This window comes from Methanobrevibacter sp., assembly GCF_030539875.1.
Classification (GTDB): Archaea; Methanobacteriota; Methanobacteria; order Methanobacteriales; family Methanobacteriaceae; genus Methanocatella.
Genome location: NZ_JAUNXI010000009.1, coordinates 1 through 57,671 on the forward strand (window position 1 = coordinate 1; position 57,671 = coordinate 57,671).

The following is a 57,671-nucleotide window of genomic DNA, read 5'->3' on the forward strand; positions in this document are numbered from 1 at the left end:
AAAATAATTTATTTTAAAAATATAGGGTAAAAAAAATATTTTAAAGCTGCATTAAAGCAGACCCATATTTAAAAATAAAAACAATTATAACAACATGATTGAAAAATTAAAACCCAATCATATTAATTGAATTAGATAAAAATAACAGTTATTAACCATTAAATACAAATATATCTAAAAGCAATACGAAATAAAAGATAACATTAATAAGAAATAATATAAAAAGTAATACTAGAGTTTGAATATGAAAATTGAAAACACAAAAATGAAAAGTTTCGTTGCAATATCAGATATCATATCCTTATTGAACATGGCATCAGGATTTTTATCTATTATCTGTTCAATAAATCAGAATTTTGATATAGCTGCAATTCTTATGATAATTGCAATCATATTCGACTCAACAGATGGTTGGGTAGCGCGCAAAATAAATAGGCAAGATGAATTAGGTTTTGGGAAAAATATTGATTCATTGTCCGATATTGTTTCATTTGGAGTTGCACCAGCAATATTTATTTACACATGTATTAACACCACCCCAGGCATTTTTCAACTAATAGTAATCCTTGTTAGCTTATTGATTGTTATTTGCGGAATTTTAAGATTAACAAGATATAATGTAATTGCAGGTAAAATCGATACTCAGGATTTTATTGGATTTCCAATTCCCGGAATGTCCTTAATTATCGGATCATTTTACTTAAGCGGATTGTTTAACCCATATATTGCACTTTTATTAAGCGCCATAGTTTCATTAATTATGATAAGCAATATCAGATATCCGAAATTCGACAATATACCTATAATCGCAATATCTTGCATATTAATCCTAATATTGATTCTTCCAATTGATATTATTTTATTCAATATCAATATTCCTGCAACAATATTACTGTTATTCTGCTTATACTACCTAATAGTTAATTTAATTAAAAAATAAGCAATATTGCAATATAATTAACTTATCCATCTAAATTTATTCAGAAAATTAGGAGTATGAATAATGAATAATAAAAAACCAAGAGATCCATTAAATCCAAAAGGGTTTGATACAAAAGAATTAAAGAATCAGCTTTTAAAAGATTATCCTAAACCCAATAAGAAAAATGATGAACTAACCCCTCTTAAAAAATTGAATCATAAAATCGGAGTTTATTTAAGCCCAAATTCTGTTGAAATATCTGAGGATGAAAAAAAGAAAAAAATAGGTATAATAATCACAACACTGATTTTGATAACATTGATTACCTCATCTTACTATTTTCTAATTTATGAACCTGCACAACAAGAATTAACACTTGCAAAAACAGCAAAGCTCAATGAATTGCATGAACTATATTCAGGTGCGTTAACTACCTCCCCAAACTCCTTTTTATTGGAAAATCAAATTAATGATGCTAAAAGTCCTGAAGAAATCAATCAGATAAACATAATGTCGCCGGCAACAAAAGACTGGCAATCATTTCATAAGAAATCCATTTATACAAACCAAGACAAATACAACAGAACCATGGCCACATACTCCAATGAAAGTAAAAACATTATTCTGCCAACAGCAAAAGCCATAAAAATTGTAAATGAAAATAATGCAGAAGTTTTATCAAAAATCAGATTCGAAGAACCAAACACCGTTTCTGTTCCTATTTTAATTTCAAGACTTCAGGCGGGAGCAGGGCTTGTTAATGTTGGCAGCATTGTGGATATCTACACAAACAACAATCAAACAAACGAAAGTTATAATCCTAATAATACCAGTCCGGATATAAGCGGATGTACTGTTTTAGCCATAATGAGATATGAAGATAATGGAGAAATCGAATCAGAATATTCTAAATCAAATACTGTTGTTAAAGGAAATATAACTAATCCAAAGGAAAATACAAAAACGTTTTCATCAGACGTGCTCGAACTGATTAAAGGATCAATCATTAACGGTTATGATGAAGAAGAAACATTCGAAATGCTTAAAAATTATGGAGTGAAATTGTCAAATTATGAAAGGCAGATAAATCTGGGGGATTTAAACGCCCAATATATGCTTTTAATTGAAACACCGCAAGATAAAGTAAATTATGTCATAAATAATATGGAAAATATTGTCTTAACCATTCCAACAGCAAAAGCACCAGATTGGATGATAAACGAAATAAGTTCAACATACCAAAATTAAGAAAAGTATAATAATAGATTTGACAAAAGTGATACTATGAACAAACCGAGTATTTCAACTATAATCGTTATTATTTGCATAATAATAATCGGATTATATGCAATGGGAGAAGTGAATTATTTTTCATCGAAAATAGTAGTGGAAAGAAATATGGACTCCCCAGTTATTGCAATACCTAATATTGGAGTAAATGAAAAAATTAATAACATATCTCTAAATCAGGGCGTTTTAATCGACCCAGGAGATAGTGTTCCAACAGACCCTATTGTATTATTTGGACATAGAACTCTTCAAGGATCGCCGTTTTTAAGATTAAATGAACTTTCAATTGGAGATACGATGCTATTAGAATGGCCAGGCGTTGGGGAATTCAATTACACAGTTACAAACACGACTATTGTTCCCGCTACTTATTCAGGAGCATTAAATAAAAGCAATACATTGTATCTAATAACCTGTGATCCAATCGGCTCAACAGAAAATAGACTAATCGTTGAAGGAGATTTGACAAGCCAAAATGACATAAATACTAAAATTATTAAAGACAATCCTCAAGAATCAAATGCGATTTTAATATCATTAGGATTTTTAATAATCGGAATAATATTTGGTATTTTTTATCCTAAAGAAAATAGGATATACATATTAGCTACTGTTTTAATAATCTCAGCAATACTGTTCTACTTCTGCATCAATCCGATTCCATCAGAATTAATTTATGAAAAAATAATATTTTTAAATGGAGGGATTTAATGGACGTGGATAAAAAGTATTTTTCAAACATAACCACAAGGGAAAGAGCAATATTTGAAGGTGCAATTAGCATGGGCGCTTTATTCCACCAGTTTGTAGGAACTCCCGTCAATAAACATACAAAAGATAGTTTAGAGAAATGTATGGAAGAATCTTTAAATCTGCAACCTGCGATTGAAGATGTTGATGTTAAAATCAGATTTGACAAACTTGAAGAATCAATGAGCGAATTTGATTATACCTCACTTACCGGAGACATGTTAGATGTTAGAATATATACAAAATTAGAAAATGTTGAAGCGGTAATCAGAATTGAATTTGTTGAACAGCTCAATTATCCTTTAATGTATGTTGAAAACATAAAAGAAGATTGAAAGTTAATATATTTCTTTTAAATCTTCTAATAATTCTTTTAAATGATTTAATTTTAAATGATTCATCAATACAACCCTGATGGCCACTGGGCATTTGGCAACAGAAACTTTCCAACCTAAATTTTCCAGTTTATCTGCAAGTTCATTGGTTTTCATATCAGGATGATTAAATGCGACAATGTTTAATTCAGGTTCACAAATTACATCATAACCTATTTTTTCCAGATTCTCTTTGAAAAATTTGGTATTTTCCATTATGTTTTTAATTAAATTACAATATCCTTTTTTTCCATAATATTTCATGATTGCATAAGTGGCAGCAGAAGATGCACCCAAGCGTGTTCCGACAATAGTTGACTGAGTTTTAACAGTTAAATAAGGAGAATCAATAGCCATAACATCCAAATATTCCTTTTCTCTAAAAAGAATTCCGCCGGCAGGTATTGGAGCCAATCCCATTTTATGAGGATCAACAGTGATAGAACAAACACCCGGTAATGAAAAATCGAAAACAGGCAACTCATGACCCATTTCTCTTAAAAATGGAATTGAAAACCCTCCAAAAGCAGCATCAACATGGAAATATATGTTATTATCAAGAGCAATCTTTGAAATTTCCCCAATAGGATCTACCAAGCCCAATTCAGTAGTTCCAGCAATAGCCACAATAGCAACAGTCTTATCCGAAATTAAATTTTTTACAGAATCCACATCAGTTTTATAATTATCATCAAGATTTGCTTCAACAATTTTTAAATTTAACATGTCTGCAGCTTTTTTAAAAGAAAAATGAGCAGAGGACGGAATAATAATTTCACCATCAACAATTCCCTTATATTTTCTTGCATGGTTTCTTGCAGCCCTTATTGCCATAATATTGGCTTCAGTACCTCCAGTTACAATATGTCCGTATGGCTTTTTGATAGATAAGAATTCGCCTATAGATTCTATAACTTTATCTTCAATTATTTTTGTTCCTTCAAAAAGACCCGGATCGCCCAGATTTGTATCTAAAAAGTTACAGTAAACTTCTTTTGAAAAAGGATGAGCTTCAGTACACATTGACCCTAGAATTCTACCGTCTGAATAGTCATGGTCTAATTTGTGAAACTCCTCCAACTCTTTTAAAATATCCTCTTTATCTATCGGTTTTTCATCCATAAAATGACCTGATTTAAAATTATTAATAAAAATAAAAAAAAAAGAAAAAAAGAAAATTATTCTTAACGTTTACGTGCAGCGTCGAGAATAATCTTTTGTTCGGCTCTGGCAACAGTTTTTCTAACTTCTGCAATTGCATCAGTATTTGAAGATACACTTGTAATTCCGAATTCAACAAGTTTTTCAACAATGTGAGGTACACTGCCCGCTTGACCACAAATACTGCATGTAACTCCTGCTTCAGCACATTTTCTGATTGTTCTTTCAATCAATTTCATTACTGCAGGATGTTCTTCAGTATAGTGCTTTGCAACATACTCATTGTTTCTGTCAACTGCAAGAGTATATTGAGTCAAATCATTGGTTCCTAAACTTACAAAGTCTATTCCCACATCAATATAATCTTCAATAGTTAATGCAGCTGCCGGAATTTCAACCATCATACCAAAGTCCACATCTTTGTGAGGTTCAAATCCTACTTCAGAACAAAGTTCTTTTGCCTGTTTGAGTTCTTCAGGGCTTTGTGATAATGGAATCATAATTCCAATGTTGGTATATCCCTGTTCATGTAATTTTTTAATAGCTCTAAATTCACATTTGAGAATTTCAGGTTGATCAAGTTCTCTTCTGATTCCCCTCCAACCAAGCATAGGATTGTGCTCTTCAGGTTCGTTGTCTCCACCATCTAATGTGATAAATTCATCAGTAGGAGCGTCTAAAGTTCTGTACCATACAGGTTTTGGATAGAATTCATCTGCTACAATTTTAACATTATCTGCAATAGTGTCAATTAGTTCATCTTCTCTTCCATCAGCAACGAATTTGCCAGGGTGAATACCTGTAGTTAACATTAAGTGTTCAGTTCTAAGTAAACCTACACCATCTGCACCGGTTGCAGCTGCTTTTGCCGCTGCTTCAGGCATACTTACATTAGCCTTAACTTCAGTAACAGTAATAATTGGAGCTGCTTCAACATTAGCAACAGCTTGAGGTGCTTCTTCTTTAATTTGAGAAATTCCTTCAAATACCAATCCTTTTTTACCGTCAACAGTTACACCAGCATTTTCTTCTAAAACAGATGTAGCATCACCGGTACCTACAACACATGGAATTCCAAGTTCACGGGAAATAATGGATGCATGACAAGTAACTCCCCCTTCATCAGTAACAATTCCGCTTGCTCTTTTCATAGCAGGGACCATATCCGGAGTTGTCATAGTGGTAACCATGATGTCGCCGTCTTTAATTTTATCTAGTTCGTCAACATCCAAGATAACTTTAACATTGCCTGATGCCATACCAGGACTTGCGCCAAGACCTCTTACTAAAACTTCACCAGCTTCAGAATTAGAATCAGCACCATCTTCTGTTACATCTCCCAGGGTAGTGATAGGTCTTGCTTGTAACAAGAATAACACATCTTTTTCAAATGCCCATTCAGTATCCATTGGTTCACCGTAATGTGCTTGAATTTTTTTACCCATTTCTGTTAATTCAATGAGCTCATCATCAGATAAAACTCTTTCATTCCTCATATCTTCAGGAACATCAACTTTAACACTGGTTTCATTCTCATCATTGATATACATGACTTTTTTATCACTTACAGTGGCATTGATGATTTCATTATTTTTCTTATCGACCTGATAATTATCCGGAGTTACATCACCAGACACAACAGCTTCTCCAAGACCCCATGATCCTTCGATTAAAGCTATTTCTTCACCAGTGGACGGATTTACAGTAAACATTACCCCTGCCTTATCTGCATTAGCCATTTTTTGAACAACCACTGCAATTAAAACTTTAGAATGTTCAAAATCGTTTTCTTCTCTGTAAAATATAGCTCTTGCTTCAAATAATGATGCCCAACACTTTCTTACATATTCCAATACTGAATCAGTACCTGAAACATATAAATAAGTGTCCTGTTGACCTGCAAATGAAGCTTCAGGCAAATCTTCTGCAGTAGCTGAAGATCTAATGGCCACTTCAACATCATCTTCACCAAATCTTTGACAAAGCTGATTATAAGCTTCAGTGATGACTAAAACCATATCATCTGGAATAGGAACTTCATTAATAATAGCTTTAATCTCTTCAGATGCGGCTTGAAGAGCTTTAGTATCATTAATATCAATTTCATCAAGAATACTTAAAACTTTATCATTAGTTCCAGTTTCAACCATGAATTTTTCGTAAGTTTGTGCAGTTACTACAAAACCTGGAGGTACTGGAATACCTGCTTGAGTTAATTCACCCAAATTTGCGCCCTTTCCGCCTGCGATTGGAATATCGGACTTGTTTAAATCCTCAAATTTTTTAACATACATGAAATATAACCTCTTGGCTTTAAATATTAATACATTGACCAATATGGAATAAAAAACCTATAGCCAATATTATATAATAATATAAAATTTAAAGTTTAAATATTTAATCATAATTAGAAAAACTCCTTAAAAAAACAGCAAAACATATAAAAAAAAGTAATAAAAACACCACAAACTGCCCTCCAAAATAAGCGCCAAAAACACGTATATGCTCTTAAAATAAAATATAAGTTATATATTAAACCATATACCCATAATAATTATTGAATTTATAAAATACACTTTAAAATACCTTAAAAGAATAAATAAAGCAATAATTAAGTAATAATTTACAAAGATTTAAATAAGTAATAAAACTAACATTAAATGTGTATTAACTATTTTTTTTATCATATTATTTTAAATAATATGATTAATTAAAAAAATAATACTTTTGGAGAATTAAAATGAATACGAAACTTAAAAAATCAATAATTGTACTGATGGTTTTTTTTGTTCTAATCATATCAATAGGACCAATATCCGCAACTGCCGACCTTTCAACAAAGGAAATGTTGGCAAGTAATGACAATATTGGCCTTAATGATAATCTAAAAGAATCATCAACAGACACACTTTCTTCAAATGAAAAAACATTTACAGATTTAAATACTGAAATAAATAATAATAATGAAGTCAATTTAGAAGCTGATTATGTTTATTCTTCAGGAGATAGTTTTAACAACGGAATTCAGATTAATAAAGAAGTAACAATAAACGGACATGGACATACAGTAAATCCAAATGGAAATCTATTGTTTGATATAGGAACTGATGGATTATTAACCTTAAATGACATGACCATTGTGAACACATATTCTAGTCCAAACCCCATGATTAAAAATGGAGGAACATTAATATTAAATAATGTAACATTTACTGTTGAAAGACGCATATTATCATCATTTACAAGTGGTTCCAAATACATCACAATTGAAAATGATGGAATAATGAATGTGGAAAATTGTACATTTAAAGATTCATATATCCACAGTGATGCAATAACAAGTACCACAAAACAACTTTCAATATATGGATTAATTTACAATACAAACACAATAACTATAAAAAATACAATTTTTGAAAATAATAAACTTTACAACCCTTCAACCGACAAGATGGGAAAAACAATCGACATCTGTGCAATATTACATAACAAAAATAATATGTCATTAGACAATATAACCATAAAAAATACAAATGTAAGTTATGTGGCAGCATCAGGTAACCATTTTGAAGGAATTATTTTTAATGAAAAAGGCACATTAACAATTAATAGGAGTACAATTGTAAATAATTCAATAATTTTCCCAAATACCAAGAATATCTATCTAAAAGGAATAATTTACAGTGAATCTTCTGACAGTATCCTAAATGTATCCAATACAATTATTGCTGACAATACCAATTTGCAAATGACCGATTCAAAACCAATGGTTGAATATAAAGGCACAGCTAATTTAAATAGCAATTATTGGGGTACGAATACTCCAAATTTCAAAAATTTAATTACAGGTACTGAACCAACAAACTACATCAACATTACATTCAATCCTTCAGAAGTAACTGCAGGTGAAGAAAAAGTGTTTGATATTACTTTTAGTTTGAATGATGAGATTGTGACCGCAATACCAACATACAACATTACAATAAGGTCAGATAAAACCGGAACCAAAATTGTTAAAATTGAAAACGGAATCGGACACTATAATTACATTTCAAATACACCAGGTAACGATACAATACATATTCAAGATAATGAATATACTATCACAACCACAATGAGTCAATCCGGAACATTTACCGATTTAAATGAATTAATCAGTAAAAACAGTGAAATTGAATTAACAAAAGATTATACATTTGATGAAACTACAGATTCCGCATTACAAACTGGAATTCAAATCGATAAAGAAGTAACAATTAACGGTAACGGATACACTATCAACAGTACTGATCTTGCCAGATTATTCAATATTGGAACTGCTGGAAAATTAACTTTAAAAAATATTACATTAATAACCAACAATGTAGTCACCAGCAGTGCAACAAGCAATGCGAATATTTTAAATAAAGGTGAACTCAATTTTGATGGAGTCATATTTACAAGCCAAAGAATTTGGACCACTGGAACAGTTATTGCTTCTGCAATATTCAACTATGATGATAATTCAAAAATGAGCATTAACAATAGTATTTTTAAGGATTCACTTGTTAACTACACTTCAACAACTGAAACTTTAAACCCTTATGGATTAATATACAATAAAGGAAGTTTATCTATAAATAATACCATATTCAGAAATAACGGAATTTATTCAACTGGAAAAGCCCTGAGTAGTCAAAATGGTGGATTAATCTATGATGCAGGTAATTCATTAGTAATAGAAAATACCCAAATCGAAAAGAACTTTGTAAAACATAACACAACTGGAAATGCAATATCTGTATTATACGGTTTAATTTATGTTCAAGGAAAAACTGTTACAATAAACAACTGTAACTTTAAAGAAAACAATATATCAACCATCTCAGAAAATGCTAATGCAAATGCATTTGGTGTTATTTGTATGAAAGGCGGAGAGCTAAATATTGCCAATTCCAAATTTATTAAAAATAATGCAAAAACCGGATCTGCAATAAGCACATATTTAACTGCAACTACAATCAACTCAAACAATAACATATTTGAAGAGAACACCGCAACAAATGGAGGATCAATTTATATTTATCATAATTCTATTTTAAACAGCGAAAATGATATTTATAAAAAGAATGCTGCGGAAAATGGTGGAGCTATCTATGTTAAAACATCAAACTCAAACATTGGAGAAATATCTGTTAAAAACTCTATTTTTGAAGAAAATGGTGCAAATATAGGTTCTGCGATTTACAGTTCAAACAAGACAAATGTAAATAATAACTACTGGGGAAATAATAACCCTAAATTTGAAATTTTAATTACAAATGGAATTAATAGTCAAACACCAAACAATCATGCCATACTTGTAATTGAAGGAGATTCAGAAATCATTCCAGAATATACAAAAACATATTCTGTTAGATTTAAAACAAATGATACAAATGACCTTTCTAAATTGCCAGATTACAAGGTTAACTTAACTGCAACCAATAAATTATCTGATGAAAATATTACCATCAAAGGAGCATCTGCTTCATTCAATTATACTTCAACATTAGATGAAATTACAGACATCATCAAAGTTTCTGTTAATTCAAATGAATTAGCTACTTTTGAAGTTACTGTTAAAGAAGATGCAAATGCAAAAGGAACATTTAAAGAATTAGATAGAATTATTAGAAAATCAACAGATGAAATTAATTTAATTAAAGATTATTCATTTGATGCAACTATTGATTCTGGTTTAGAAAATGGAATTGTCATCGATAAACAAGTAATTATTAACGGACATGGATTTAAAATAAACAGCACTAATTTAGCTAAATTATTCAGCGTAACAAAAACTGGTAATTTAACTTTAAAAGATGTTATTGTTTTAACTGATTATGCAACTACAGGAAATCCGGTTAAAGATAAAGCTAGCTTAAAAAATAATGGAATTGTAACTTTAGACAATGTCACATTTACAAGTAAACAAACATTAACCACAGCTACCACCTATTTATCCAGTCCAATATACAATAACGGAATTTTAAACATTGCTAACAGTAAATTTATTAATTCAACAATTGAAACCAGCGCTCAAACTTGTTATGGATTAATTGATAACGATGGAGAATTAAAAATTTCAAATACCCTTTTTGATAAAAACTCAATGATTGAATCCTCAAAATACAGTGCAATCTATGCAAATGGATTAATACACAACAAAGGCAATTTAACCTTAAATCTAGTTAATGTTACTAACAACTATATTAAAACACCATATAATAGCTATGGACTTATAAGAGGAGATACAAACGGAGCAATAACCATCAACAATAGTATTTTTGAAAACAATGTGTTAGATTCTAAAGACGACAATGCACAAGGTACTGTATTATACTTAGAATCAGGAACTGCAAAAATTTCAAACTCCAAATTTATTAAAAATATTGGAGCTAGAAGCGGTGGTGCCATATACACTATAATCCCTACTACATTCATTAACAACACATTCGAAAAAAATACTGCTACAGATTCAGGTGGAGCAATATACACCGGCAATGCAAAAACATTATTTGCAAACAATACATTTAAGGATAATGAAGCAAATACCGGCGGAGCAATATATTCCAGTGAATTAACCTCAGCAAATGGAAACCAGTTTATCAGCAACCGTGCAACTAAACATGGAGGAGCAATTTACTCCAATACTATTGGAACAATGGAAAAACCAATTGAAAATAACATATTCATAAACAATGAAGCACTTGAAAATGGTGGGGCAATCTACTCTAAAAATGGAGTAAGAGTAAATAAAAGCACAATACAAGGAAATAAAGCTGGAAACGGTGCTGCAATTTATTCTGCTGCAACTGGAGGAAGCGAATCAGTGAAAACTTCTTCCATCAAAAATACAATTTTTGACAGCAATGTCATTAAATCATCCTCTGGAAAATTAGTGTATTTCTATGGAAAATCCATTGCAGAAAACAACTATTGGGGAAACAATAATATTAACTTCACCGAATTAATTGGAGTTAACGGAGGAACATTCACTGCACCAGAAAACATTACAATAATAATCATTGAAGGAAATACCACATTATCTTCTTCAGATACATACACTGTTAAATTTGTAAACAACAATACAGGAATAACTGTTGCATTGAATGATTATGAAGCGGAAGTTTCATCCAATTTAAATCCAGTTACTCCTACAATAATCAGCATTAAAAATGGTGTTGGAAGTTTCCGGTATAATGCTGAAAACAATGGTCAGGACACCATAAAAATTAGTAAAAATAATGTTGAAATAACCAATGCCACAGTAACTGTAATCCTTCCTAAAAAACCAGTTAATATTGATGATGCTTTAGTGATTGTCAATGACAAAAACTTAACATTCACATTCACCTTCAAATTACCTGAAAATGCAATGGGAACATTTACCGTTAAAATTGGTGAAACAACAAAAACTGCATCATTAGTAAATGGATCTGCAACCATCAAGTTATCTGGATTGCCTGCAGGATTACAAACTGCAAATATCACATATAGCGGTGATGAAAATTACGAATCCACAGCTAAACAGACCAATATTACAGTAGCAAAACAAGAAGTTAAATCAAGCACCATAACAACTGTAACTGCACCAAAATATGGCAAAACTGCATCTTATGCCATTAAATTACCAGCTACAGCAACAGGAACTTTAACAGTGACTGTTGACGGTAAAAAATATACTAAAACTATTGTAAATGGTGAAGCTACAGTAACAATACCGAAATTAGCAGTGGGAAAACATACCATAAAAATCGCATATTCAGGCGATAATAACTACAAAGGTGTTAGCAAAACTTCAACAGCAACTATTGTTAAACCGAAAGTAACTCCTACAATATATGCTAAAAATAAAGTCTTCAAAGTTAAAACTAAAGTTAAAAAATATTCTATAACTTTAAAGCATGGTAAAAAAGCACTTAAAAAAGTAAAAGTGTATTTAAAAGTTAAAGGTAAAACTTACACTGCTAAAACTAATAGTAAAGGAGAAGCAACCTTTAAAATTACCAAATTAACCAAAAAAGGAATTTACAAAAGTAGCATCACATACAAAGGAAGTGCAACATACAAAAAAGTTACAAAATATGTAAAAATTACTGCCAAAAGATAGAGACAAACCATCTCTATCACTTTTTTCATTTTTTTATTACTTATTTGAAATACATTAAAAGAACTATCAACCGTTTAATTATACTAAAACAATGTAAATAACATTATTTTTAGAAAATAAGCAATTATCCTAAGTAATACAAAGATAATCTTTATATAATAACTATTTCAAATGCAATAATGTATTAATAGTTTTTATAAAATTAATACAAACACGCAAAAGGAGGATTGAAAAAATAAACAAAACCCTTAAAATATCCATTATGATATTTACTATGATTTTTTTAGTAATGGTTTGTACTTCAACTACCACAGCGGCAAGTGACTTAAACTCAATGAGTGAAACACTGACTGCAAACCACAATGATGTTTTATCTGACATAAATGAAGCAGATGAATCGGATATTGAATATACTGAAATTCATGTAAAGAATAATGTTGAAACTTCTGGAAATGGAAGTGAAAGCAGTCCATTTAAAACAATAAATGAAGCAATCAATTACGGGAACAACAATACAAAACCAGTAATTGTCCATATTCATTCAGGAACATATGATGATATAAATATGACCATCACAAACAATATGATTATAAAATCATACGATGGTGGCGTAACATTAAATGCAAACAATAATGGATGGTTCTTTTATTCTACAAATTCCAGTAATAACTTATCATTAATTGGTTTAACATTCATAAATGGAATTAGATATGATTACTATGATTCTAGTGAAGGTGGAGTTGTAAAAACTGCAGGCCACATTGACGTTATCAATTGTACTTTTGAACATAATTTCGGAGGTACAGGCGGAGGAATAAATTCAAACAATGGTGCCAACATCATTAATTCAACATTCAACCACAATAAAGCAGAATACAATGGTGCCGGAATCTACAGTATTTATGGTCAGACCAATATCATCAACTGTAACTTCAACAACAATACTGCAAAAAGACAAGGTGGTGCTGTAAGAGTTCAAGGAAGCACATATATTGAAAACTCCACATTTAACAATAATTTAGCAGGCCATGGTCCTTCAATGGGTATTGCAAATTATGCTGGAAATGGAGGTGCTGTAAGAGTAACCGAAGGTGATTTAAACATTGAATCATCAATATTCAATAATAACACCGCAAAATTTGAGGGTGGAGCGGTTTCCGCTGGAGATGACAGTCAATACTCACAAACACACTATCAATTAAACATCCGCAATTCAACATTTACCAATAATAAAGCACGTAATGGTGCGGGAATTGTTGCAAATGATGGAATAAATATCACAAACAGTACTATCGCAAACAATACTGTACCATACACAGTAAGTGCAAAATATGGTTCAGGAACTGCAGTTTACATACTAAATGGAGATAGTTCATTTGTTGGAAATGTCATCAAAAACAATACAAATCCGTATGCTATTTTATATAAAGAAGGAATTTATTCATATAGCGGAAATGTAGCTGAAAAAGACAATATTTGGGGAAATGAAACTACATCCCATATTAAAACAAACAATGGGAAAACAACCCAAAATGTGGCTACAATTCCCAAAATAAACAAACCTCAAATTACAATAAAAACAGGTGCAAATATTAAAAAGATTAATAATAACCCAATTAATCCGCCTAAAGATGATGCACCAACCAAAACTACTGAAAACTCCACAAAACAAGAAAATACAAAAAATCAAAATATAATTGATAAAATTATAACAGAAATTACAGATGGTCTCAAATCAATTACCAATCAAGAATCATCTAATGAAAACATAAATTCAGAAAATGGAATCATAGTTAACGGAACAACCAATCCTGCAAGCAGCAATGTAGGTGAAAATTCAAATGAACCAGTTTCACAAGACAATAGTGGAAATGGCGAAAATGGAGATTCGGCAATTGCTCATGAAATATCTAAAATAACCAAAGCTATTACTAAAGACTATTTAATGCACTCCATTGCATTAATAATAATCGTAGCATTAGCATTTATAATTGGATATAAAAGAAAACAAAAAGAAAAATAACCAATAAAAAAACCATCACCCAATCATTTTTAATAATTAAAAATGACACTATAAAAAATTTTAAAAAAAGTAAAAAATTTAGTTAAAAAATCTATTTAACTAAATCTGCGCCTTTGTCAACAACTATTTTACATGGAACTGGTATTTTCATACCTGCTCTTTTTAATGCAACTTTAGCTTGTTCAAAGTTTTTAGCGTGACAATCAATAGTAACAATTCTTTGATCTTTTTTAACAATAGCTTCAACACTAACAGGTTTACCAAAAGCATTTCTCATACCACTTTGTACCCTATCTGCACCTGCACCAGTTGCCATCGGGTTTTCCCTTACAATTTGGTGAGGGTAAACTCTTAATTTTAAGTGGTAACCCATTCTACCAGCAGCCCTTTGCATTAATCTGTTAGAAGCAATCCTTGCAGCTTCCAAAGAGTTGTGTCTAATTTGAGTTGGTTTTTTAACAGCTAAACTTACAGATACTGGGAATTCATCTTTTAAATTACCCATATCATATTGTACAATTCTTGAATTTGGGGTTTTTCTAATATAATCTCTTCTTGTATAAGCACGAACCATTATAATTCCTCCGAAATAAAACATAACATGATAAACATGTTTTAATTAAAAATAGCTATGATATATTCAAATCCATAATAGCTATATAAAATTATATATCGTGATAGATAGAATACTTAAATATATTAATTAAGTTATTAATAAATGTTACCATAATATAAAAAAAATCTTTTAAAAAAAAGATTAATAAAAATAAAGTGAAAAAATGAAAATAAAAGGAAAAATACATTTAAATTATAAAGACAGCGAATCTGCAAAATTAGTGTTTGATTCCTTAGAAATAGATAATGAAAATTATTTAAAATCCGAATTAAAAGAAAATGAAATAATTTATAAAATCAATAGCAAAACCTTAGGTAGTTTCTTATCAACTGCTGATGATCTTATTGCATCTGAAATTGTTGTTGAAAAAATATTGGGCGAAACACAATAAACTTCCAAATAATCAATATGCCACCAAATACCATCAAACCAGAAACAAAACAGCCAATACTCCATTTTTATAATGCCTATGACTTTAACAGGCACGCATCCTAATTTTATTATAATTCTGGTCAAAGAAGTTGACTGTTAGATAATTATGATATAAAAAGTTTTATATAAATAAAAAAAAATATATTAATTATTAGATTAGTTCAATTTAATAATTCATTTATGAGAGTGTAATTTATGGAATGTTATTATCATCCTGGAGAAGAAAGTGAATGGAATTGTGCCATATGTAACAAATCCGTTTGTAAAGAATGCGGTTTAGAGATTGCGGGAAAAGTCTATTGTAAAGACTGTTTGGAAAAAATCATTGGATTGAATATTGAAAACAAAACAGAAGACAGTAAAGAAAATGCAATTGTAACAGAACCTCAAGAAGTAAATGCACAGACAGATGATTTAATATATCAACCAGCAGATGAGAAAGAAGATTTCGAAATACCTTACTCCCATCAGGAAGAGGTTTCCTCAATCGAATATGAGGGAATTAATGACAACTCACCATACAACATAAAAAACATTGATACAAGCAGTCTGGAATCCTCCTATTTAAATGACATGGACCAGCCAATTGTCGCTCAAGATGAATTAAATAAATTACCGGAACAAGAATTATATCAAAAAATGGAAAATGATAATGACTTCATTTACCCTGACCATTCCTATGAACCGCAAAAAACAAGTGCAAGATTAGAATTGGAAGACAAATATGAAAAATATCTTGAAGACTTGTATTTTGATGAAAATGAGGTTCCATTAGGAGAGCAACTAGCGAAAGATGAAGCCCAATACGGATCTTTAACCAGGAAAGAATATGCTCCTAGAGAAAAGATGCCGCATGATGAAATAACATCCATCCCAAAAGGACTGGAATCCGAGACTCCTGAAGAAATGGAAGCTAGAATCCGTGCTGAACTCTTAAAAGAACAGGAATTAATGACAAGTGATGACAGCAGCAATAAAAGCCTCCTCAATTTAAAAGGCAGGAAGCCTAAAAAAGAGAACAGGAACATTCACAATATAAATTATAAAGATGAAAAAGAACAGATGGGCATTGTGGACATTATATTAACAATAATACTTGTTATTGTAATTTTGATTGTTGTATACTACATAATATACTTGTTTTTATTAAATTCAAGTTACCCTACATTTATGGATGCAATCTTTGCACTTAGAAATCCGCAAAATGTTATTAATGCTCTTTTAACCCCTAAATAATGAAATATTTTCATTATTTACTTTTTTTATAAATTTTTCCAATACTTCATTATTTTTATATCCCAATATTCTGATATTTGATGGGTATTTATCAATATATCGGGAAATATCTTTTTTCGAAATAGAATTTTCCAGAATACTCAATATTCTTTGACGAAAGTGTGATGAAAATCCATGCAGTATGAATTTTTCCAATTCTTCCAGATTATCATACGGCCCATTGTCAAGGATATTTTTAGCCAGTTTATCATTAAATAGATTCAAATCAGACAGTTCTTTAAAATCAAATGCATTAGCAGTGTTTAAAATAGAATCCTCATCCCTAATCCCATAAATTATAGAATCATTTTTGATTTCTCTTTTTAAAACTTCAATTGTTTTTGAAGGCATCATGTCTAAAACATTATCAAAATCATCATTTAATATGCTTTCACGAATTAAAGTTCCGCTTACCCCTTCAATTCGCTTAACGAAAATGAATTTATTTGAATAATCAAAACCTATTTTGCTTAAAGAATTGGCAAATGAAGTTATCACATAATTATCCTCTTCAAGTTTATCTTTGAGAACAATTTCATTTGTTGTCTTATCGACAATTTTATAGGGTTTTGGAGCAATATGATGACCCAAATTTATTCTTTTCAATATTTCATCAAACCCTTCTTTTGGTTTGTATCCTCGGGGAATATAATCAGTGTTTAATGCTTTAAACATCTTACAAAGACATAAAGAATATTGGCCAGACCCCATGATTCCCATAGGAGGACCCTCCACAACAACATCTGCCCCAACAGAAATTGCAATTTCCGCCCTATTTTCTCTTGGCAATATATATGGAATTCCCCTACCACTTCTTTCAAATAATCCTGGCACAATAGCTACAAATAATGAATCAGGAAACATGTGTTTTGCAGTTTTCATGCAATGAAAATGACCATTATGCAAAGGATTATACTCGGTAAAATCTGCTATCAAATTAATATCTGAAGTAGTATCCGAAACTTCAAAATCCATATTCAAATCATTGAAAAATAATTCCTTATCTCTTTTGAGAATATCTAAAACTTGGGACATAATCTTAAATATAATTTTAAAATTAAAAAAAGTTATGATTTAAAAATATTAACAAACAAACATTAAAGTATAGGAATAGGTGATTGAAAATGGATTTTGTAATTAAAAATTGCAGGTTAGTCAATAAGTTTGGAGAATATCACATTAAGGTGGAAAATGGTAAAATAACCAAAATATCAAAAACACCCATTAAATCTGATGAAATAATTGACATTGAAGACAATTATATAATGCCCGGCTTTATTGACCCTCATGTTCATTTTAGAGATCCGGGACTAACACAAAAGGAAGATTTTAAAACAGGAAGTTTAAGTGCTGCAAATGGAGGATTTGCAACTGTAATAGACATGCCCAATACACTTCCAAAAACAAACACCTATAAAACACTTAAAGAAAAAATTGAAATTGCAAAAAAGAAATCCTTTGTTAATTTTGAACTTCAGGCCGGAACAAACAACCTCGAGGAAATGGAAAAAATGATGGAACTGCATCCGATTGCATTTAAAGTATTTATGGATTTGCAAAGCGATGAAAGTTTAGAAAAAATATTCAGTGATTTGTCAACTCTAAGAACAACAACCGAATATAACGGCCTTGTTGCTGTACATTGTGAAAAGAAAGATATCGTTGAAAGTAAAACCACAAAATTAAAAGAAAAATCTGAAAACAAGCCAATTGACTATTCTTATGCAAGACCATCTGAAAGTGAAGATGAATCTGTCAGACAGGCAATAGAACTTGCAAGAAAAAATAATTTAAGACTGCACGTCTGCCATTTAAGTTCAGTCAGATCATTAGAAATGGTAAAAAATACAGGCAATATGGAAATATCATGGGAATTTACACCTCACCATTTACTGCTCGACAATTCATCATACAACACATATGGAACGTTTATAAAAACCAATCCGCCTCTAAGGCCTGAAAATGAAAGTGTGAGGATAAAAGATTTGGATGAAAATTCGATTATTGGTACTGACCATGCTCCTCATACCCTTGAAGATAAAACAAAAGGAGTTTGGAACTCATCACCAGGAATACCTAATTTAGAAACAGTTGTTCCATTGATTTTAACTGAAGTGAACAAAGGAAACGTTAATTTAAACATGTTGCCCCACATCTTTTCATCAAACATCGCCAAAATCTTCGGCCTTAAGAATAAAGGCGAAATAGCTATTGGAAAAGATGCTGATTTTACAGTAATAAACCTAAAACAGGAAGGTCAATTTAACATTGATGAATTTAAAACAAAAGCAGAATATTCTCCATTTGATGGTTGGACTTATACAGGACAGCCAGTAATGACAATAGCCAATGGAAAAGTAGTAATGAACAAATTATAAACTAATTTTAAAAAAAAGAAAAAAAATAAGGTGTGCGTGTTATCACACCTATTTATAGCATAACGCATCTTCAGGACATGCTTCAAGACATTGACCACATAAGGTACAGAATCCTGCAATAGGTAATTTAGGATTTTCTGTTTTATGAATCATGTCGTAAGGACATGCCTCGATACAGTCACCACATTGATCACATTTAGATGGGTTGAAAGCAATCCTATCTCTAGCAACAGGTGTGCCATCAATCATTACTTCATATTGTTCGACTTTTAATGAGTCGTTAGGACAAACAGAAGCACAGGCACCACATCTAATACAGCTAGTGAAAGATGGTTCGGCATCGGTTTCGACTAAAGATGGGCAAGACATACCAGTTTTGGTAACTACGCGAATTGCTTCAGTAGGACATTTGTTAGCACATGCACCAATGAAGTCACATTTTTCCACATCTCTGCCAATACCTTCAGCATCTACAGGTGAACCTTCACCCCATTCAATATCAATATCTAATGCATCAACAGGACAAAGTTTTACACACAAACCACATGCAGCACATACACTAGGAATAGCTACAGTTAAAGTAGCATTATTGGCGACAATGAAGTCACCAGGACATGCTTCTACACAAGTGTTACATCCAATACATTTAGCTGAATCAAAAGTGAATGATTTAATTTCTTTTGAACGTTTGATAGGTTTTTTCTCAGAAATGAAAATTGCATTCCATGGACATGTTTGTGAACATAATCCGCATTTAATACAATCGTCACTTACAGTAACAGGACTTCCTATTTCATCAAGAGTGATAGCGCCTACAGGACAAGGTTCTACACAAGATCCACATCCTACACAATCAGCGATATAAACTGGACCTTTACCTTTGAGGTCAAGGTCATATTCAGCAGGTTCTTTAACGCCAGGAATACCAATTACATCAACAGGGCAAATGTCAACACATTTTTGACACATTACACAAAAACCTTCAACTTCTTTTAATTTTGCACCAGTGACTTTAATAGTTTCTTGTGGGCAAACTTCTTCACATTTGCCACAGGAATCACATAATACAGAGTTAAATATTAATCTTGCTTGGGAAATGCCATCAGCAATTTCGTATTCTTCTACTTTCAATGCTCCGTTAGGGCAAACATCTGCACATTTAGGTTCTTCACCACAAGTGTCACAATGCACAATAGCGTTAGGTGTTACTTCAATAGCTGAAGTAGGACAAGTACCTTCACAAGCCCCACATTTGATACAGCCATCTTCGTTAAATACAATCATTTATGAACCCCCTTAAACTTAGAATTTTTTAATGAGGTTTCCTTCACTGTCTACAATATCTACTTCAGCTAATCTCATTTGACTATCCATTGAGTGAGTAGCACAAGATAAACATGGGTCGTAAGCTCTGATAACCATTTCCATTAAGTTAAAGATTTTATCATCAACTTCTACGCCAGGTTTGATGTAATCTTTAGCAACTTGATGAATACCCATTTCCATAGCTGGGTTGTTTTGAATAGTAGCAACAACAATGTTAGCTTTAGTGGTTAAACCATTGTCATCAGATTCATAATGGTGGATTAAAGTACCACGAGGAGCTTCAACAATACCTACACCGCTACCTTCAGTTCTTTCCAATTCATCTGGGAATTTTTGACCGGATAAATCTTCTTCTAATGCAGCAGCAGCACATTCAGCAGATGCTAATAATTCAATGAGTCTAGCATAGTTGAATAATAATGGTGCTTGAGCATATCCAAATGCGTCACGGAAAGCTTTAAGAGCTTCTTGAGCAAGAGGTGCTTCTTTAGGCATTTGATCACAAACGTTAATCCTGGATAATGGAGCTACTCTGTAGATACCTTCAGGGTAACCTAATTCTTTAATGTATGGGAATTTTAACCAGGAGTAAGGTTTTACGTGTTCAGCAACAATGTCAGTGTACTCTTCATTTCTGTATTCTAAAAGGTCACTTCCGTCTTTGTCTCTGAATCTTACATTACCGTTATATACATCCCAAGTTCCGTCAGGTTTTACAATACCACAGTGTCTGGTATCACCAAAGTTACCTAAGGATGAGATTAAGTCAATGTTTTCTTCAAATACTGGAATAGCTAAATCTAAAGTAGCTTGAGCTAATTCAACATTTTCTTTTGCTCTGTTGAGTAAATCTTTTTGAGTGTCATCATCTAATTCGGTAGAAATACCACCAGGAGTGGAAGAAGTTGGGTGAATTGGACGACCACCAATTTTTCTAACAATTTCTAAACCGTTTCTTCTGATGTTAATAGCTTGAAGAGCTAATTCAGGCATATCTTTAATAACTTGGAAAACATTTCTAGTTTTTCTGGTTCCGTTAGGAATAATTAAATCCGGTGCAGCTAAGAAGTAGAAATGAAGTGCGTGGGAGTGCATGTATGAACCCCAGTTCATTATTTCTCTCATTCTGTATGCAGCAGGTAAAATTTCGTAATCATCAAAACCGAAAATTTGGTCAACTGCTTTTGCTGCTGCTAAGTGGTGTTGTACATCACAGATACCACAGATTCTTGGTACGATTCTTGCTAATTCTTCTACAGGACGACCTTGTAAGAACTTTTCGAATCCTCTGAATTCCATAACGTGTAATCTTGTTTCTTCAACGTTACCAGCATCATCGAGATGCACAGTAATTTTAGCGTGTCCTTCAATACGAGTAACAGGCTCCATAGTAAGTTTAACCATATTATTCTCCTCCTTTCTGCATTTTTATAGGTACTAAAGCTGCAGGTAATGTGTAAGTGTAGAAAGTACCTACAATATCATCTAATTGATCAGCTACAGTTTCAGGATCAACGGTTTTATCTTCTTGTACACCGTAGTCAGATGCAATTGCACTGATCATTTTTGCTCCTTGATCTAATACTTTAGCAGTAGGACCGTAACATCCTCTACATTGGATACCAATAGAAGGACATTCTGCTCCACATAAGGACACTGTTGCAGGACCCATACAGATTAAACCTTGACTAATTAAACATAAATCAGGTTCAGGAGCACCAATTTCAAATTGTCTTTTAATGAAATCCATAGCTAAACCAGCAGGTGGTTTTTCTCTAGGACATACTTCACAAAGGTTAGTGGAAGGTAATTCAATTGTTTCTCCTTTTAATAATGTTAAAACAGCTTCTGCTACAACATCTGAACGAGGTGGACAACCTGGAATCATTAAATCGATATCCATAGTTTCACCAATAGGTCTTACTCTGCTTTCGAGATGTGGTACATCTTCGTGTGGAATAACACCATCAGGGTTTACAGTAGATACTGAGTTAATATATGCTTCTTCTTCTAATTCTTCAACAGTCCATAAGTTTCCAAGACCTGGAATACCACCGTAACATGAACAAGTTCCGTAAGCAATTACCATGTTAGATTTTTCATTTAACATTTCAGATAATTCTCTGTTTTCATCGTTTCTGATTCCACCTTCAACAATGATAATGTCTAAATCAGGCACTTCATCATACTTAGTATCCATGAGCACAGGAGAGAATTCGAAATCAGCGAATTCCATAACATCAATTAAAGATTCGTGGAAATCTGCAATGGATAAGTGACAACCGGAACATCCACCAAACCACATAGTTCCTATTTTAACTTTATCTGCCATATTCATTCCTCCAATTTATCCTTCAGCATTTAATTGTTTATTCAATGGAGCTGGACCTAATTCTTTGATTCTGTTAACCATCATTTTAACAGATTCTGAGAATTTTTCACCTTCGGATGCAGAAATCCAGTCGTGGTGAAGTCTTTCTTTTCCAATTCCCATATCATCAACTAATTTATAAATTAATCTCATTCTACGATCTAATTTGTAATTACCAGCATCATAGTGGCAGTCACCCATGTGACATCCAGCTACAAATACACCGTCAGCACCTTCTTTAAATGCTTTTAAAACAAATTGTGGGTCAATTCTTCCAGAACACATTACACGAATAACTCTAATATTCGGTGGGTATTGCATCCTTGCAGTACCTGCTGTGTCTGCTCCTCCATAGGAACACCAGTTGCAACAAAACATTACAATTTTTATATCATCAGCCATAGAGTTTCTCCTCCTCTATAAATATTTCTCCAATTTAGAAAAACTTTCATCTTCCCAAATCAATTTTAAACTTTTTTAAAAAATTTTAAAATCTTTTTTTAAGGAATACCATTTACGCATACCTTAAAAACACAAATTCTGTACGTAATGAGCTAGCTCAGCAATACATTATGTACTGATTAATATATTACATTTATAATTAATATAAAGGTTACTTAGAAAATAAAGTCAAAAAGTTTATATACTATAAAACGAGATTTTAGGAAAGTAAATTTTACCCGATAAAACAAAAAAAGAAAAAAAAATAGATGGAATTACATTCCATCAAGACTCATATCAATCATTGCTTGAGTTTGAGCGGCCAATTCGTCAGGAAGACCGGAAATATCAATGTTTAAAAATCCTCTAACAATCATGGATTCAGCTTCTTCCTCAGGAATTCCACGGGAAGTTAAATAATTAATTTCCTCTTCAGAAATTTTACCAACAGCCGCTTCGTGAGATAAATCCAGGTTAGTGGAACTTGCTTCCAATTCTGGAACAGCATAAATCAGGCTGTCATCAGATAAAACTAACCCGTGACATTCCAAGTGTCCTTTAACATTAGGAACTGAACCTGAGAGATGTCCTCTGGAATATATTTTGGATTCATCCTGGGCAACAGCTCTTGAGATAACCTCTCCTCTGGAACCTTCACCATTCAATAAAACCCGAGATCCAACATCAATAATGGAATCCTTCTTACCTCCTTGGATACTTTGGAAAATAGCACGGGAATTTTTACCATCACAATAAGCTGTAGGATAAGATTGAATAGTGCTTACAGGACTTGTTAAAATATAGTTATTAATATAAGTTGAATTATCGGCTAATTTAATACCTGTTCTTGGACGTACTTCCACCTGTTCTGCCCAGTTGTGAACCATTGTAAAAGTAATTTTAGAACCCGGTTTTAGATACATCTCAGAAACACCAACATGCATTGCTGATGAGATATCATCACCGGTAGCGCAACCGGTAATCAAATGCAGTTCTGAATTTTCCTCTGCAATAATTACATTATGGGCAGTTTGCATAATATCAGCATCGCTAATAAACATGCATGCCTGAACAGGCATTACTTCTTTAGTGCCCGGAAGTGATCTGACAAAATAACCGCTAGTTACACCGTCTTCTTTTTCCCTTAATGCAGTTTGAGCAGTGTATTTATCTGCATCAGGTTTAACAACCTTCCAAAGATAATCTTCCAACCAGTTATATTTTTCTAATGCAACACCCATATTCATTACTTCAATTGAATCAGAAATTGAGTTGTTAGTAAAAATGTTGCTCTGATCGACTTGTAAAAATGAGCCTGACCTGTTTTTTTCTTCAGAGTCCACACCAACTTTCAATAAATCTTTTTTTGTCTGATTATTCAAATCATCCAAATCGTCAATCATATCTAAAGCGTTAACAGTTTCATTAGTGAAATTTTCAATAGTGATATCTGCTCCAAGAGCTGCTTTTTTATTTACTGCCCTTTCAGCATCTTCATAAACATTGCGCACATTCAACACATCCATTAAAACCATTTTTTCTAATATCTTCAAGAATTTCGTTAGGATTTCCAGAACAGGAAATTATCCCATCTATTAAAACATGCGCCTTATCTGCACTAACGAAATTTAAAATATAACCTAAATGAGTAATTAAAAGTCCACTTCTTTTTCTCATACGTTGTGGTTTATCTTTATCTAATAAAGTTCCGATTTCTGAAGCCAATAACTCCACATTCTCAATATCCACACCGGAATCCGGTTCATCAAACATGGTAAAGTCAGGCATTTGAGCAAGCAACTGTAAAATTTCAGAACGTTTTACTTCACCACCGGAAAATCCTAAATTAACATCTCTGCTTAAAAATTTATCATTAAACTTGAGCTGATCAGCGTATTTTCTCATTCTTGGATTCAAATCCTCTTTAACATCCTGATTAGATATAATTTTCAATAAATCTCCAACAGAAACCCCTCTGATAGATGGAGGAGTCTGAAAACTAACACCAATACCTAATTTAACTCTTTCAGCAGTGGTTAATTCGGTTATGTCCTGACCTTTAAATTTAATAGAACCTTCAACAACATCATATTGCGGAAAACCTAAAATAGTTAAGAACAGTGTACTTTTACCGGCCCCATTTGGACCTAAAAGAACATGAGTTTCGCCTTCGGGGATAGAAAGATTAACTCCTTTTAAAACTCTATTCCCAGCTACTTCAACAGCCAAATTTTCTATTTCAAGTAACATATAATCACCTTCAGTAAACAAAATTATTTCCTTTATAACAATATAAGTTTAATTTATTATATATAAATAGTTAACACATGACATATAATAGTACATCGAAAAAAGAAAAATAAGAATAAAAATAAAAAAAGAATAACTGAAATTATTCAGTTACAATAATAAATTCACCAACTTTTTCAACTTTAGCGAAAGGAACTAACAATATATCACCATTTCTTTTAGCTCCTTTAACATGAATATTACGGTCACTTTCAACTCTGATTGCAATATCCACGATTTTACCAGTTTTTTCATTAATAATCAATTCATCAAGAACACCAAGAATACGGGCATTGTTAGTAGCCACCTGATAGTTTTTGATTTCACTCCATAATTTTTCTTCTCTTCTAGGAATTTGTTTATTTTCCATCAAATCACCTGATAAAAATTAAATTCAAATATATAAATATATAATTTCATTATATTTAAATATAATATTCATTGTATAATTTTTCAGCTATTTTACCATCAAACAGAGTATTAATATTTAACGCCAATTCTACTTTTGAAAGAACAATTTGATTTTCGTCCTGAATTGTATTAACGCTTCTCAGCACATTTAAACCAGATGGAACATTGCCGTCAAACTCATAAGAATAATCAAGACCCAAATTTTCAAAAATTTCAACAGGAACTAAAACCGATAAAGCATCTTTATCAGAATTCAAATAGTAATCCAAAACATAATCAATAGTCTCAGCAGAAATGAATGGCAAATCAGCATTAATAAAAAGCAAAATGTCTTTTTTGGATTTCTTTTCAAAAAAATCTAAAATATAGGACAAATCCGTGAGATAATCTTTGCCTGACGTATCTAAAATTTGAAAATCACCATTTAAGGATTCCAAATAATCCGAAGTTTTGGGAGTATTTGGACTAACAGAAATAACTACTTTATCGATTAATTTAGAATCACTTAAATTGTCGAGCACGTATTTAATCAAAGGTTTATCATGTAATTTGAAAAGAGGTTTTTCGCAGGAAACATCAAGTCTAGTTCCCCTACCTCCAGCCATCAAAATTGCATAAATCATGACAAACCACATTAATTTAAGCGAATTTACCGCCAGCCATTTTCATACGGTCTTTAAGAATGCATCTGGAACCCTGTTTACCGCCAATAGGAACTTTTGGAGTGCCCATTGAATTCATACAACGAGCCATGATTGCAGAACCTAAAGCAAGACCGTCTTCAACAAAAACAACATTTTCAAATTTATCCTGAACAGCCTCTAAAATAAGTTGAGGTTTGCGTCCGGTAATACCTGCCCTTCCGGTAATTCCCAATGCAGAACCTGGAATAATAACATTTTCTTCAAATGCAACATCCAATAATCTTGAAACAATATTGGCACTTACATAATCCAAAGTGGAAAGTAAAGTTGGAAGACCATCCTCATCATAAAACTGCGCACCCAATTCTGTTAACTCATCTAACTTATCTCCATTAACTCCAACATCACATCCAATTAACACTGTACCTGCTTTTTCTGCAGCTTCTGAATTTAATGGAACGGTTCCGAACCTGTCAACACCTTTAGGAACTTTAGAAATATTAATCAATTTATGCGCTTCCAATGCATTAGCTTGAGCTTTTTTATGTTTGGCTTTTTTGATAGCTTTATCTGAATATAAATCTAAGGCAGCACCGTTTTTCTTATCAATCAGACCTGTTCCCTTAGCTATTGAATCACTAACAACACCTGCCAAACCTAAGAAATTACCAATAGTTTTAGCATAAGGTTCATTATCATTAACAATACGTCCTGCCAATGTGGAACCAAAATCAAGGGAAACACAAGGATTTCTATAATCCACATCAGTCCATTTAGCTCCCAATTTAATACCTGCAGTAACCAATTCCCCTTCCATTTCATTTGCAACAGCTTCTTTACCTTCTGGAGGAACTACACTTACAACAGCCCCATCAAACAGAATATTTTCCAGAAGAGAATGCTTTTGAAGTCTTTCAGGAAGCTGTGAAATACTCATTGCAGGTGACATTTTACGAGGAGGAATATCCGCTTCAAGACATCCATCAGCTAAAGCAATGATAAGCTGACCTGCTTCTTCGGCAGTAGCAAAACCTGCAGTAACACCAGTTGATCTTACAACAAAATCCAAATCTTCATCTTTATCAACATTACATTTTCTTAAAGATTCTAAAACAGTATCCTTAACTAATTCTGTTACAGCTTCTTTAGAAAGTTCAATACCCCAAACAGTTTTACCAAATACTTCTTCTGAAGGCTTAGGCGGTCTGATATCCCTTGTCATTTTAACCGTTTTATTAAGCAAATAAGATTCGCTGGTATTTAAATTTGTTGCCATGACAATACATTTAGTGGTAGTGTTACCTAATTCAACAGAAGCAGTGACATAAAAAGTATCAGGTTTTTTAACAGTGCCCGGACTTGCAGGACCTGCGAGCTGAGCAGTTAATGTGCCTAAATTACCCTCTCTTGACTTAGCAATAACAGGTTTAGGACCTTTGTTAAAAATTTTACTTAAAAAAGACATTTTATAACCTCAATAATAATTAAGTAATAATATCTTTTTATAATAATATAAATTTTTTTAAAATAAGTTAGAATAAAAGTTTATTTTTTAAAAAAAATGTTCTCAAAAATAGTTAGAATAATAAAAAAATAGAAAAATGGATTAGATGAAATTAATCATCTAATCAGACCCTTTTAGTTCTATAATAAATTGTTAATAGGGTGTTCTTCGATAGGTTCAGTACCAATTTCTTTTGCTGCTTCAGCAATCATGATGTCTGCCATACCACAAGCAGGGAAAGCAAGTCTTGAGTTTTCAATTGGTCCGAAAAGTACGAAGTCTCCACCAGCCATTTGTTGAACAATGTTAGAACCGATATCACAAACAGGCCATGCTTCTTTGTGATCTTTTTTGTATGCTCTTAACCAGTCCCATGCAGATGGAACGTTGTGAATACCAGATCCTACTGGGTAACCCCATTTGGATTTAACAGCAAAGGAAGTTCTTACAGCAGGTCCTGCACCTTGACCTAATGGAGTAACTGCTACATCCATGAACGGTTTAGTAATTCCACATTCATCAGCCATTTCGAGAATACCTTGGTCGATTACATCTCCACCATTTTCCCAAATTTCGATTTTACCAGCTACACCAGGTTTCATTGGGTTGAAACCTAAGAGAATAGATGCATCAATGTCGGAGTTTTTAACAGCTTCAATTTCAGCAGGTTCTGCTGCCATACTTAAAGAGTTGTAAACAGCTCTTTCAGTTAATCCAACTTCTTGCACATATTCTACACCTGCAATTTTAGCAGCAGCCGCAGTTGAATCTATAAGGAAAGGTTTGTCACAGATGTCACCAACAAATTCTAAGTATTTTACCATAGCTTCTGGAGTAGCACCGAATGTTTGTACAACACAAGGGTTTCCAGTTACATCGGACATTTCTTCCATTACTTTAATTCTATCTTCAGCAGCATCTTTATCAAAGATACCAGCTTTTTCATCACTAATAATATTGTGTCCACCGTAGAAAATAGTTCCTGCTAAAACTGTAGGGTATTCACCTGGTTGGCCCCCCATTTTCATACCAGCAATATCAACTACGAGTTGTTCTTTATCAAATCTAAACATAAGTATAATCCTCCTATAATAAGGTAGATAACATTGCAGCTACGCCAAATTTAATAGCTACAACCAAAATAATTAATCCAAGTATAATACCGTATAAAATACCAACATCCCTACCGGTTTGCTGGCCTAAACGTTGATAGTATTCCCCAACAGTGAAATCAACTTTTTCTTCTGCATCATCTAATTTAGCAACGACACTATTGAATTCCTCTGAGGTAACCATTACTTGAGGTATTGAATTTTCTTCACTCATAATAACACCTCTATAATCCTGCTGCTTTTGCAATGAAAGGAATAATTACGATTAAAAGTAATGCTATGCAAGTACCGATAGCAAATCCTTTAAATCTGGTTGCGAGTAAACCAGCGAATAATTTACCTTCTCTTGCAAGGAGTTTTGAACTGTATTCAGCATCATCAGCTGCAGTTTTCATTCCGCCTATATTTGGTTTATTTGAAATTTGTACCATAATTAATCCTCCTTAGAACATCAAGAATAAAACTCCAATGATTAAAGTAAAAGCCAACCCGATCATTATACCTTGAACTTTACCAGCATAATTACCAGCCATATTTCTTTGAATAGCTCCAACCATATCAATTTTGGTGTTGATATCTCTGATTCTTGCTTCGATGAGACCAGTTTCAGCGGAAACAACTCTAATTGCTTCTCCTTCATCTTCATCCCCGTCGTCATCGTCAACAGAAATAATCATAGCTTCTTCTTCAAAAGCACCTGGATCTTTTTCTACACATTCATTAATTTTTGATTGAATTGCTCCGATATCTTCAGTGTCGATTAAATCGATGATTTCTAATTGTTGTTGGAATCTTTCAACACCCTCGAGTGGAACATTTTCTACGAAAGGAATAGCACCGGTTGCTCCGATGATTTTCTTTTTATCAGGGTCAGCACCGTTTTCATATAAAGCCTGGAAACTTTGACCAGTGATGTGACCTTGCACTTCAGCACCAGCTAATATTAAGAAACGAATATTAGGATTTGAAATAATATTTGCAACAACTTTTTCTATTCCTAAGTTTTCTGTTTTACATGGACCTGCAATAGCTGCTCCAGAAAGGTCAGCTTCAATGTGAGAAGCCAATGTTGTTACTGCAACAGGACTTTCAGGATCACCTACAATGTAATCCCCACTAATAACCGGCCAGCCATCTGCAGGAGCTTTTTTATCAGCCATCTATAAAACCCCCATTGCGGTTAAGATTGGTAATGCAGCAAATATAATGAATGATGCTAATAAGAAACCATACACAATGTTTGTAAGTAATCCGGCAACGACAAAAGAACCTTCCCTTCCAGGGTAAGATCCCACAGGACTTGTGTAAGGGTCTAAAGAAGCCATTAATTCATCAGCAGCCAATTCGACTTTTGCCACTTGTTCGTTTACTTCATCCATAGATAGGAGAACAACTCCTGAACCTAAAGATGATCCGATAACCCCAGTTATAGGGTCATATGCGAAATTCATTTCAGGTACGACTTGTACCATAGGTAACATTTGAGCCATATTTTATTCCTCCAAATCTAATTTTCAACTTTAGGCCATAATCCAGCCCATTTGGTTGATGCTGCGTCATTCATTGAAGCTAATACAAATGCTCTAAATGAAATAATCCAACCTATTAAACCAACGATGAATACAACAAACCAACCTAATCCACCAGTAGTGATAGACATAAGACCAGTAACAGTCATTGCTAAAAATGCAGTGGATACTGCACATTTAAGAGTTCTTACTTGATCTTCGTTAGGTCCTAAACATGCGTTGAATGGGTGTTGGATAGCCATAGTACACATAATAAATAATACAGCAATAAAACCAGTTGCAACAACATTTTCATAAATAGCAGCCATTTCGTAACTACCAGTAATTGCAGCAGAGAAACCTAAAACAGATAAAGCAGCAGCACCAGCAATTTCAATGGTACACTGAAGCATAATAGGGATTTTCATACCTACAATTTTAGTAGCAATAATAGCAATAATAGCACCAATAATAACAGCAACTAATAAAGTTGCGATAGGTCCGATTAAAGCAATGTTTAAAATAGTAGCTAAACTAATACCTGCAAGAGCTGCAATAACCCCAACAGATAAAGACATATAACCGATAGATGGCACACCAGTACCTAAACCGTAACTTGCTACTCTACGAATAGCATCTGCTCCCCAGACGATAGCACATACAGCACCAAGACCACCAAATAATGATCCGAGAACATCACCTAAGAAACCGGTTAAATAAATACCGAGTAATCCACCAACAACACCTAAAATTAATAAATGCACTGAGCTAACTGCACCTGCAGCTGCACCATCTGCACTTCCACCAGCAGACATTTAGATACCTCCAGTTAAAATAATACAAAAGATTGCTACAACGATAGATGCGATTGCACATGCAAGAGCACCAGTTCCAATTCTTTTGAATTTCGGATCGTGCATACCTTCAATAGTACCTCCGATGTTATAGGAAGCAATTACCGCGTTGATGAAGAAAACACCTACACCAATAATAGCTGCTAAACCGACACTGATAGCAGGGTCAGTTACGAAAGTACTTTCAGTAATAGCAGTGTTGATACCATAGTATACTAATCCACCACCAAAACCACCAAGAAGTCCACCAATAAGACCACTTATGAATGAAGTAACTGGTACACCGTGACCTTCAGTACCAGGGGTTTTGTATGCTTCTTGATTACGTTTAGTAATCCAGTCAACAGGCACTTTGGATGCTGCAGGAACTACACCTACACCAAATATGTAGATTAAGTTAGCAATGAACATGGTAATACCCATCATAATCATAGCACCTATTGCTCCACCAATACCAATTATATAGAATGGTTGACCGGTCATAGTTGCAGCAGTAATAAGACCTGTCAAACCTGCACCAGCAGCTAACATAGCAGTACCGGTACCTACACCAGTAGCTGTAGCCATAGCTGCAGGAGCTCCTCCTACAGGAATAAAGTGCACACCTGCACCAATCATAATACCGCCTATTGCGATGAATAAAATTAAACTAATTGGATCCATAATCGAAACCTCCTTATTCTTCCTCATATGGCCCAAATTGGTTTCTTGCAAATACTTCTAAATAGTTATCCATAATAACTAATAAGATAACAATGATAATACCTACAACAATACCACCATATATTCCGAAAACAACTGTATTCCAGAAACTAAAGAATACAACAAGACCGAAACAGAAACCAGTAATTGGTCCACCAAATTTAGCACAGAAGTTTACAACATCCATAGAGTTTTTAGCACCCATTGGAGCTTTAGTAACAATATCTCCTTGAATAGCTACAGGAGTTCCTCCACCAAATTCGAATTTTTGATATTCGCTTTCTGCACCATAGTGAACATCCCCGGTTGAAGAACCGATAGCACCAAGAGCAATACCCCAGAGCATTGCTAAGAGAGGTAATGGGAATACATGTAATGCAGCACCATTAATTGGAATAGTCATTAAATAAGAAATTCCAACAATACAAAAACTAGTTATAAATCCGTGACCTACGATAGGTCCTAAAGATTGAGTTAATACATCCATAAATAATGGTTGTTCAAATTGAGATTGTCCAACAATCCTTCCCATGTGGGATGTAACAGTATAAATAGCGTGAACAAAAGCAGCGACACAAGCACCCATTGCGATAGCTACGATAGGCAACATACCTAAAGACATTACTATGTATGCAATAGCACCAGCAACACCACACCAAACACCATAAGCGACTGGTTCACCAGAAGCCGCCTTGTTTATCATACGATGTAAATGTCCCATTTGTGGAGCAAGTTGAACTTGGGAGTTAGGGTTACTTTGAGAACCGATATCAGATTCTAAGTCCTCTGCAGCCCCTCCGATAGTAGCAACTGCACCCATTAATGCAACTACACCTAATGTTACAGGGTCCATAATTTTTTTCCTCCATATTTTTATTAAATTGATCATTTAATAAACGTGAAATAATTGATTTTTGTTCCTTACAAAAATCGCGTCAAACTTATAATTTTACTAATATGATATATTCTTAAATCATTAATATAAATGTTTTTGGGAATTTTAATTCAAGAATAGAAATTTATATAAAATAATAGATAGGTGAAAAGACACCTATCTACGTGTTTATCTATCTATTTTGCCGGAGTAATGACAGTTCTCTCACCAGCAGGTTCGAATTCTCTTAATGCACCTTTAGCAAATTCAGCACGTACTTGACTGAAGTCGAAAGCTAAGTTTTTGTCAGCAAATGCGATTTTTACTAATGGGTTGAAAGCCCAAGCGTCTCCACGAGCGGAGTGAGGTGCTTGTGCAATACCTGCGTATTCACCTTGGTGACCTACGTTCATTGCATAGTTAGGATAGTTTGGTCCTCTCATTTCGAGTGGTAAACCTTCATCATTTCTGATGGAGAATACATTAGCAGCACCACATTGGTCTTGTAAATCGAAACCGTAGAATCCTAATCTGGAGTGTTGTTCTTTGTGTAAGTACATGGATAAGTACCATGCGCTTAAACCAGTTTGTGCATTACCAGTAGCGAATGCAGTTGAACAACCAGCTGCTGCGGAAATAACAGAAGCTCTTTGAGATCCACCGAAGTGAGTTTCGAGTAATGCTGGGTATTCTTCATATTGTTCTAATGCATAGAATGCAACTTCAGTACCTACATCAAGAACGGTGTCCATGTCATTAGGTGCTGAACATAAGTCGCCGAATTTGTCTTCGACATAGTCTTTACCATAGTAGGTAAAGTCATCTAATACGTTATCAGTGTATGCTGCGGTAGCATATTGAGTGAAACCTACACCACCAGACATGTAAGAACCTAACCAGATTTGGTCGTATAAAGCAGCACCTAAAGCTACTACTTCTAAGGTTGATCTTACAGGGTCATCAGGGTAAGCTCTGGAACCTTGACAGATATCTGCCATGAATCCAAATGGAACTCCACCAAGTTCGTTTTCTGCTCTTGCTCTTCTTACAGGTAAGTAAGTACCCATGTGAACAACTTCTGCGTGTTTAGATGCGTATGCGAAGTCACCAGTTGCTCCTTCACCAGCACATTGGTTGTATGCGGAAATCATTGACATACCAATTTGCATAGCGGACCATCTGGAAGTTGTACCACCGTCACAAACTCTTCCTACAATGGAAGGGATTCTAACAGCTTGCCATACAGCTCCACCTACTTCAGCTTTTAAAGCTTCAGCTTGTTCTTCTGGGAACTCTTTGTTAATGTCTAATACAAATGCAGAATCAATTTCATCAGCTAATTCATCGTCACCGGTGAAAACTTTTACATAGGAGTCTTGTACGACTAATGGGTCAGTTTCTACCATGTGTTCTTGAACTACTGCTGCACCAGGCATAGCGTGGTTAACAATTTCTAAGTAGTTTGTAATAGTTTCAGGAGTTACTTCAATACCTAATCTTTTTTCAAGAACGTTGTGAGCAGTGTTTAAACCTACAATTACAGTTCTTCTAACGTCATCCCAAGCTTGTTGGATAGCTGCGTTGTTGATGAAGTGTAAATCATCACCTTCAACAAAAGTATCAGTAGTAGATAATTGGTAAGACATTAAAGCTCTTTGACCTAAAGGAGTACCAATGTCTGGGTTGTACATTGGAATTCCTCTTTTCTCAGCGATTTCTTTACCCTCATTTACAAATGCAGTTTTTCTTTCAGATTGAGTCCAACCGCCCATGTTATAAAATTGGGTGGACTTTTCGGTTGGGTCTTCACTGAATTTTTGTTTCATTGCATCTAAAAATTTTTTATCAGCCATGTTAATTACCATCCTGCGTTTGGATCATATGCACCGAATGATCTAGAAACGTGAATTCTTTGACATACTTCAACAGCGTCTACATCATCTCTGTATGCTTCACCATCTATTCTATAAATAGTGGTTTTTTGTTTTAATGTTTCTTCGTCTAATGGTTCACCTAAGACTACTGGTTCATCTAATTCTTTACCAATTTGGTCTTTTACCATTTCAACATTACCAGTTTCTTTATTGAATACTTGTCTTCTGAGCATATCAAACATTAAACCGTTTTCGTCTAATCTTAAAGAGTGACCGTGTACACCTGCACCTCTAATACCGGTTCTTGCAGTATCGAAGTATTCGGTTTCTAAGAGGTATTTGGATAATCTTTCGATATCTCTTTCTCTTGCTTCGATTACTTGTCTTCCGGATAATGTACCAGTATCGATTCCTCTAAATCTACATAAGTAAGATCTTGCTCTTAAGAAAGGTTGAGCTGGAGCGAAGTACATAGAGTCTACAAATTGGATGTATCTAATCCTGTCCCCTGCTTTTGCACCGTCAATAGGGGTTACTAATTCTCTTACAACATCATCAGGCTCATCCATTTCGTCTAATGGTGGGTGAACAGACTTATATTCTTCACCTGGAGCTCTGTGACCTAATATTTTTACTACGTCTTCATCAGAGATTTCTCTTAACTTTTCTAATTCATATTCTGGATCACAAAAGTTTCTTCTGTTTTGAGCAACCTGAGAAGTACCTGGATAAATTTGTGCCATAATTATGCATCTCCTAATGCTAATTTAACTTTTCTAATAATTTCATCTAATTTTTCCTGTGAAACTGTTTCTCCGCGGATAACTCCTGTTACTATATCTTGGATAGTGCCCTGAGTTTTAATATCTTCATCTGAAGGCATGACTTTGGAAGTTTTTACTCCAATTTTAGCAAAATCTTCACAATCAACTGGTGATTCACATATGATTACACAAGGTTTGTTAACATTCCTTAAAATTAATCTTGCTTTGTAAATAATGTGATTTGCAACCCCTCCTAAATGAATAACAATTAACTTGAAATTACTTAATTGTTCGATTTCTTTATCAGTAATTCCAAATAAAGTTCCTCCAGTAACTGGAGCGTCATGAGGAACACCAGCACCTGCATTCAATACAAGAGTGCTTGTTAAAACATTTGCTTCACGTAAACCGAAAGTGATTTCGCAAACTGGTTTAGTAATGTGTCTGCGTCCAGGAGACATAGCTACTGCACATACGTCATCACCACATTCAGCAAAAGTCCCTCTTTGAGCAAGACTTCCGCCTTTTCCCATACCGCTTGCTTCTCTACAATCAACTACGTGTGTACATCTGCCTATCATATTACTCTAAGTTATCCTTTTTAATAATGTTCACATGGTCATCAAACTTGGAATATTGATCTGTCATTCCAACTAAATCATCTGGCAAATCATCTCCCCCATATTTAATTCTATCAGAAACTGTTCTTTCTTTTCTAATATAATTAATTCTATCCTGATTAATATCAAAGCCATAAGGGATGTGTTTTTTACAGATTTCTTCAATTTCTTTAATAGTAGATTCCATAGTCAATTCTATGAAAATTCTAGCAGTTTTAACTTGTAAAACTACGTCCTCACCATTTATGGTAATAACTCTACGCTCTTTATACTTATCAGGCAGAGTAGCTTCACCTTTTGGAAATCTTGGACCATGAATAACAGTTCTTCTTACATCATCGAGTGCCTCTAAATCGTTTAACAACAATTCTGTTGTGTCACTTCCAAGAACTCTATGAGGAAATATTTCAATATCCATTTTGTAACCTTCAAATTAGATTTGCTTAAATTAATTAGATGTCACCTTTAATTTCTTCAGCTGCAATTGCAACAGCGTTAATAGGTTCTCTAAATTCATCAACTTGACTGTATACTTCTTTAATTAAACCAGAAGTTGCTTCTGGTGAAAAGAGTTGTGTTCCTGCATCTAAAGACATAGCAGCAGCTACACAAGGAATACAGAATCCTTTACTGTGTCTGGTTACAACGTGGTTACCGTTGAAGAGACCAGGACCTCCACCACCATAAATGGAGTGACTGAAGAAGGAGAATCCTACAGCTACACCTTCTGCTCTACCATAGTCAAGACCTGGTAAACCAGTAGCGAATTCAATGTTATCATTGAAGTATAACAAAGTGGATGGAATACCTTGAGCAGCACGAGCTGCACCAATGTTAACCATAGTTGCTGCAACAGCACCAGCAGCAGCATATGCGTTCCATTTAGCTGCGTCATCAGTGTTGTAGATGGAATAGTCAGTTAAATCTTTTTGAGGAGCAATTACGCCATCAGCTTCTGCACGTGCAATAGTTCCTTGTACAATAGAACCAACAGTACCTTCAGCCGCATTATCTTTAACTAAATCATATACCATGTTGTCAGCGTTTAAACCTTGGTAAGCTAAACCTAACAAGTGTAATCTTTCATATGAACCAACTGCATCAGCCATTTCAAACATAGCAGTTTGTTCGAAAATGGATGCTAATGCGGTAGCTTGGAAAGTGTTTTTCAAAGTAGCAGCAGCAAAATCGTTTGCTTTTACACATCTTAATGCGTATCCTGCACCTTCAAGTTTTTGTGGAATGTCTAACATGGTTGCAATGTTAGATCCCATGTAATCTACAGATTGTGGGTATCTACCTAATACTGCAGCTTTTACGAAGTTAGCATCATATACATTAACATCGCAAACATCAATAACAGCTTGTACTAAAGCGGTTGCAGTAGATAAGGAAGCTACAGAGTATTCAGCAGCTACATCAATTCTTTTAGATGGTATTTGTACTAATAATCTTTTACCACCAGAGATAGGTTCTACGGTAGTATCGTCGCCTTCAGAAACTTGAATGCTTTCTTTAATTTTTTCTGCGATTGCTCCTGAGTTAGCAACAATCTCGAGATCTAATTCTCTTCCCAAAATTTTTGATTTACTTCCACCAACAGCAGCGGATTTAATAGATTTTTCGAGTCCTTCTAAGTTTACTGCAACAGTTCTTTTAACACCTTTTACGATGTTTTGAATTGCTGGGTTCCTTAATGGACTAATAGCTTCGATTGGTATGTCAGATGCAATTACTGATCCTCTATCGTCGTATAAATCGACTTTATCATCAAACTTTGCCATTTTTTCCCTCCTAAATAAATAGAGTTTAACTAATATACCACCCTCAATGGTAAACTTTTTCACCAAATTGAGTTGAGCCATATAGCAAATTATTGCAATAGCCCGCCATATGGTATACAAATTTTATTTTATAAGAGATATAATATAAAGATTACCTATAAAATCTTTTAGAAAAATATATAAAGTATAATAAAACATGTTTTTTTTAAGAAAAATACATCTGGAAGTAATACTTTTTAATTTTCATTAAAAATAATATTATCAAAAAAATTAAGATATTTACTAATTAATTTTAAAAATTATAAATTAAAATTAAAATCTAATTAGAATATTAAAAATTAGGCAGTTTTATCCAAAATAAAGCCAAAATTAAAATTATTACTTTAAGGCCTATAAGTAATAAATAATACTGAAAGTAATACAAAAATCCCTCCAAAAAATTACAGTTAATTTATAAATAAAATGAAAATAAAAATAATTAATTATGCAAATTGTAGCAGATGTTGGAGGGACACCCGGAAGGGATTGTAACGGGTATTGTAAATACTGTTACTTTAGAAAGGTAAAGGAAATTAAAAGTTTTGGCTGTGCACATTGTCTGCCAAATAAAGTCGGATGTGAAAGATGCAGTAAAGGAGTTGCTGAATCAGAAGGAGGATTCAAAACACCTTTTGAAGTAATAAACAATGTTCAGACATTTTTAATGATGAATTCCGGAATAAGTGGAGAGATTACTGCAAACATCAGCGGAGGAGGAGATATTAGCTGTTATCCTCATCTTGAAACTGTCACTGCCAATTTAAACCAATTTTCGATTTCATCACATTTAGGATATACAAGCGGAAAAGGCATAACCGACAGCGAAATTGCTACAAGACTAATTGACAATGGAGTTAATGAAGTATCATTTACAGTTTTTTCAACAGACCCCCAACTTAGAAAAGAATGGGTTAAAGATACAAACCCTGAAGAGGCACTTAAGGCATGTAAAACATTTTGTGAAAATGTGAAATTATTCGGTGCTAGCGTCATTATTCCAGGAGTTAATGACGGAGAAGTATTGCGAGAAACCTGCAATTCTCTTGAATCATGGGGAGCAAAAGGAATATTGTTGATGAGATTTGCAAATACCTTCAATGAAGGATTGATTTTAGGAAACGAACCAATCATTAAAGGAATTGAATCACAACCTGTCGAAGACTTTGCAGAACTTGTTAAAGAAATCAATAAAGAATATAAATTCAGGGTAAGCGGCACCCCATTATGCGATCCTGAAACTGGCGGCCCATTTGCAATATCTAAAAGTGAAAATGAAGTATTTCTACAGTTTATTAAACCTGTAACAGGTGATGCAACAATAATTACGTCCAAAACAGCAGAGCCATTTATTACCAAAATATTTGACAAATTAGAAGCAGACAGCGTTAATGTTGTGGCTGTTGAAAAGGAAATAGCCTGTTTGATTACAAAAGAGGATTTAGAAAAACTTGATTTAAGCGAAATAAAACAGGCAGTGATTTTGCCCGGACGGTCATTTGTTCATCAGCTCGATGCTGAAAGAATTTTAAGCGCTGACGGCGTTGAAAGAATTGTTGGCCGCGGCCCCGATACTTTAAGTGTTGACGGTGAAATGAGTATCGATTTAACTGATGAAAACGTTATAGAAAGAGAACTGGAACAGTTTAATGATTTGGTAGATGCAATAAACTTCTTTGGAATGAGATTGATTTAAAAAAAGAATTAGTTTGAATCCTCAACAAGAGAACTCTCACTGTTAATCTTAACTAAAATATAATCATACATAAATGATTTTTTTATTTCGGCTATTTCAGATAATTTTTTGCCATCAACAACAACATTTGCTATTACATCAGCGTATTCGTCGTAATTTAATTTTACGCGAACACCGTCTAATTGTGAAGTTACAGGATATGGAGAAAAAATGTCTTTAACTTCCCTAACCTGATTTTCAATTGCATTTTTAACAACGATGGACGGTACCAATGGAGGGTCAAGAATCATTTCATGTTTCTTATCAGTCAGAATCTTTTCAACAGTTTCAACCAGTTTATCAAGTGCACGGATATCAGGACCTCTTCTCAATCTTCTAGGAATCCTTCCTAAACCTCCAACATATGCATCTGCACCAGGAAGCTCATCAACAGGAATATCTGGAGCCCCAGTTACAATAACTGGAATGTTGATATCATCATATAAAAAAGATTTTTCTTTAATACAGTTTTCAAAACTGCCTAAAGCAAAAATGGCAATATCATGTTCTTCAATTAGTCTTTTTTCCTCCTCGGTAATGCCTGAAGTTCCCTTACCATCACCTCTGGCAAGACCAACCATATTATCTTTTGCACCATATTCGCGCAAATATTCGGAAATGTCACATGCTGCATGAGGCAAATGATGCCTTGCAAGTGTTGGTGAGACAATAGCTATTTCAGAACCTGCCATTGGAGCAACTGAAATTTTTGCTAAAAGTTCGTCTGCTTTCCTTTCAATTTTATCAACATCTTCTAAAGGAACTGCAATACTTAAAACCAATTCCATTTGTAAAATATTATCCTGAAGAATGAATCCTCCCAAATCTTCAACTAATTCCTTGAATTCTTCACTTTTGTGAACTCCGCCGGTAAATGTTAATGTTTCATACATTATTAACAACTCTCAAAATGCACTTAAATACAAATATATAATATTAATTATATTCGCCATATGTTATATTAAATTTTCTAAAAGGGAATATCTGATTTCGATTTTTTCAAATGGATTTTTAGAAATGCCGTTGTGGGAAGGAATTTCAACCAGATTCTCACTTTCAGTGACTTTATTTTTTAAATAATCAGGATAAATTACATAATCAAAATCTCTTAAGACAATATTAAATCCCATATCCAAAACTATGTCTTTTAAAAAATTAGAATATACCTTAACATCAACATCTCTTTTGAAATTAGAATTCAAGTATTTTCTGCACAGTTCATAATCATCAAAAAATGCAATTATATCCTCGTCAGACAGTTCATTTTGACCTATTTTAGAAACTTTTTTTATGCTTTCAAAAACCTGTGAAGGAGTATTGATTTTAATGGCAAAACTATTCATTTCAACTTTACTTTCTGATAATAAAATAGCCAAATCCCCTTTTTCTTCATCAGGATGTTTATTTACAATATAATCAGAAATACCTGCCAATTTAACAATTTCTTCACACATGGGTGTTGTGATTATTTTCATGATATAAATTATATATTAATCCTTAATATAAATTAATTCATGAAAGTTACATTGAGTTTTGAAGAAAGTGAAAGTGATGATGTTTCTATAATGGTTGATGCGCTAAGAGCCAGTTCCACAATTGTGCTGGCTTTAGATATCTTTGAAAAAGTAATACCATGTTTTACAAAAGAAGATGCCTTTAAACTAAAAGATAAACTTGATGGCGTTGTTGCAGGAGAAAGAGGAGGTAAAAAAATTGATGGATTTGACATTGGAAACTCCCCAAGCAGAATAAAAGATTACAAAACCGATAAAAATACCCTTATTTTAACAACAAGCAACGGCACCAGAATACTTGAAAATATGCATTCCACAGTCCTTGTGGGATCTCTTATTAATGCAAAATATGTGGCGGGACAAAGTGTTAAAATAGCCAAAGACCATATCGACGTAGTAATGGCAGGAGTTAAAGGAAAATTTGCAATAGAAGATTTTTTAGCTTCAGGAGAAATATTATACTGGATAACACAAGAACTTCCCGACTGCGAATTAAGTGAATATGCCCAATCTGCAATATTGGCCAGCAGACCCTCCGAATCCTTAAAATCATTTATAAATTCAAGGTCAGGTAAAAGATTAATTGAATTGGGTTATGAAAATGATGTTGAATTATGCAGCCTGAAAAATATCACATCAAATGTTGCGATTTATAAAAATCAAGAGTTGACATTGTTAAAAGATTAAGTTTATATATTTCTATCTATATAGTATATGAAAATATAATTATACAAAGAGTGTTTATTTAATGAAAAGAGAATTATTAACAATAATTGGTACTGCCCACGTATCTGAAGAAAGTGTTAATGAAGTAAAAGATGCCATTTATGAACAGCATCCTGATATTGTTGCTATCGAACTTGATAGAGGAAGATACGAAAAACTGAAAAAACAGATGATGGGCATTGAAGAAGATGAGCACGTACCTATTACTCAAATAATAAAAGAAAATAAAGTAGGGTTATTTTTAGTAAGTACTCTTCTCGGATATTTTCAATCAAAAATTGGAGCTGAAGTTGATGTTGCACCAGGTTCTGAAATGATTGGTGCAATAGAAGCGAGTCAGGATTTAAAAATTCCAATCGCCCTAATTGACAGAGAAATAAATACCACATTGCAAAGAGCTTTAAATAAAATGAGCTTTAAAGAAAAAGCCAAATTTGGATATGGATTAATTGCTTCTGTTTTGGGTTTTGATGATGATGAAGAAGATGAGATTGACATAGAAGAGTTGAAAAATTCCGAAAACATTGACGATATGATGGAAATGTTTAAAGACGAAGCTCCAAGTGTTTATGAAGTTTTAGTTCATGAAAGAGATGCATATCTTGCAGGGAAAATAATGCAGATACCTTATGATAAAATCATTGCAGTCGTTGGAGCAGGACATAAACCCGGAATTGAAAACTATCTTGATAATCCTGAAACTTTACCTGACTTAGAACAATTAGAAGTTATTAGTGAAAAAAAAGGCATTCCATGGCTTAAAATAATATTGGCATTAATCCCCATTTCATTTGTCGTGATATTTTTTCTGGCATTTTTTAATGGGATAAACATTGCCGGAAACATATATGAATTTATAATAATCAGCGTTGCAATGGGTTTTATCGGATCAATTCTTTCCGGTTCAAAAATTCAATCTGCAATTGTTGGGGGATTGATGGCACCTTTGACAATTATACATCCTCTGCTTGCAGCAGGATGGTTTTCAGGTTTGGTAGAAGCCAAATTTAGAAAAGTAAGGCAAAAAGATGTTCATAATTTAGCCCATATTGAAAATCTTAGAGATTTGTGGAGCAATAATATATTTAGAATATTGCTTGTGGTTATTGGAACAAATTTAGGTGTCAGCATAGCCACATTAGTAATTTTGCCTTCAAAAGTTTTCATCCCATTATTTATGAAAATATTTGGCGGATGAATAAAAATTTTTATATAAAAATATTACATATAATTTATTAATTATTAATTTTAAATGGAAGAAAAATGTATTTAATATTTCGTTGTGACTGTGGACGGGCACTATATTCAAAAGAAGGAATAGCTACACGCAAATGTGTGTGCGGAAAGACATTAAAAGTTAAATCCCGACGTATATTTAAAAAAGTAGCCACTAGAGAAGAGGCATCAAAAGCAGTCCAGGAAATGCAAGATAAAATATATGGAAACACTGACTTTATGTTAGCTAGTGATTTATAGTAAATATGGTTTGTTAAAAATGATTACAATAACAATCGAAATAATTATAATATTAATTCTAATGTTTCTTAACGGATATTTATCAATGGCGGAACTTGCCGTTGTATCCATAAGAAAATCGAAAATGCAAAAATATTTAGACGAAGGAAATAAAAAAGCGCAAATTGTAATGAATTTAAATGAAAATCCAAATGAATTTTTATCAACAGTTCAGATTGGAATTTCACTTATCGGTATTCTAACCGGGGCATTTGGTGGAGTAACCTTAGCAGAACCTCTTTCCGAATTAATCTACTTTATCCCATATAATGACATTATTAGTGTGACACTAGTTGTTATTATAACCACATACCTCACACTTGTTCTCGGGGAAATCGTGCCTAAAGTTATTGCTTTAAATGACCCTGAAAAAGTTGCTCTTAAAGTTGTCAAAAGTATAATCATACTTTCAAAAATTTCAAAGCCCATCAGTTATGTTCTTGCAAAATCCAGCAGTTTCGTTTTGTGGTTAATGAGAATCGAAGATAAAAGTGACGAAGTAGTTACAGAAGAAGAAATCGAATTAATGATTAAGGAAGGAAGAAAAGACGGAACAATTGAGAAAGAGGAAGAAGACATTATCAAAAGAGTATTTAAGCTTGATGACCAAAAAGTCGGAAGCATAATGACTCCAAGAAATGAAATTATTTGGATTGACCTTGAAGATGACGATGATGTAAACAAAATCAAAATTATTGAAAGCAGAAGATCAATTTTCCCAATAGCTAAAGGAGAACTTGACGAATTTATTGGAGTTGTGCAGGCAAAAGATATTCTCTCAACAATATTCCGCGGAGAAGAGGTTGACGTTGAAAAAATCGTAAAAGAGCCTTTAGTTGTATCTGAACACATGGAAACATTGGAATTGCTTAAAGAATTTAAAGAAAATCAGGAATATGTACACATGTCTCTTGTTGTTGATGAATTTGGAAGTGTTGAAGGCTTAATTACATTAAACGATTTACTTGAAGGCATTGTAGGACACATTCCAGGAATTGACGAGGAAGATGAACCTGAAGCTACATTAAGAGACGATGGAACATGGTTAATTGACGGAAGATATCATATTGATAAATTTAAAAGATTATTCGAATTTGAAAATCCGTTGCCTGATGAAGAAGCGGACAAATATACTACATTAGCAGGATTTGTTCTCAGTATCAGTGGAACAATACCTGATGAAGGAGATAAATACGAATGCGGAAGATTTATCTTTGAAATTATAGATATTGACGGTCGCCAGATTGATAAGGTTCTTGTAACAGATTTGGGACCTGAAACTGATATTGCAGAGGAATAAAATGGATTTCGGAATAATTATCCAATTTGTTTTATTAATTGCAGGGTTTGTATTTTTAATTAAGGGATCAGACCTTTTCGTTGATGGTTCAAGCAGTGTTGCATCACTTTTAAAAATACCTGCAATCATCATTGGTTTAACAATTGTAGCATTTGGAACAAGTGCTCCTGAAGCTGCTGTATCCATAACATCATCCCTTAGCGGAAACAACGGACTTGCAGTAGGTAATGTTATCGGAAGTAACTTATTCAATATATTATTCGTTATTGGAGTTGCTGCATTGCTTGGCAATCTACTGATGGAAAAAAGCGTGCTGAAAAAAGATTTGCCAATCCTATTAGGCATTACACTTCTATTAACAATATTCATCATAACTGACTGGAACATATCTGCTATAGAAGGAATAATTTTATTAGTTATTCTAATCCTATATGTATTTTCACTTATTCGAACTGCAAAAAAAGATAATGATGTAAAAACAGATAAACCGAAATTAACTCCTCAAAAGAGCATAATATTTATTGTCATAGGGCTTGCAGGAATTATACTTGGTGGGGATTTGGTTGTAAAGAGTGCTTCAGCAATAGCAATAGCATTCGGAATGAGCGAAACACTAGTGGGATTGACTATTGTGGCAATAGGCACATCTTTACCGGAATTTGTAACTTCACTTAATGCTTTAAAGAAAGGTGAAAATCAATTAGTTATAGGTAATGTTGTCGGGTCAAACATCTTCAATATATTATTCGTACTGGGCGCAAGTAGTGCAATAAGTCCAATACCTGTTGATTCAAGTTTAATTACAGATATTGTCTTTATGATAATAGTTACAATAATATGTTTCATATTTGGTAAAACACAGGAAAAATATGATAAAAAGGAAGGAATTATTTTAATCGCATTATTTATTGCATATATGGCCTTCGCAATTTTGAGAAATTAAATTTTTTAACTCGCAAGCCTTGCATATGTCAGAAGAGGTTGGCTGACCACACACTTCACATTCGTTAAGGCTTGTATTTATATCATTTTCAAAAGTCAGCATCTTTTGAAAAGACCCCATCACATTATTTTTAACACCCGGACACTTATCCTCGCTTGTATTCAGGAATTCTTTAATTTTAGCCCTTAGTGACAAATGAGAATATGGGCATTCATCTAAATGGATATCAATATTATTAATCACTGCCCACATTCCAACTTCTTTTTCGGGAGTGTTCCACAACGGTTTTATTCTAGGAACCAATTTCGGATGTATGACGTCGAGCTCCGGCCCGAATTTTGAGAACTTAATGGTGTCTCCACGGGCAAAACTCATTAGGAAAGATTGAATTTCATCATCTAAATTGTGTCCGGTAGCTATCTTGGATGCACCAAGCTCATAAGCTGTTTTATTTAAAATATTTCTTCTAAACACTCCGCAGGGAATGCATGCACTTTTAAAATCAGAGTAGATATCATCTAATGTGAATCCTTCTTCGGCATTAAATGATTTCTGAACCAGTTCAATATCCAGATTTTTGGCATTGTTAATTGCCGAGTCAATACCATGTTGCCTGTAACCTTCAATCCCTTCATCAACACTAATAGCCACTAAATCAAAATTCAATAGCTTTTGATAATTTTTTAATGCGTGAAGAGTCAATATACTGTCTTTACCACCGGATAATGCTACAGCTATCAATTCGCCTTCTTTAATCAGTTTATAATCCTGAATTAGATTATTGATTCTTGTAAAAATATGTTCATTGAAATCGTCTTTGTTTAACTTAACCATTACTAAACTAATTTATAGAAAGATAAATAAATAATTTTAGCAGGTGAAAAAAAATGATTACATGTGATTTTGCAATATTGCCTGTTGGAAGTGAAACTACAGAATGTAAAGATTATGTAACTGCTGCAGTTCAATCAATTAAAGATTCAGGCCTCAACTATCAGTTGACCGGAATGGGAACCCAAATAGAAGCTGATAATTTAGAAGAATTATACCGTGCAATAGCCAACGCACAAGAAGCTATTTTTGAACTTGGAATCGGCAGAGTATATACAGTTATAAAAGTAGATGACAGAAGAGATCTTGAAAATAGAACTCTGGATGCCAAAGTAAAAACCGTAAATGATATGTTAAAATAAATAGAAAAAGAAGTTAGAAATTAATCTAATTCTTCTGAAGCTTTTTTAACAGCTTCAATAACCAAATCCAAATCTTCTTTTGTTAATGAAGGATGAACTGGAAGAGAAATAACATTGTCCGCCGCCAATTCGGCTTTTGGACAGTTGCCGTCGATTCCTAATGATTTATAAATCGGTTGATTATATAATGGAATCGGATAGTGAATCCCTGTTCCAACACCGCATTCATTAATGATATTAACCCAATCATCCCTATTTCCTTTTTCAACCCTGATAGTGTACTGGTGATATACATGTTTTGAACCATATGCGCAATAAGGAGTAACAATTCCGTCAACATCTTTTAATCCTTTATTTAAGTATGAGGCATTTTCAATTCTTTTATCATTAAATTCATCAATCTTATTTAATTGAGCAAGACCAATAGCAGCAGAAATATCAGTCATTCTAAAGTTATAACCAATTTCATCGTGATGATATCTTACACTTGCACCATGTGCCCTGAATACTTTAGCATTTTCGGCCAAATCCTCATCGTCAGTGGTGATTATTCCTCCTTCAGAAGTTGTCATGTTTTTAGTAGGGTAAAAACTGAAACATGCCATATCTCCCAAAACACCAACTTTTTCTCCATTGCAGGTTGCTCCGTGAGCCTGTGCAGCATCTTCAATGACAATCAAACCATGTTTTTCGGCAATTTCATTTATCCTGTCCATATTTGCAGATTGACCATACAAATGAACCGGCAGAATAGCTTTAGTATTTTCTGTTATTAATGCTTCGATTGAATCCGGATTAATAGTGTATGTTTTTAAATCAATATCTGCAAAAACAGGTTTTGCACCAGTGTATATAATTGAATTTCCGCTTGCAATAAATGTAAAAGGAGTTGTAATTACTTCATCACCTTCACCAATACCGCAGGAGAGTAACGCAACATGTAACGCAGCAGTCCCTGAGTTAACAGCAATACCATATTTTGCTCCGACCCATTCAGCAAACTTTTGCTCAAATTCTTCCACTTTTGGTCCTTGAGCAATCATGCCTGATTTTAAAACTTCGACTACATTTTCTATTTCTTCTTCTCCAATTATTGGTTTTGCAATAGGAACCTTAATATTTGACACAATAATCACCAATTAAATAATAAAATTAAATATTCTATACTAATGTTTAAATCTAATAATATTTAAAACATTACTTAACAATAAAACAATTTAAAGTGAGATTTAATGGAAGAATATAAAACCAATACTATTGAAGAAGGATTAACTAAAATTGAATTTCCGGAATTTGATAAAATATCCTCTGACGCACCAGTTTTTTACAACCCCAACATGGAATTAAATAGGGATTTGTCCATACTTGCAATACAGGTATTTCAAAAAGAACAGGACAGAGAAATAAACATTTGCGATTTATTCGGAGGTAGTGGAATTCGGGGCATTCGTTATAAAAATGAAATTGATGGTATTGGAAAAGTTTCCATTAACGACATAAGTGAAGTGGCAAATCATTATGAAAGACACAATATCCAATTAAACAATTTAAATGATATTGAAGTATACCAGCATGACGCAAGTATGTTTTTAAGATTGAAACGCGGCGAATTTGACGTGATAGATATAGATCCGTTTGGAACACCTTCACCGTTCCTTGATTCAGCAGGCTATTGTGCTAAAAGAAACTCATTATTATGCGTTACAGCAACAGACACATCAGCACTGTGCGGAACATATAAAGAGCCATGCATACGAAAATACAATGCCAAACCATATAAAAGCGAATACTGTCATGAAACAGGTATTAGAATATTGGCGGGTTTTGTTGCACTTACTCTTTCCAAATATGCCAAATGCATTGAAGTGAAAATGTCCCACAGCACAGAGCATTACATGAGGATGTACCTTGAAGTTAAAAAAGGTTCTAAAAAAACAGACGAATCCTTAAAAAATATCGGATATATCAGTCATTGCAAACATTGCCTCCATAGACAAACAAGCAATGGTTTAGCCGCTCCGATTGAAGAGGTCTGTCCGGTTTGCGGTGAAAAATTAATTCATGCAGGGCCATTATGGTTAGGAAATATCCAGAATAATGAATTCATTACCAAAATGATTGATGAGACTGAAAATAAAAAAATTAATAAAGAAAAAGAAGCTTTGAAACTATTAAATAAATGTATTGTTGAATCTGGCGCGCCGGCAACATTTTATGATGTTCACACAATTTCCAAATCTTTAAAAGTAAGTGCTCCGAAATTTGATTTGATTTTAGACGAACTGAAAAAAGAAGGATTTGTCGCAAAAAAAACACATTTCAATCCATTAGGCATAAAAACAAATGCCGATGTTGAAAGTATAAAAAATATAATTGTCAAATTACAAAACAAAATTTGAATGAAATATCAGGCAATTATAAAAAAAATGAAAATGAATACTGGTTTTTTAATAAATATTTGATAAACTAAAAAAAATATTTCTGAAATTTAAAGTGAAACATAAATTTTGTAAAAAAAAATTGAATAAACAAAAATGAAAATCATTATTTTTAAGATAAAATTCAAAAAAATTAAAAAAAATAGGTAAAGTTTTAAATATAATTAGAAAGATACAACAAGATGACGATAGTATAATCTACAGATGATTATATTAAAATAGAATGAAGGGGGATATTGTTCATGGTAAAGACAAAAAATAATGTTATCAAGTTAGATGATATTGATATCAAGATTCTAAAAATAATCAATGAGGATGTAAGAACATCTTACAGGCAAATTTCACGTAGTTTGGATGTGTCCGTGGGAACTGTACACAACCGTATTGACAAAATGGTAAAAATAGGAGTTATCAAGAAATTTTCACCAGTTCTCGACCATGAAAAGTTAGGTTTTGTTTTAACCACCATCATTGGTGTGAGAGTTAAAGGAGAAAAGCTCAAAAGCTGGGAAGAAAAAACCATGTATAATAAAAATATAGTTGGAATATATGACGTTACCGGCGAATATGATGCTATTTTGATTGCTAAATTCAGAAACACAAATGAATTAAATGGTTTTATTAAAGAGCTATTAAAAAATCCGATTATAGAAAGAACTTACACTCAAACCGTTCTTGAAGTTATTAAAGAGGATATGGGATCTTCAAATATTTTATAAGTTGTTTTTAATAAAAGTGATTTGAATCAATCACTTATTTTATTTTCATTCTCTTTTAATTAGAAATTGTCCTGCAAAAGCAGATTCATCTATAAAAAAAAATTTTATTTATTTTAAATTTGAATCATTTTTCGAAAATCGGCTTTTGAGATTTGGTGGGACAGTAAAAGACTATTTTTATAAAATTTCTGAAATAAAAATATTGCAGTAATAAAAATATTACCTGAATGGCTAAAATTCATTTAACTATATAAATAAAAAGAAACAATAGATTTAATATTAGAATTAAAAAATCAGAGGTTATGAAATTGGCAGTTTGCTTACCCGATACTCAAGACGATACTCCGTCAATACCTATAAAATTAACCAGAGTCGGTGTTACTGGAGTTAAAAAATTATTACAATTAGAAAGAACAAATAAAAGACCAATAATTTTATTACCTACTTTTGATGCATTTGTAGACTTACCTAATAATCAAAAAGGGGTCCACATGTCTAGAAACCCGGAAGCAATCAGTGAAGTTGTTGAAACTGTTGCTATGGATTCCACAGTTGACATTGAATCATTATGTGCAAAAATTGTTGATAAAATGATGACCAAGCATGAATATGCTAAACGTGTTGAAATTAGTATGAAAACCGACTATATGTTCATGAAAGAGTCACCAGTAACTCAAAATAAAACCCAGGAAATGGCTACTTTAAAAGCAAAAGCCGTTGGATTAAGAGACGATGACGGCAATGTAAAAATCAGAAAAAGCATTGGTGCGGAAGTTGTTGGAATGACTGTATGTCCATGTGCACAAGAATCTGTAAGGGAATCAGATAAAAACAAATTATTAGAATTTTTAGACGAAGAAACAACACAAAAAGTCTTAGACACTGTCACTTTCGCTTCACACAACCAAAGAGGTGTGGGGACATTACTGATTGAAGTTCCGCATGACCAGAAAGTTGAAGCTGAAGATCTCATCGAAATTATTGAAAGTTCAATGAGTTCTCCGGTGTGTGAATTACTCAAGAGACCTGATGAAAATGCAACTGTTATGAATGCTCACAGAAAACCTGTTTTCGTTGAAGACTGCGTTAGAAATATGATGGAAAAAATTGCTAACAAATATTCAGATTTACCTGACAATACATTAATTACCGCACGTCAAGAAAACCATGAAAGTATTCACAGACACAACGCATTTGCAGAAAAAGAGACCACATTAGGTGAATTGAAAGCAGAATTGAATATTGAATAGGATCTGATTTAATGAAAAAGACTTATGAAATTGCCGGAAAAGTGATGGGTTTTTTTGATTCATTTAAAGGGTCAAAACCTGCAATCGATAACGATAAGATACTCATTGTTAGAGGAAGATCAAGAACAGTAATCCCCTTAGACGAATTTGACTCAAAACTTAGTGAAATTGGTGAACTTCTCGAAGGAACTGAATTAGATGCAACCTCAGAAAAAATTTCTGAAATTTTAAAATCCGGAGACAAACATATTCAAGAAAGTGAAGGAACAACAGATTATGTCGATGAAAGCGGATTTATGAGAATGAAAGACGAGCTTGAATATATGGGTCTCGTGGTCGACTATAAAGTATTTGAAGTTCCGGGTTTTGATGTGGTAATTGCCATATGGGAAGATAAAAATGAACTTCCACCATTATATGTAGAAGTGACTGTTTCAGAACACGAAGATTAAAATGCATTCAAAATTAACTAAAAAAGATATTCTCCGTATTTTAAATGCTGCCGATAGTGAAATAATCGACTATATGTCACAAACATCGAAATACAGGGAGAATAATCTTATTACTTATTCTAAAAACGTATTCATACCATTGACTGAAATCTGCAGAAATGATTGCGGATACTGCAATTTTAAAAAGAATCCTGATGATCCTGAAGCCATAATACTTAAAACAAAAGAAGAAGTTTTAGAAAGTTTAAAAGAGGCTGAACAATATGGCTGTAAAGAAGCTCTTTTTACTTTTGGCGAAAATGCTGATGAAGAAGAAGTCGTTCAGCATAAATTAGCCGAATATGGTTATGAAGAGATGATTGACTATATAACCGACATATGTCAAATGACGTTAAATGAAACAAGTCTGCTACCTCACACTAACGGAGGAAACTTTACCTTTGATGAACTGACAAAGTTAAAGGAAGTTAATGCATCATTAGGATTAATGCTTGAAAATTCATCAGACAGGTTAATGAAATTGCCTGCACATAATAAAAGTCCGGGGAAAGATCCTAAATTAAGACTAGAAACAATAGCAAATGCCGGAAAACTTAAAATTCCATATACCACAGGAATATTAATTGGAATTGGCGAGACAAAAGAAGAAATTGCCGAATCCTTGATTGCAATTAAAGAATTATATGAGGAGTACGAACATATCCAAGAGGTAATCATTCAAAATTTCACACCGATTCCTGGAATTGAAATGGAAAATTGGGCAGAACCAACATTTTTGGATATGGTCAGAACCGTAATTGCTGCAACACTTCTCTTTGCAGATACTGATGTCAGTATTCAGGTCCCGCCTAATTTGAATAATGAAACTGCTCAGATATTCTTATTGTGCGGTGCTGACGATTGGGGAGGAGTTTCGCCGGTAAGTCCAGATTATGTCAATATCACGTCCCCATGGCCGGGAATTGATGAACTTAAAAGATTAACTCAAGATGCAGGCTTTGAATTAAAAGAAAGATTATGCATTTATGAAAAATACATCAATACCGAATGGCTAAACGGCAATTTATTAGAAAAAGTTTCTAATCTATCACCGCATCAATAACAACGTGCTCTACGCCAGGAGCATATTTTTTTATTTTATTTATTTTTAACAATTCCACATCACGATTTCCAGCCTGAGACATAATTCTTTCAAGAGGTCTTGTATTCATTAGTTTTTCGGGAACCGTCTCGTGATAGTGAAGAATGCCTCCTTTATTTAAACTGTCAATAGCTACTTTTAAATAATGATGAGTGGTTTTTACATAACCCATTATAATCCTATCTGCTTTGAATTTGGGAGTTTCATATTTACAGTCACCTAAAATGGGATTTACATTATTTAATTTATTTAATTTTATATTTTCACATAAGAAATGATATGAATTTGGATTAATCTCAATAGAAATTATTTCTTCTGCATTTGAATGAACACCAACCGGAATAGAAAAATACCCGATACCTGCAAACATGTCGATTACTGTTTCGCCATCCTCAACTAGCTTTGCTATTCTTAATCTTTCATTATTGTTGCCTTTAGACCACATCACTTTACTTAAATCCAACTTGAACAGACAGCCGTTTTCCTTATGGACAGTTTCAGTTTCACTGCCATAAAGTATATTATAAACCGGCTCCCTTTTAGTTCCCTGAATATGATTGATTTTCATTACGGTTTTAACATTATGAGCTTTAGATAAATTCTCAAAATCCTTTTTTGGGCAATTATTATCTAAAATTAAAATATCTCCAATTTTTTTATATTTCATTTATCCACCTTAATAAGAAAAGTTTATATACATAGATATATCAATATTATAATTGTTAGTTTATACTAATTATTGATTCTGATTTTAAATAAAATTAATAGTGAAACATTAATTTATTTTGTTATATTAACCTATGAGTAGTTGAAATTATATTTTAAATACTTATATGAGGTGTATAGAATGGATGATAAAATACTAAAAGGTACAACAACCGTTGGAATTGAATGTAAAGACGGTGTTGTATTTGCAAGTGAAAGAAGAGCTAGTATGGGAAACTTAGTAGCTCACAAAGTAGCAGAAAAAATATTTAAAATTGATGATAACATTGTAACTACCATTGCAGGTTCTGTTGGAGATGCTCAAAATTTAATGAAAGTTATTGAAGCGGAAGTCTCATTATATCAAATGAGAAACAATAATGCAATCAGTGTTAAAGCTGCTGCATCATTAACTGCAAATATATTACGTTCCGGACCGATGTATGTTCAAACATTACTTGGCGGTATGGATGAAGACAAACCATCTCTTTATTCATTAGACCCTGCCGGAGGTATGATTAAAGATACTTACATTTCAACTGGTTCAGGATCCATCGTAGCTTATGGAGTTCTTGAAGACAGATTTAGAGATGATTTAACTATTGACGAAGGAATTGAAATAGCTATAAGAGCTATCAAAGCTGCTGCTGAACGTGACACTTATTCCGGAAACGGATATTTAGTCGCTAAAGTAGATAAAGACGGTTTTGAAATGTTAGATAATGAAAAAATAAACAAAATTTTGGATAAAATTTAAGCAAAACTGATTTTTCATAACTAACTATTTTTTTATATAAATGTGTACATAGTTTATGGAATTTAACTAATTATGGCTTAAAGCTTTTCATAAACTATTCTAATACACAGGCTTTTTTTGAAGGGATTATATGACTTCAGATATTTTAGAGAATATTAAAAAAGAGATTTTGCAGAAACTACCAGATGAAATTCAGGTTTCAAAAGTAGAATTTGAAGGACCTGAAGTTGTAGTTTATACTAAAAATCCGGAAATTATAACTGAAAATGGTGACCTTATACGGTCACTTGCAAAAGAATTGAGAAAAAGGATAATCATTCGCTCAGATAAAAGCGCATTGCTTGAGGCCGAAGATACAATAAACAAGATTCATGAAATTGTTCCTGAAGGAGCGGAAATCACAGATATTTATTTTGACACAGTAACTGCAGAAGTGGTTATTACCGCTAAAAAGCCTGGACTTGTTATCGGAAAATACGGTGTTACTTCAAGAAGCATTGTTAAAAATACCGGATGGGCACCTAAAATCCTAAGAACTCCACCAATAAGTTCAGACATTATTGGAAAAATCAGAACTATTCAGAAAAATAGCAGTAAAGATAGGAAAAAATTATTACAGCGTCTTGGACGTCAGATTCACCAGGGAAGCAAATATCCAAATGATTGGGCAAGAGTCACTTCAATGGGAGGATTTAAAGAAGTGGGACGTTCATCTATGCTTTTGCAAACACCAAACAGTCGTGTTTTATTAGATTGTGGAGTTAATGTTGCTGCATCAGATAATAAAAATGCATTCCCATACTTGAACGCTCCGGAATTTTCAATTGAAGAATTGGATGCTGTTATCATCTCTCACGCTCACTTGGACCATTGCGGATTTGTACCTTACCTATTCCATTACGGATATGACGGGCCAGTTTACTGTACAACCCCAACTAGAGACTTAACCACCCTTTTACAATTTGATCATATTGATATTGCACACAGGGAAGGAAATCCTCTACCATTTACCTCAAAACATGTCCACCAAGCAATCAAAAATACAATTACCTTAGACTACGGTGAGGTAACAGACATTTCACCAGACATAAGATTAACATTGCACAATGCAGGACACATTTTAGGTTCGGCAATATCCCATATGCATATTGGAGACGGAGCTTACAATTTAGTATATACCGGAGACTTCAAATACGAACCTTCCAGATTACTGGAACCTGCAACCATTCGTTTCCCACGTGCTGAAACAGTAATTATGGAAAGTACCTATGGTGGAAAAGAAGATATTCAGCCTTCAAGAAATAATGCTGAAAAGGAAATGATGAAAACAATCTATAAAACACTTAAACGTGGAGGAAAAGTATTGGTGCCAGTGTTTGCTGTGGGAAGGGCACAGGAGCTCATGGTTGTTTTAGAAGAGTATATGAGACATGGATTAATTGAAGAAGTTCCAATTCTCATTGACGGAATGATTTGGGAAGCTACTGCAATACACACTGCACGACCTGAATACTTAAGTAAAGATTTAAGAGACCAAATTTTCCATATGGGAAGAAACCCTTTCGTTTCAGACATGTTTGTTAAAGTTCAAAATCATGACCAAAGAAAGGAACTTGTTGAAAGCAGCGATCCTGCAATTATCCTGTCAACCTCAGGTATGTTAACCGGAGGTAACTCTGTTGAATACTTCAAATGGTTATGTGAAGATGAAAGAAATACTTTAATCTTTGTAGGATACCAGTCTGAAGGTTCAATGGGTAGAAGAGTTCAAAAAGGCTGGAAAGAAGTTCCTCTTGAAGATGATGAAGGAAAAACCAGAATATTCAATGTTAAAATGGAAGTTAAAACCATTAATGGATTTAGTGGTCACTCCAACAGAAGACAATTGATGGAATACGTTAAAAGACTTAATCCTAGACCTGAAAGGGTCATTACCTGTCATGGAGACCCGTACAAAACTGTGGACCTTGCATCTTCAATTCATAGAAGTTATAAAATTGAGACTAAAACTCCGATTAACTTAGATTGTGTAAGGATTCATTAATAATTAAATACTAATTAAAACAAAGTAATACTATAATGAATGTTGTAAAAATTACAACATCAATTTATTTTTAAAACAATAGGTGTGAAAATGGTTACTTATTCAGAATCAGGTGTTGATATAGATTTAGAAGCTGTTACTGTTTCAAAACTAGCCGATAAACTTAAATCAACATTAGAATGTAGGGATATTATTACTGACAGCGGCCATTATGCTGCTTTAGTAAAATTGGGCGATAAAGCTATTGCAATGAGTACTGATGGTGTTGGAAGTAAAATTTTAATTGCTGAAATGATGAACAAATACGATACAGTAGGTATTGACTGTATTGCTATGGTAGTTAACGACATTTTATGTGTCGGAGCAGAACCAATTGCTTTAGTAGACTACCTTGCTGTTGAAAAACCGGACCCTGAAAGAGCTGCAGAAATTGCAGAAGGTCTTGTTAAAGGTGCTAATGAATCTAAAATTGCAATTATCGGCGGTGAAACAGCATCCCTTCCAGGAATCATTAAAGATTTCGATTTGGCAGGTACAGGTATTGGATTTGTAGACATTGATAAAATTATTACCGGCGAAAATATCCAACCGGGAAATGTTTTGATTGGTATCGAAAGTAATGGAATTCATTCCAACGGATACAGTTTGGCCAGAAAAGCATTATTCGATGATGGCGGTTTTTCTGTTGAAGATATGATGCCTAACGGCAAAACAACCATTGGTGAAGAATTGATTAGACCAACCGAACTTTATGTTAAACCTATTGTTGCGCT

The 57,671-nt window shown here is 33.3% G+C and carries 55 protein-coding genes (1 of these 55 running past the window's edge); 24 read left to right on the forward strand and 31 right to left on the reverse strand.

The window, feature by feature from the left end; translation table 11 throughout:
* Window positions 1-244 precede the first annotated feature (244 nt).
* The 4 genes from Q4Q16_RS04690 (at window position 245) to Q4Q16_RS04705 (ending at window position 3,297) form a co-directional block, all read left to right on the forward strand.
* Complete coding sequence (locus tag Q4Q16_RS04690; RefSeq protein ID WP_303346562.1) at window positions 245-940, forward strand: archaetidylserine synthase; 696 nt, start codon at window positions 245-247, stop codon at window positions 938-940.
* Between the two features lie 63 nt (window positions 941-1,003).
* Window positions 1,004-2,170: a DUF515 domain-containing protein gene (locus tag Q4Q16_RS04695; protein WP_303346563.1), complete on the forward strand. Its 1,167-nt coding sequence runs from the start codon at window positions 1,004-1,006 to the stop codon at window positions 2,168-2,170.
* A 36-nt stretch (window positions 2,171-2,206) separates the two neighbouring features.
* Window positions 2,207-2,923, forward strand: a complete 717-nt coding sequence (locus Q4Q16_RS04700; protein ID WP_303346564.1) for a sortase — start codon at window positions 2,207-2,209, stop codon at window positions 2,921-2,923.
* A complete protein-coding gene (locus Q4Q16_RS04705) occupies window positions 2,923-3,297 on the forward strand; it encodes a dihydroneopterin aldolase family protein (protein WP_303346565.1) in 375 nt (124 codons plus the stop codon). The genes Q4Q16_RS04700 and Q4Q16_RS04705 overlap by 1 nt, the downstream gene beginning before the upstream one ends.
* A 3-nt stretch (window positions 3,298-3,300) precedes the next feature.
* Here the strand turns inward: Q4Q16_RS04705 and mfnA are convergent, their stop codons facing one another.
* Window positions 3,301-4,458, reverse strand: coding sequence for a tyrosine decarboxylase MfnA (gene mfnA / locus Q4Q16_RS04710; RefSeq protein ID WP_303346566.1), 1,158 nt, complete (start codon window positions 4,456-4,458; stop codon window positions 3,301-3,303).
* Between the two features lie 62 nt (window positions 4,459-4,520).
* Entirely contained in the window at window positions 4,521-6,791 is a 2,271-nt protein-coding gene (gene ppsA / locus Q4Q16_RS04715) for a phosphoenolpyruvate synthase (protein WP_303346567.1), read from the reverse strand.
* A gap of 446 nt (window positions 6,792-7,237) precedes the next feature.
* Between ppsA and Q4Q16_RS04720 the strand changes: the two genes are divergently transcribed.
* Together Q4Q16_RS04720 and Q4Q16_RS04725 are read left to right on the forward strand one after the other, a co-directional pair.
* A complete protein-coding gene (locus Q4Q16_RS04720; protein ID WP_303346568.1) occupies window positions 7,238-12,628 on the forward strand; it encodes an S-layer family protein in 5,391 nt (1,796 codons plus the stop codon).
* 274 nt (window positions 12,629-12,902) lie between these two features.
* On the forward strand, window positions 12,903-14,651 hold the full coding sequence (locus tag Q4Q16_RS04725; protein ID WP_303346569.1) for a hypothetical protein: 1,749 nt from the start codon (window positions 12,903-12,905) through the stop codon (window positions 14,649-14,651).
* A 91-nt stretch (window positions 14,652-14,742) separates the two neighbouring features.
* Here Q4Q16_RS04725 and rplJ read toward each other — a convergent pair whose 3' ends face one another.
* Window positions 14,743-15,225: a 50S ribosomal protein L16 gene (gene rplJ / locus Q4Q16_RS04730; RefSeq protein ID WP_303346570.1), complete on the reverse strand. Its 483-nt coding sequence runs from the start codon at window positions 15,223-15,225 to the stop codon at window positions 14,743-14,745.
* Window positions 15,226-15,430: 205 nt separating this feature from the next.
* Here rplJ and Q4Q16_RS04735 point away from each other — a divergent pair, with 205 nt between their 5' ends.
* Window positions 15,431-15,658 (forward strand): KEOPS complex subunit Pcc1, encoded by a 228-nt coding sequence (locus tag Q4Q16_RS04735; protein ID WP_303346571.1) that lies wholly within the window; start codon window positions 15,431-15,433, stop codon window positions 15,656-15,658.
* A 236-nt stretch (window positions 15,659-15,894) separates the two neighbouring features.
* A complete protein-coding gene (locus tag Q4Q16_RS04740; RefSeq protein ID WP_303346572.1) occupies window positions 15,895-16,935 on the forward strand; it encodes a hypothetical protein in 1,041 nt (346 codons plus the stop codon).
* Here the strand turns inward: Q4Q16_RS04740 and Q4Q16_RS04745 are convergent.
* Window positions 16,921-18,009 (reverse strand): nucleotidyltransferase family protein, encoded by a 1,089-nt coding sequence (locus tag Q4Q16_RS04745; RefSeq protein WP_303346573.1) that lies wholly within the window; start codon window positions 18,007-18,009, stop codon window positions 16,921-16,923. The two genes, Q4Q16_RS04740 and Q4Q16_RS04745, sit on opposite strands and share 15 nt — an antisense overlap.
* Window positions 18,010-18,098: 89 nt before the next feature.
* Between Q4Q16_RS04745 and Q4Q16_RS04750 the strand changes: the two genes are divergently transcribed.
* Window positions 18,099-19,352: a dihydroorotase family protein gene (locus Q4Q16_RS04750; protein ID WP_303346574.1), complete on the forward strand. Its 1,254-nt coding sequence runs from the start codon at window positions 18,099-18,101 to the stop codon at window positions 19,350-19,352.
* A 48-nt stretch (window positions 19,353-19,400) separates the two neighbouring features.
* Here the strand turns inward: Q4Q16_RS04750 and Q4Q16_RS04755 are convergent, their stop codons facing one another.
* The 22 genes from Q4Q16_RS04755 to mcrB form a co-directional block, all read right to left on the reverse strand.
* Entirely contained in the window at window positions 19,401-20,636 is a 1,236-nt protein-coding gene (locus Q4Q16_RS04755) for a 4Fe-4S binding protein (RefSeq protein WP_303346575.1), read from the reverse strand.
* Window positions 20,637-20,654: 18 nt separating this feature from the next.
* Entirely contained in the window at window positions 20,655-22,082 is a 1,428-nt protein-coding gene (locus tag Q4Q16_RS04760) for a Ni/Fe hydrogenase subunit alpha (RefSeq protein ID WP_303346576.1), read from the reverse strand.
* Window position 22,083: 1 nt separating this feature from the next.
* Window positions 22,084-23,010, reverse strand: a complete 927-nt coding sequence (locus Q4Q16_RS04765) for a F420-nonreducing hydrogenase (RefSeq protein ID WP_303346577.1) — start codon at window positions 23,008-23,010, stop codon at window positions 22,084-22,086.
* A gap of 15 nt (window positions 23,011-23,025) precedes the next feature.
* On the reverse strand, window positions 23,026-23,451 hold the full coding sequence (locus Q4Q16_RS04770; protein ID WP_303346578.1) for a hydrogenase iron-sulfur subunit: 426 nt from the start codon (window positions 23,449-23,451) through the stop codon (window positions 23,026-23,028).
* A 314-nt stretch (window positions 23,452-23,765) separates the two neighbouring features.
* On the reverse strand, window positions 23,766-25,016 hold the full coding sequence (locus Q4Q16_RS04775; RefSeq protein ID WP_303346579.1) for a SufD family Fe-S cluster assembly protein: 1,251 nt from the start codon (window positions 25,014-25,016) through the stop codon (window positions 23,766-23,768).
* Window positions 24,985-25,740 carry an ABC transporter ATP-binding protein gene (locus Q4Q16_RS04780; protein WP_303346580.1) on the reverse strand — a complete coding sequence of 252 codons (756 nt, stop codon included), beginning with the start codon at window positions 25,738-25,740 and terminating at the stop codon, window positions 24,985-24,987. The genes Q4Q16_RS04775 and Q4Q16_RS04780 overlap by 32 nt, the downstream gene beginning before the upstream one ends.
* 142 nt (window positions 25,741-25,882) lie before the next feature.
* Window positions 25,883-26,149: a PRC-barrel domain-containing protein gene (locus tag Q4Q16_RS04785; protein WP_303346581.1), complete on the reverse strand. Its 267-nt coding sequence runs from the start codon at window positions 26,147-26,149 to the stop codon at window positions 25,883-25,885.
* 55 nt (window positions 26,150-26,204) lie between these two features.
* Window positions 26,205-26,813 carry an NTP transferase domain-containing protein gene (locus Q4Q16_RS04790; protein WP_303346582.1) on the reverse strand — a complete coding sequence of 203 codons (609 nt, stop codon included), beginning with the start codon at window positions 26,811-26,813 and terminating at the stop codon, window positions 26,205-26,207.
* A 16-nt stretch (window positions 26,814-26,829) separates the two neighbouring features.
* Window positions 26,830-28,299: a methanogenesis marker 14 protein gene (locus Q4Q16_RS04795; RefSeq protein ID WP_303346583.1), complete on the reverse strand. Its 1,470-nt coding sequence runs from the start codon at window positions 28,297-28,299 to the stop codon at window positions 26,830-26,832.
* Window positions 28,300-28,478: 179 nt separating this feature from the next.
* The gene (gene mtrH, locus Q4Q16_RS04800; RefSeq protein WP_303346584.1) at window positions 28,479-29,411 is read right to left on the reverse strand and encodes a tetrahydromethanopterin S-methyltransferase subunit H; all 933 of its coding nucleotides are present in this window, start codon (window positions 29,409-29,411) and stop codon (window positions 28,479-28,481) included.
* A 13-nt stretch (window positions 29,412-29,424) separates the two neighbouring features.
* Window positions 29,425-29,664, reverse strand: a complete 240-nt coding sequence (gene mtrG / locus Q4Q16_RS04805; protein WP_303346585.1) for a tetrahydromethanopterin S-methyltransferase subunit MtrG — start codon at window positions 29,662-29,664, stop codon at window positions 29,425-29,427.
* Between the two features lie 10 nt (window positions 29,665-29,674).
* The gene (locus tag Q4Q16_RS04810; RefSeq protein ID WP_303346586.1) at window positions 29,675-29,881 is read right to left on the reverse strand and encodes a tetrahydromethanopterin S-methyltransferase subunit F; all 207 of its coding nucleotides are present in this window, start codon (window positions 29,879-29,881) and stop codon (window positions 29,675-29,677) included.
* Between the two features lie 12 nt (window positions 29,882-29,893).
* On the reverse strand, window positions 29,894-30,610 hold the full coding sequence (gene mtrA, locus Q4Q16_RS04815; RefSeq protein ID WP_303346587.1) for a tetrahydromethanopterin S-methyltransferase subunit A: 717 nt from the start codon (window positions 30,608-30,610) through the stop codon (window positions 29,894-29,896).
* Window positions 30,611-30,940, reverse strand: coding sequence for a tetrahydromethanopterin S-methyltransferase subunit B (locus tag Q4Q16_RS04820; RefSeq protein ID WP_303346588.1), 330 nt, complete (start codon window positions 30,938-30,940; stop codon window positions 30,611-30,613).
* Window positions 30,941-30,957: 17 nt separating this feature from the next.
* Window positions 30,958-31,773, reverse strand: a complete 816-nt coding sequence (gene mtrC / locus Q4Q16_RS04825; RefSeq protein ID WP_303346589.1) for a tetrahydromethanopterin S-methyltransferase subunit MtrC — start codon at window positions 31,771-31,773, stop codon at window positions 30,958-30,960.
* Entirely contained in the window at window positions 31,774-32,475 is a 702-nt protein-coding gene (gene mtrD / locus Q4Q16_RS04830; RefSeq protein ID WP_303346590.1) for a tetrahydromethanopterin S-methyltransferase subunit D, read from the reverse strand.
* Window positions 32,476-32,488: 13 nt separating this feature from the next.
* Window positions 32,489-33,403 carry a tetrahydromethanopterin S-methyltransferase subunit E gene (gene mtrE / locus Q4Q16_RS04835; protein ID WP_303346591.1) on the reverse strand — a complete coding sequence of 305 codons (915 nt, stop codon included), beginning with the start codon at window positions 33,401-33,403 and terminating at the stop codon, window positions 32,489-32,491.
* Window positions 33,404-33,585: 182 nt separating this feature from the next.
* A complete protein-coding gene (gene mcrA, locus Q4Q16_RS04840; protein ID WP_303346592.1) occupies window positions 33,586-35,241 on the reverse strand; it encodes a coenzyme-B sulfoethylthiotransferase subunit alpha in 1,656 nt (551 codons plus the stop codon).
* Window positions 35,242-35,246: 5 nt separating this feature from the next.
* Complete coding sequence (gene mcrG, locus Q4Q16_RS04845; RefSeq protein WP_303346593.1) at window positions 35,247-36,005, reverse strand: coenzyme-B sulfoethylthiotransferase subunit gamma; 759 nt, start codon at window positions 36,003-36,005, stop codon at window positions 35,247-35,249.
* 2 nt (window positions 36,006-36,007) lie between these two features.
* Entirely contained in the window at window positions 36,008-36,607 is a 600-nt protein-coding gene (gene mcrC / locus Q4Q16_RS04850) for a methyl-coenzyme M reductase I operon protein C (RefSeq protein ID WP_303346594.1), read from the reverse strand.
* Window position 36,608: 1 nt separating this feature from the next.
* Entirely contained in the window at window positions 36,609-37,064 is a 456-nt protein-coding gene (gene mcrD / locus Q4Q16_RS04855) for a methyl-coenzyme M reductase operon protein D (RefSeq protein ID WP_303346595.1), read from the reverse strand.
* 34 nt (window positions 37,065-37,098) lie between these two features.
* Entirely contained in the window at window positions 37,099-38,430 is a 1,332-nt protein-coding gene (gene mcrB / locus Q4Q16_RS04860; protein WP_303346596.1) for a coenzyme-B sulfoethylthiotransferase subunit beta, read from the reverse strand.
* A 484-nt stretch (window positions 38,431-38,914) separates the two neighbouring features.
* Between mcrB and mmp10 the strand changes: the two genes are divergently transcribed.
* Window positions 38,915-40,162, forward strand: coding sequence for a methyl coenzyme M reductase-arginine methyltransferase Mmp10 (mmp10, locus tag Q4Q16_RS04865; protein ID WP_303346597.1), 1,248 nt, complete (start codon window positions 38,915-38,917; stop codon window positions 40,160-40,162).
* An 8-nt stretch (window positions 40,163-40,170) separates the two neighbouring features.
* Here the strand turns inward: mmp10 and Q4Q16_RS04870 are convergent, their stop codons facing one another.
* Both Q4Q16_RS04870 and Q4Q16_RS04875 read right to left on the reverse strand, forming a co-directional pair.
* Window positions 40,171-41,094, reverse strand: coding sequence for a methanogenesis marker 7 protein (locus Q4Q16_RS04870; protein ID WP_303346598.1), 924 nt, complete (start codon window positions 41,092-41,094; stop codon window positions 40,171-40,173).
* Between the two features lie 63 nt (window positions 41,095-41,157).
* Entirely contained in the window at window positions 41,158-41,655 is a 498-nt protein-coding gene (locus Q4Q16_RS04875; protein ID WP_303346599.1) for a hypothetical protein, read from the reverse strand.
* Between the two features lie 60 nt (window positions 41,656-41,715).
* Between Q4Q16_RS04875 and comB the strand changes: the two genes are divergently transcribed.
* The 5 genes from comB (at window position 41,716) to Q4Q16_RS04900 (ending at window position 46,199) form a co-directional block, all read left to right on the forward strand.
* Complete coding sequence (gene comB, locus Q4Q16_RS04880) at window positions 41,716-42,402, forward strand: 2-phosphosulfolactate phosphatase (RefSeq protein ID WP_303346600.1); 687 nt, start codon at window positions 41,716-41,718, stop codon at window positions 42,400-42,402.
* A 61-nt stretch (window positions 42,403-42,463) separates the two neighbouring features.
* Entirely contained in the window at window positions 42,464-43,639 is a 1,176-nt protein-coding gene (locus tag Q4Q16_RS04885) for a TraB/GumN family protein (RefSeq protein ID WP_303346601.1), read from the forward strand.
* 65 nt (window positions 43,640-43,704) lie between these two features.
* Window positions 43,705-43,917: a DUF1922 domain-containing protein gene (locus Q4Q16_RS04890; RefSeq protein WP_303346602.1), complete on the forward strand. Its 213-nt coding sequence runs from the start codon at window positions 43,705-43,707 to the stop codon at window positions 43,915-43,917.
* Window positions 43,918-43,936: 19 nt separating this feature from the next.
* Window positions 43,937-45,256: a hemolysin family protein gene (locus Q4Q16_RS04895; protein ID WP_303346603.1), complete on the forward strand. Its 1,320-nt coding sequence runs from the start codon at window positions 43,937-43,939 to the stop codon at window positions 45,254-45,256.
* Between the two features lies 1 nt (window position 45,257).
* Complete coding sequence (locus Q4Q16_RS04900) at window positions 45,258-46,199, forward strand: calcium/sodium antiporter (protein ID WP_303346604.1); 942 nt, start codon at window positions 45,258-45,260, stop codon at window positions 46,197-46,199.
* Here the strand turns inward: Q4Q16_RS04900 and Q4Q16_RS04905 are convergent.
* The gene (locus tag Q4Q16_RS04905; RefSeq protein WP_303346605.1) at window positions 46,158-47,033 is read right to left on the reverse strand and encodes a TIGR00269 family protein; all 876 of its coding nucleotides are present in this window, start codon (window positions 47,031-47,033) and stop codon (window positions 46,158-46,160) included. The two genes, Q4Q16_RS04900 and Q4Q16_RS04905, sit on opposite strands and share 42 nt — an antisense overlap.
* Before the next feature lie 53 nt (window positions 47,034-47,086).
* Between Q4Q16_RS04905 and Q4Q16_RS04910 the strand changes: the two genes are divergently transcribed.
* Entirely contained in the window at window positions 47,087-47,392 is a 306-nt protein-coding gene (locus tag Q4Q16_RS04910) for an MTH1187 family thiamine-binding protein (RefSeq protein WP_303346606.1), read from the forward strand.
* 20 nt (window positions 47,393-47,412) lie between these two features.
* Here Q4Q16_RS04910 and Q4Q16_RS04915 read toward each other — a convergent pair whose 3' ends face one another.
* Entirely contained in the window at window positions 47,413-48,519 is a 1,107-nt protein-coding gene (locus Q4Q16_RS04915; RefSeq protein ID WP_303346607.1) for a DegT/DnrJ/EryC1/StrS aminotransferase family protein, read from the reverse strand.
* 105 nt (window positions 48,520-48,624) lie between these two features.
* Between Q4Q16_RS04915 and Q4Q16_RS04920 the strand changes: the two genes are divergently transcribed.
* The 5 genes from Q4Q16_RS04920 to cofG all read left to right on the forward strand — a co-directional run bounded on the left by Q4Q16_RS04920 (window position 48,625) and on the right by cofG (window position 53,353).
* Window positions 48,625-49,791, forward strand: coding sequence for a tRNA (guanine(10)-N(2))-dimethyltransferase (locus Q4Q16_RS04920; RefSeq protein ID WP_303346608.1), 1,167 nt, complete (start codon window positions 48,625-48,627; stop codon window positions 49,789-49,791).
* Window positions 49,792-50,072: 281 nt separating this feature from the next.
* Window positions 50,073-50,549 (forward strand): Lrp/AsnC family transcriptional regulator, encoded by a 477-nt coding sequence (locus Q4Q16_RS04925; protein ID WP_303346609.1) that lies wholly within the window; start codon window positions 50,073-50,075, stop codon window positions 50,547-50,549.
* Window positions 50,550-50,857: 308 nt separating this feature from the next.
* Window positions 50,858-51,799, forward strand: coding sequence for a GTP cyclohydrolase MptA (mptA, locus tag Q4Q16_RS04930; protein ID WP_303346634.1), 942 nt, complete (start codon window positions 50,858-50,860; stop codon window positions 51,797-51,799).
* Window positions 51,800-51,810: 11 nt separating this feature from the next.
* Entirely contained in the window at window positions 51,811-52,251 is a 441-nt protein-coding gene (locus Q4Q16_RS04935) for a DUF2120 family protein (RefSeq protein WP_303346610.1), read from the forward strand.
* 1 nt (window position 52,252) lies between these two features.
* Window positions 52,253-53,353: a 7,8-didemethyl-8-hydroxy-5-deazariboflavin synthase subunit CofG gene (gene cofG, locus Q4Q16_RS04940; protein WP_303346611.1), complete on the forward strand. Its 1,101-nt coding sequence runs from the start codon at window positions 52,253-52,255 to the stop codon at window positions 53,351-53,353.
* On the opposite strand, the gene Q4Q16_RS04945 is transcribed toward cofG, so the two are convergent.
* Window positions 53,331-54,059: a class I SAM-dependent methyltransferase family protein gene (locus Q4Q16_RS04945; protein WP_303346612.1), complete on the reverse strand. Its 729-nt coding sequence runs from the start codon at window positions 54,057-54,059 to the stop codon at window positions 53,331-53,333. The two genes, cofG and Q4Q16_RS04945, sit on opposite strands and share 23 nt — an antisense overlap.
* A 180-nt stretch (window positions 54,060-54,239) precedes the next feature.
* Between Q4Q16_RS04945 and psmB the strand changes: the two genes are divergently transcribed.
* The 3 genes from psmB to purM all read left to right on the forward strand — a co-directional run.
* Complete coding sequence (gene psmB, locus Q4Q16_RS04950) at window positions 54,240-54,854, forward strand: archaeal proteasome endopeptidase complex subunit beta (protein WP_303346613.1); 615 nt, start codon at window positions 54,240-54,242, stop codon at window positions 54,852-54,854.
* 130 nt (window positions 54,855-54,984) lie between these two features.
* Window positions 54,985-56,898, forward strand: a complete 1,914-nt coding sequence (locus Q4Q16_RS04955) for a beta-CASP ribonuclease aCPSF1 (protein WP_303346614.1) — start codon at window positions 54,985-54,987, stop codon at window positions 56,896-56,898.
* Window positions 56,899-56,988: 90 nt separating this feature from the next.
* On the forward strand, window positions 56,989-57,671 hold the 5' portion of the coding sequence (purM, locus tag Q4Q16_RS04960) for a phosphoribosylformylglycinamidine cyclo-ligase (protein ID WP_303346615.1). The gene runs 337 nt beyond the window's last position; only the first 683 of its 1,020 coding nucleotides appear in the window; the start codon lies at window positions 56,989-56,991; its stop codon lies beyond the right edge, outside the window.

Bases quoted from the DNA above. Each gene is read 5' to 3' on its own strand.
- Q4Q16_RS04920 (WP_303346608.1), top strand. From the start codon at position 48,625: ATGGAAGAATATAAAACCAATACTATTGAAGAAGGATTAACTAAAATT.
- Q4Q16_RS04900 (WP_303346604.1), top strand. From the start codon at position 45,258: ATGGATTTCGGAATAATTATCCAATTTGTTTTATTAATTGCAGGGTTT.
- mcrC (WP_303346594.1), bottom strand. From the start codon at position 36,607: ATGATAGGCAGATGTACACACGTAGTTGATTGTAGAGAAGCAAGCGGT.
- Q4Q16_RS04760 (WP_303346576.1), bottom strand. From the start codon at position 22,082: ATGGTTAAACTTACTATGGAGCCTGTTACTCGTATTGAAGGACACGCT.
- comB (WP_303346600.1), top strand. From the start codon at position 41,716: ATGAAAGTTACATTGAGTTTTGAAGAAAGTGAAAGTGATGATGTTTCT.
- Q4Q16_RS04700 (WP_303346564.1), top strand. From the start codon at position 2,207: ATGAACAAACCGAGTATTTCAACTATAATCGTTATTATTTGCATAATA.
- Q4Q16_RS04795 (WP_303346583.1), bottom strand. From the start codon at position 28,299: ATGTCTTTTTTAAGTAAAATTTTTAACAAAGGTCCTAAACCTGTTATT.
- Q4Q16_RS04750 (WP_303346574.1), top strand. From the start codon at position 18,099: ATGGATTTTGTAATTAAAAATTGCAGGTTAGTCAATAAGTTTGGAGAA.
- Q4Q16_RS04895 (WP_303346603.1), top strand. From the start codon at position 43,937: ATGATTACAATAACAATCGAAATAATTATAATATTAATTCTAATGTTT.
- Q4Q16_RS04790 (WP_303346582.1), bottom strand. From the start codon at position 26,813: ATGATTTATGCAATTTTGATGGCTGGAGGTAGGGGAACTAGACTTGAT.
- mcrD (WP_303346595.1), bottom strand. From the start codon at position 37,064: ATGGATATTGAAATATTTCCTCATAGAGTTCTTGGAAGTGACACAACA.
- mcrB (WP_303346596.1), bottom strand. From the start codon at position 38,430: ATGGCAAAGTTTGATGATAAAGTCGATTTATACGACGATAGAGGATCA.
- mcrG (WP_303346593.1), bottom strand. From the start codon at position 36,005: ATGGCACAAATTTATCCAGGTACTTCTCAGGTTGCTCAAAACAGAAGA.
- Q4Q16_RS04745 (WP_303346573.1), bottom strand. From the start codon at position 18,009: ATGTCCCAAGTTTTAGATATTCTCAAAAGAGATAAGGAATTATTTTTC.
- Q4Q16_RS04785 (WP_303346581.1), bottom strand. From the start codon at position 26,149: ATGGAAAATAAACAAATTCCTAGAAGAGAAGAAAAATTATGGAGTGAA.
- Q4Q16_RS04875 (WP_303346599.1), bottom strand. From the start codon at position 41,655: ATGTGTGAAGAAATTGTTAAATTGGCAGGTATTTCTGATTATATTGTA.
- ppsA (WP_303346567.1), bottom strand. From the start codon at position 6,791: ATGTATGTTAAAAAATTTGAGGATTTAAACAAGTCCGATATTCCAATC.
- mtrH (WP_303346584.1), bottom strand. From the start codon at position 29,411: ATGTTTAGATTTGATAAAGAACAACTCGTAGTTGATATTGCTGGTATG.
- cofG (WP_303346611.1), top strand. From the start codon at position 52,253: ATGCATTCAAAATTAACTAAAAAAGATATTCTCCGTATTTTAAATGCT.
- Q4Q16_RS04690 (WP_303346562.1), top strand. From the start codon at position 245: ATGAAAATTGAAAACACAAAAATGAAAAGTTTCGTTGCAATATCAGAT.
- Q4Q16_RS04755 (WP_303346575.1), bottom strand. From the start codon at position 20,636: ATGATTGTATTTAACGAAGATGGCTGTATCAAATGTGGGGCTTGTGAA.
- Q4Q16_RS04695 (WP_303346563.1), top strand. From the start codon at position 1,004: ATGAATAATAAAAAACCAAGAGATCCATTAAATCCAAAAGGGTTTGAT.
- Q4Q16_RS04780 (WP_303346580.1), bottom strand. From the start codon at position 25,740: ATGTTACTTGAAATAGAAAATTTGGCTGTTGAAGTAGCTGGGAATAGA.
- Q4Q16_RS04740 (WP_303346572.1), top strand. From the start codon at position 15,895: ATGGAATGTTATTATCATCCTGGAGAAGAAAGTGAATGGAATTGTGCC.
- mtrE (WP_303346591.1), bottom strand. From the start codon at position 33,403: ATGATCAATTTAATAAAAATATGGAGGAAAAAAATTATGGACCCTGTA.
- Q4Q16_RS04810 (WP_303346586.1), bottom strand. From the start codon at position 29,881: ATGGTACAAATTTCAAATAAACCAAATATAGGCGGAATGAAAACTGCA.
- Q4Q16_RS04905 (WP_303346605.1), bottom strand. From the start codon at position 47,033: ATGGTTAAGTTAAACAAAGACGATTTCAATGAACATATTTTTACAAGA.
- Q4Q16_RS04925 (WP_303346609.1), top strand. From the start codon at position 50,073: ATGGTAAAGACAAAAAATAATGTTATCAAGTTAGATGATATTGATATC.
- Q4Q16_RS04775 (WP_303346579.1), bottom strand. From the start codon at position 25,016: ATGGATGTGTTGAATGTGCGCAATGTTTATGAAGATGCTGAAAGGGCA.
- Q4Q16_RS04735 (WP_303346571.1), top strand. From the start codon at position 15,431: ATGAAAATAAAAGGAAAAATACATTTAAATTATAAAGACAGCGAATCT.
- psmB (WP_303346613.1), top strand. From the start codon at position 54,240: ATGGATGATAAAATACTAAAAGGTACAACAACCGTTGGAATTGAATGT.
- Q4Q16_RS04935 (WP_303346610.1), top strand. From the start codon at position 51,811: ATGAAAAAGACTTATGAAATTGCCGGAAAAGTGATGGGTTTTTTTGAT.
- Q4Q16_RS04720 (WP_303346568.1), top strand. From the start codon at position 7,238: ATGAATACGAAACTTAAAAAATCAATAATTGTACTGATGGTTTTTTTT.
- Q4Q16_RS04725 (WP_303346569.1), top strand. From the start codon at position 12,903: ATGATTTTTTTAGTAATGGTTTGTACTTCAACTACCACAGCGGCAAGT.
- Q4Q16_RS04955 (WP_303346614.1), top strand. From the start codon at position 54,985: ATGACTTCAGATATTTTAGAGAATATTAAAAAAGAGATTTTGCAGAAA.
- Q4Q16_RS04705 (WP_303346565.1), top strand. From the start codon at position 2,923: ATGGACGTGGATAAAAAGTATTTTTCAAACATAACCACAAGGGAAAGA.
- rplJ (WP_303346570.1), bottom strand. From the start codon at position 15,225: ATGGTTCGTGCTTATACAAGAAGAGATTATATTAGAAAAACCCCAAAT.
- Q4Q16_RS04910 (WP_303346606.1), top strand. From the start codon at position 47,087: ATGATTACATGTGATTTTGCAATATTGCCTGTTGGAAGTGAAACTACA.
- mfnA (WP_303346566.1), bottom strand. From the start codon at position 4,458: ATGGATGAAAAACCGATAGATAAAGAGGATATTTTAAAAGAGTTGGAG.
- mtrD (WP_303346590.1), bottom strand. From the start codon at position 32,475: ATGGATCCAATTAGTTTAATTTTATTCATCGCAATAGGCGGTATTATG.
- Q4Q16_RS04885 (WP_303346601.1), top strand. From the start codon at position 42,464: ATGAAAAGAGAATTATTAACAATAATTGGTACTGCCCACGTATCTGAA.
- mcrA (WP_303346592.1), bottom strand. From the start codon at position 35,241: ATGGCTGATAAAAAATTTTTAGATGCAATGAAACAAAAATTCAGTGAA.
- mtrG (WP_303346585.1), bottom strand. From the start codon at position 29,664: ATGAGTGAAGAAAATTCAATACCTCAAGTAATGGTTACCTCAGAGGAA.
- Q4Q16_RS04770 (WP_303346578.1), bottom strand. From the start codon at position 23,451: ATGGCTGATGATATAAAAATTGTAATGTTTTGTTGCAACTGGTGTTCC.
- Q4Q16_RS04870 (WP_303346598.1), bottom strand. From the start codon at position 41,094: ATGTATGAAACATTAACATTTACCGGCGGAGTTCACAAAAGTGAAGAA.
- Q4Q16_RS04820 (WP_303346588.1), bottom strand. From the start codon at position 30,940: ATGGCTCAAATGTTACCTATGGTACAAGTCGTACCTGAAATGAATTTC.
- Q4Q16_RS04945 (WP_303346612.1), bottom strand. From the start codon at position 54,059: ATGAAATATAAAAAAATTGGAGATATTTTAATTTTAGATAATAATTGC.
- Q4Q16_RS04890 (WP_303346602.1), top strand. From the start codon at position 43,705: ATGTATTTAATATTTCGTTGTGACTGTGGACGGGCACTATATTCAAAA.
- mmp10 (WP_303346597.1), top strand. From the start codon at position 38,915: ATGCAAATTGTAGCAGATGTTGGAGGGACACCCGGAAGGGATTGTAAC.
- mtrA (WP_303346587.1), bottom strand. From the start codon at position 30,610: ATGGCTGATAAAAAAGCTCCTGCAGATGGCTGGCCGGTTATTAGTGGG.
- Q4Q16_RS04765 (WP_303346577.1), bottom strand. From the start codon at position 23,010: ATGGCAGATAAAGTTAAAATAGGAACTATGTGGTTTGGTGGATGTTCC.
- mtrC (WP_303346589.1), bottom strand. From the start codon at position 31,773: ATGTCTGCTGGTGGAAGTGCAGATGGTGCAGCTGCAGGTGCAGTTAGC.